The sequence below is a fragment of the Rhodoferax sp. RT4P68 genome (genome assembly GCF_056521305.1).
Map to the genome: position 1 here is coordinate 337,766 of NZ_JBWMBB010000003.1, position 54,939 is coordinate 392,704.

The 54,939-nt window shown below is 69.1% G+C and carries 52 protein-coding genes, 1 other RNA gene and 1 pseudogene (1 of these 54 running past the window's edge); 28 read left to right on the forward strand and 26 right to left on the reverse strand.

What is annotated here, in order from left to right; genetic code table 11:
* Positions 1-157 precede the first annotated feature (157 nt).
* Genes AC099J_RS08090 through AC099J_RS08100 form a run of 3 tightly spaced genes read left to right on the forward strand, consistent with a single transcriptional unit; the run spans position 158 to position 3,417 of the window.
* The gene (locus tag AC099J_RS08090; RefSeq protein ID WP_479614982.1) at positions 158-1,180 is read left to right on the forward strand and encodes an ABC transporter ATP-binding protein; all 1,023 of its coding nucleotides are present in this window, start codon (positions 158-160) and stop codon (positions 1,178-1,180) included.
* A complete protein-coding gene (locus tag AC099J_RS08095; protein WP_479614722.1) occupies positions 1,177-2,226 on the forward strand; it encodes an ABC transporter ATP-binding protein in 1,050 nt (349 codons plus the stop codon). Before AC099J_RS08090 ends, AC099J_RS08095 begins: the two co-directional genes overlap by 4 nt.
* An 18-nt stretch (positions 2,227-2,244) precedes the next feature.
* A complete protein-coding gene (locus AC099J_RS08100; protein ID WP_479614723.1) occupies positions 2,245-3,417 on the forward strand; it encodes an amidase in 1,173 nt (390 codons plus the stop codon).
* A 53-nt stretch (positions 3,418-3,470) separates the two neighbouring features.
* On the opposite strand, the gene AC099J_RS08105 is transcribed toward AC099J_RS08100, so the two are convergent.
* Positions 3,471-3,977, reverse strand: a complete 507-nt coding sequence (locus tag AC099J_RS08105) for an ureidoglycolate lyase (RefSeq protein ID WP_479614724.1) — start codon at positions 3,975-3,977, stop codon at positions 3,471-3,473.
* 128 nt (positions 3,978-4,105) lie between these two features.
* Here AC099J_RS08105 and AC099J_RS08110 point away from each other — a divergent pair, with 128 nt between their 5' ends.
* From AC099J_RS08110 to AC099J_RS08120, 3 genes are read left to right on the forward strand one after another with little or no spacing between them, the layout of a single operon-like run.
* Positions 4,106-4,633, forward strand: coding sequence for a TRAP transporter small permease (locus AC099J_RS08110; protein WP_479614725.1), 528 nt, complete (start codon positions 4,106-4,108; stop codon positions 4,631-4,633).
* On the forward strand, positions 4,630-5,928 hold the full coding sequence (locus AC099J_RS08115; protein WP_479614726.1) for a TRAP transporter large permease: 1,299 nt from the start codon (positions 4,630-4,632) through the stop codon (positions 5,926-5,928). Before AC099J_RS08110 ends, AC099J_RS08115 begins: the two co-directional genes overlap by 4 nt.
* Before the next feature lie 31 nt (positions 5,929-5,959).
* Positions 5,960-6,997, forward strand: coding sequence for a DctP family TRAP transporter solute-binding subunit (locus AC099J_RS08120; RefSeq protein WP_479614727.1), 1,038 nt, complete (start codon positions 5,960-5,962; stop codon positions 6,995-6,997).
* A gap of 69 nt (positions 6,998-7,066) precedes the next feature.
* Here the strand turns inward: AC099J_RS08120 and AC099J_RS08125 are convergent, their stop codons facing one another.
* From AC099J_RS08125 to AC099J_RS08155, 7 genes are all read right to left on the reverse strand, one after another.
* The gene (locus AC099J_RS08125; RefSeq protein WP_479614983.1) at positions 7,067-7,804 is read right to left on the reverse strand and encodes an amino acid ABC transporter ATP-binding protein; all 738 of its coding nucleotides are present in this window, start codon (positions 7,802-7,804) and stop codon (positions 7,067-7,069) included.
* 37 nt (positions 7,805-7,841) lie between these two features.
* On the reverse strand, positions 7,842-8,507 hold the full coding sequence (locus AC099J_RS08130; protein ID WP_479614728.1) for an amino acid ABC transporter permease: 666 nt from the start codon (positions 8,505-8,507) through the stop codon (positions 7,842-7,844).
* Between the two features lies 1 nt (position 8,508).
* The gene (locus AC099J_RS08135) at positions 8,509-9,234 is read right to left on the reverse strand and encodes an amino acid ABC transporter permease (protein ID WP_479614729.1); all 726 of its coding nucleotides are present in this window, start codon (positions 9,232-9,234) and stop codon (positions 8,509-8,511) included.
* A 91-nt stretch (positions 9,235-9,325) separates the two neighbouring features.
* Positions 9,326-10,222: an amino acid ABC transporter substrate-binding protein gene (locus AC099J_RS08140; protein WP_479614730.1), complete on the reverse strand. Its 897-nt coding sequence runs from the start codon at positions 10,220-10,222 to the stop codon at positions 9,326-9,328.
* Between the two features lie 315 nt (positions 10,223-10,537).
* Positions 10,538-11,494, reverse strand: coding sequence for a LysR substrate-binding domain-containing protein (locus tag AC099J_RS08145; protein WP_479614731.1), 957 nt, complete (start codon positions 11,492-11,494; stop codon positions 10,538-10,540).
* Between the two features lie 33 nt (positions 11,495-11,527).
* A complete protein-coding gene (locus AC099J_RS08150; RefSeq protein ID WP_479614732.1) occupies positions 11,528-11,953 on the reverse strand; it encodes a hypothetical protein in 426 nt (141 codons plus the stop codon).
* A gap of 55 nt (positions 11,954-12,008) precedes the next feature.
* Positions 12,009-12,788 carry an enoyl-CoA hydratase gene (locus AC099J_RS08155; RefSeq protein ID WP_479614733.1) on the reverse strand — a complete coding sequence of 260 codons (780 nt, stop codon included), beginning with the start codon at positions 12,786-12,788 and terminating at the stop codon, positions 12,009-12,011.
* A 112-nt stretch (positions 12,789-12,900) separates the two neighbouring features.
* Between AC099J_RS08155 and AC099J_RS08160 the strand changes: the two genes are divergently transcribed.
* Positions 12,901-13,131 carry a 4Fe-4S dicluster domain-containing protein gene (locus AC099J_RS08160; protein WP_479614734.1) on the forward strand — a complete coding sequence of 77 codons (231 nt, stop codon included), beginning with the start codon at positions 12,901-12,903 and terminating at the stop codon, positions 13,129-13,131.
* 41 nt (positions 13,132-13,172) lie between these two features.
* Entirely contained in the window at positions 13,173-13,793 is a 621-nt protein-coding gene (locus tag AC099J_RS08165) for a 3'-5' exonuclease (RefSeq protein ID WP_479614735.1), read from the forward strand.
* A gap of 71 nt (positions 13,794-13,864) precedes the next feature.
* On the opposite strand, the gene AC099J_RS08170 is transcribed toward AC099J_RS08165, so the two are convergent.
* From AC099J_RS08170 to AC099J_RS08180, 3 genes are read right to left on the reverse strand one after another with little or no spacing between them, the layout of a single operon-like run.
* On the reverse strand, positions 13,865-15,190 hold the full coding sequence (locus AC099J_RS08170) for an O-acetylhomoserine aminocarboxypropyltransferase/cysteine synthase family protein (RefSeq protein ID WP_479614736.1): 1,326 nt from the start codon (positions 15,188-15,190) through the stop codon (positions 13,865-13,867).
* A gap of 3 nt (positions 15,191-15,193) precedes the next feature.
* Positions 15,194-15,670 (reverse strand): CoA-binding protein, encoded by a 477-nt coding sequence (locus AC099J_RS08175; RefSeq protein WP_479614737.1) that lies wholly within the window; start codon positions 15,668-15,670, stop codon positions 15,194-15,196.
* A 2-nt stretch (positions 15,671-15,672) separates the two neighbouring features.
* Positions 15,673-16,095 carry an acyl-CoA thioesterase gene (locus AC099J_RS08180; RefSeq protein ID WP_479614738.1) on the reverse strand — a complete coding sequence of 141 codons (423 nt, stop codon included), beginning with the start codon at positions 16,093-16,095 and terminating at the stop codon, positions 15,673-15,675.
* Between the two features lie 56 nt (positions 16,096-16,151).
* Here AC099J_RS08180 and AC099J_RS08185 point away from each other — a divergent pair, with 56 nt between their 5' ends.
* Positions 16,152-18,053 carry an ABCB family ABC transporter ATP-binding protein/permease gene (locus tag AC099J_RS08185; protein ID WP_479614739.1) on the forward strand — a complete coding sequence of 634 codons (1,902 nt, stop codon included), beginning with the start codon at positions 16,152-16,154 and terminating at the stop codon, positions 18,051-18,053.
* On the opposite strand, the gene AC099J_RS08190 is transcribed toward AC099J_RS08185, so the two are convergent.
* The gene (locus AC099J_RS08190) at positions 18,026-18,862 is read right to left on the reverse strand and encodes a M90 family metallopeptidase (RefSeq protein ID WP_479614740.1); all 837 of its coding nucleotides are present in this window, start codon (positions 18,860-18,862) and stop codon (positions 18,026-18,028) included. The two genes, AC099J_RS08185 and AC099J_RS08190, sit on opposite strands and share 28 nt — an antisense overlap.
* A 144-nt stretch (positions 18,863-19,006) precedes the next feature.
* On the opposite strand from AC099J_RS08190, the gene AC099J_RS08195 reads away from it, so the two are divergent.
* Positions 19,007-19,936, forward strand: coding sequence for an EamA/RhaT family transporter (locus AC099J_RS08195; protein ID WP_479614741.1), 930 nt, complete (start codon positions 19,007-19,009; stop codon positions 19,934-19,936).
* A gap of 186 nt (positions 19,937-20,122) precedes the next feature.
* Here AC099J_RS08195 and AC099J_RS08200 read toward each other — a convergent pair whose 3' ends face one another.
* The 6 genes and pseudogenes from AC099J_RS08200 to AC099J_RS08225 form a co-directional block, all read right to left on the reverse strand.
* The gene (locus AC099J_RS08200) at positions 20,123-21,310 is read right to left on the reverse strand and encodes an FAD-dependent monooxygenase (protein WP_479614742.1); all 1,188 of its coding nucleotides are present in this window, start codon (positions 21,308-21,310) and stop codon (positions 20,123-20,125) included.
* A 13-nt stretch (positions 21,311-21,323) separates the two neighbouring features.
* Positions 21,324-22,310 (reverse strand): Bug family tripartite tricarboxylate transporter substrate binding protein, encoded by a 987-nt coding sequence (locus tag AC099J_RS08205; RefSeq protein WP_479614743.1) that lies wholly within the window; start codon positions 22,308-22,310, stop codon positions 21,324-21,326.
* A 28-nt stretch (positions 22,311-22,338) separates the two neighbouring features.
* Complete coding sequence (locus AC099J_RS08210; RefSeq protein WP_479614744.1) at positions 22,339-23,295, reverse strand: ketopantoate reductase family protein; 957 nt, start codon at positions 23,293-23,295, stop codon at positions 22,339-22,341.
* Complete coding sequence (locus tag AC099J_RS08215) at positions 23,292-25,034, reverse strand: thiamine pyrophosphate-requiring protein (protein ID WP_479614745.1); 1,743 nt, start codon at positions 25,032-25,034, stop codon at positions 23,292-23,294. The genes AC099J_RS08210 and AC099J_RS08215 overlap by 4 nt, the downstream gene beginning before the upstream one ends.
* A gap of 11 nt (positions 25,035-25,045) precedes the next feature.
* Positions 25,046-26,497 carry an aldehyde dehydrogenase family protein gene (locus tag AC099J_RS08220; RefSeq protein WP_479614746.1) on the reverse strand — a complete coding sequence of 484 codons (1,452 nt, stop codon included), beginning with the start codon at positions 26,495-26,497 and terminating at the stop codon, positions 25,046-25,048.
* Between the two features lie 412 nt (positions 26,498-26,909).
* Positions 26,910-27,793, reverse strand: a pseudogene (locus AC099J_RS08225) (LysR substrate-binding domain-containing protein).
* A gap of 126 nt (positions 27,794-27,919) precedes the next feature.
* On the opposite strand from AC099J_RS08225, the gene AC099J_RS08230 reads away from it, so the two are divergent.
* The 7 genes from AC099J_RS08230 (at position 27,920) to AC099J_RS08260 (ending at position 34,303) form a co-directional block, all read left to right on the forward strand.
* Positions 27,920-28,669: an SDR family NAD(P)-dependent oxidoreductase gene (locus AC099J_RS08230; protein ID WP_479614747.1), complete on the forward strand. Its 750-nt coding sequence runs from the start codon at positions 27,920-27,922 to the stop codon at positions 28,667-28,669.
* A 193-nt stretch (positions 28,670-28,862) separates the two neighbouring features.
* Positions 28,863-29,855, forward strand: coding sequence for a TRAP transporter substrate-binding protein (locus tag AC099J_RS08235; RefSeq protein ID WP_479614748.1), 993 nt, complete (start codon positions 28,863-28,865; stop codon positions 29,853-29,855).
* 26 nt (positions 29,856-29,881) lie between these two features.
* A complete protein-coding gene (locus tag AC099J_RS08240) occupies positions 29,882-30,397 on the forward strand; it encodes a TRAP transporter small permease (protein WP_479614749.1) in 516 nt (171 codons plus the stop codon).
* Positions 30,398-30,413: 16 nt separating this feature from the next.
* Positions 30,414-31,673 (forward strand): TRAP transporter large permease, encoded by a 1,260-nt coding sequence (locus AC099J_RS08245; protein WP_479614750.1) that lies wholly within the window; start codon positions 30,414-30,416, stop codon positions 31,671-31,673.
* Positions 31,674-31,701: 28 nt separating this feature from the next.
* The gene (locus AC099J_RS08250) at positions 31,702-32,550 is read left to right on the forward strand and encodes a transketolase (protein ID WP_479614751.1); all 849 of its coding nucleotides are present in this window, start codon (positions 31,702-31,704) and stop codon (positions 32,548-32,550) included.
* Positions 32,551-32,552: 2 nt separating this feature from the next.
* Entirely contained in the window at positions 32,553-33,557 is a 1,005-nt protein-coding gene (locus AC099J_RS08255) for a transketolase family protein (RefSeq protein ID WP_479614752.1), read from the forward strand.
* Between the two features lie 254 nt (positions 33,558-33,811).
* Positions 33,812-34,303 carry a hypothetical protein gene (locus tag AC099J_RS08260; RefSeq protein WP_479614753.1) on the forward strand — a complete coding sequence of 164 codons (492 nt, stop codon included), beginning with the start codon at positions 33,812-33,814 and terminating at the stop codon, positions 34,301-34,303.
* A gap of 69 nt (positions 34,304-34,372) precedes the next feature.
* Here the strand turns inward: AC099J_RS08260 and AC099J_RS08265 are convergent, their stop codons facing one another.
* A complete protein-coding gene (locus AC099J_RS08265) occupies positions 34,373-36,079 on the reverse strand; it encodes an NAD(P)/FAD-dependent oxidoreductase (RefSeq protein ID WP_479614754.1) in 1,707 nt (568 codons plus the stop codon).
* Positions 36,080-36,171: 92 nt separating this feature from the next.
* Here AC099J_RS08265 and AC099J_RS08270 point away from each other — a divergent pair, with 92 nt between their 5' ends.
* From AC099J_RS08270 to AC099J_RS08280, 3 genes are all read left to right on the forward strand, one after another.
* The gene (locus AC099J_RS08270; protein WP_479614984.1) at positions 36,172-37,065 is read left to right on the forward strand and encodes a LysR family transcriptional regulator; all 894 of its coding nucleotides are present in this window, start codon (positions 36,172-36,174) and stop codon (positions 37,063-37,065) included.
* Positions 37,066-37,151: 86 nt separating this feature from the next.
* Positions 37,152-38,132: a Bug family tripartite tricarboxylate transporter substrate binding protein gene (locus AC099J_RS08275; protein WP_479614755.1), complete on the forward strand. Its 981-nt coding sequence runs from the start codon at positions 37,152-37,154 to the stop codon at positions 38,130-38,132.
* Between the two features lie 58 nt (positions 38,133-38,190).
* A complete protein-coding gene (locus AC099J_RS08280) occupies positions 38,191-39,162 on the forward strand; it encodes a M14 family metallopeptidase (protein ID WP_479614756.1) in 972 nt (323 codons plus the stop codon).
* Positions 39,163-39,369: 207 nt separating this feature from the next.
* Here AC099J_RS08280 and AC099J_RS08285 read toward each other — a convergent pair whose 3' ends face one another.
* The 3 genes from AC099J_RS08285 to cysK are packed head-to-tail and all read right to left on the reverse strand — an operon-like array spanning position 39,370 to position 42,504.
* Positions 39,370-40,425 carry a J domain-containing protein gene (locus AC099J_RS08285; protein ID WP_479614757.1) on the reverse strand — a complete coding sequence of 352 codons (1,056 nt, stop codon included), beginning with the start codon at positions 40,423-40,425 and terminating at the stop codon, positions 39,370-39,372.
* A 25-nt stretch (positions 40,426-40,450) separates the two neighbouring features.
* A complete protein-coding gene (locus AC099J_RS08290; protein WP_479614758.1) occupies positions 40,451-41,590 on the reverse strand; it encodes a J domain-containing protein in 1,140 nt (379 codons plus the stop codon).
* Entirely contained in the window at positions 41,587-42,504 is a 918-nt protein-coding gene (gene cysK, locus AC099J_RS08295) for a cysteine synthase A (RefSeq protein ID WP_479614759.1), read from the reverse strand. The genes AC099J_RS08290 and cysK overlap by 4 nt, the downstream gene beginning before the upstream one ends.
* Before the next feature lie 63 nt (positions 42,505-42,567).
* Between cysK and rnpB the strand changes: the two genes are divergently transcribed.
* An RNA gene (gene rnpB, locus AC099J_RS08300) (RNase P RNA component class A) lies at positions 42,568-42,898 on the forward strand.
* Between the two features lie 170 nt (positions 42,899-43,068).
* Here the strand turns inward: rnpB and AC099J_RS08305 are convergent.
* The 3 genes from AC099J_RS08305 to AC099J_RS08315 form a co-directional block, all read right to left on the reverse strand.
* Positions 43,069-43,788 carry an RNA pseudouridine synthase gene (locus AC099J_RS08305; RefSeq protein WP_479614760.1) on the reverse strand — a complete coding sequence of 240 codons (720 nt, stop codon included), beginning with the start codon at positions 43,786-43,788 and terminating at the stop codon, positions 43,069-43,071.
* Between the two features lie 116 nt (positions 43,789-43,904).
* Positions 43,905-44,915 carry a catalase family peroxidase gene (locus tag AC099J_RS08310; protein WP_479614761.1) on the reverse strand — a complete coding sequence of 337 codons (1,011 nt, stop codon included), beginning with the start codon at positions 44,913-44,915 and terminating at the stop codon, positions 43,905-43,907.
* Positions 44,916-45,084: 169 nt separating this feature from the next.
* On the reverse strand, positions 45,085-46,743 hold the full coding sequence (locus AC099J_RS08315) for an MBL fold metallo-hydrolase (protein ID WP_479614762.1): 1,659 nt from the start codon (positions 46,741-46,743) through the stop codon (positions 45,085-45,087).
* Positions 46,744-46,842: 99 nt separating this feature from the next.
* Here AC099J_RS08315 and dapF point away from each other — a divergent pair, with 99 nt between their 5' ends.
* The 3 genes from dapF to AC099J_RS08330 are packed head-to-tail and all read left to right on the forward strand — an operon-like array spanning position 46,843 to position 49,367.
* Positions 46,843-47,712, forward strand: a complete 870-nt coding sequence (gene dapF / locus AC099J_RS08320; RefSeq protein WP_479614763.1) for a diaminopimelate epimerase — start codon at positions 46,843-46,845, stop codon at positions 47,710-47,712.
* Between the two features lie 28 nt (positions 47,713-47,740).
* Positions 47,741-48,424 carry a DUF484 family protein gene (locus AC099J_RS08325; protein WP_479614764.1) on the forward strand — a complete coding sequence of 228 codons (684 nt, stop codon included), beginning with the start codon at positions 47,741-47,743 and terminating at the stop codon, positions 48,422-48,424.
* A gap of 1 nt (position 48,425) precedes the next feature.
* Positions 48,426-49,367, forward strand: coding sequence for a tyrosine recombinase XerC (locus AC099J_RS08330; RefSeq protein ID WP_479614765.1), 942 nt, complete (start codon positions 48,426-48,428; stop codon positions 49,365-49,367).
* A gap of 68 nt (positions 49,368-49,435) precedes the next feature.
* Here the strand turns inward: AC099J_RS08330 and AC099J_RS08335 are convergent, their stop codons facing one another.
* On the reverse strand, positions 49,436-50,005 hold the full coding sequence (locus AC099J_RS08335) for a hypothetical protein (RefSeq protein WP_479614766.1): 570 nt from the start codon (positions 50,003-50,005) through the stop codon (positions 49,436-49,438).
* A gap of 66 nt (positions 50,006-50,071) precedes the next feature.
* Between AC099J_RS08335 and AC099J_RS08340 the strand changes: the two genes are divergently transcribed.
* The 4 genes from AC099J_RS08340 to AC099J_RS08355 form a co-directional block, all read left to right on the forward strand.
* The gene (locus AC099J_RS08340) at positions 50,072-51,271 is read left to right on the forward strand and encodes a class I SAM-dependent rRNA methyltransferase (RefSeq protein WP_479614767.1); all 1,200 of its coding nucleotides are present in this window, start codon (positions 50,072-50,074) and stop codon (positions 51,269-51,271) included.
* A gap of 87 nt (positions 51,272-51,358) precedes the next feature.
* Positions 51,359-52,426 (forward strand): CobW family GTP-binding protein, encoded by a 1,068-nt coding sequence (locus AC099J_RS08345; protein ID WP_479614768.1) that lies wholly within the window; start codon positions 51,359-51,361, stop codon positions 52,424-52,426.
* Positions 52,427-52,584: 158 nt separating this feature from the next.
* The gene (dksA, locus tag AC099J_RS08350; RefSeq protein WP_479614769.1) at positions 52,585-53,379 is read left to right on the forward strand and encodes an RNA polymerase-binding protein DksA; all 795 of its coding nucleotides are present in this window, start codon (positions 52,585-52,587) and stop codon (positions 53,377-53,379) included.
* A 237-nt stretch (positions 53,380-53,616) separates the two neighbouring features.
* Positions 53,617-54,939 carry the 5' portion of an STAS domain-containing protein gene (locus AC099J_RS08355; RefSeq protein ID WP_479614770.1) on the forward strand. The gene runs 369 nt beyond the window's last position, so 1,323 of the gene's 1,692 nt are visible here — the first part of the coding sequence; its start codon is at positions 53,617-53,619; its stop codon lies off the right edge, out of view.

The window sequence follows — 54,939 nt, forward strand, 5'->3', positions numbered from 1 at the left end:
GAGGGGGCCGAGCCCGGACACGAAAGGTCCAGTGGACCTTTTGTGCCTGGCGATGGGCTGGGGCGCAAGCCCCGGCGCGGCCTGCAAGGCCGTCAATGCCTTCGGGCGGCCGGGCGGCACTGACATGACCACAGAACTGTTGGCGCCAGCCGCCCACATGGAAGCGCACTCGGATATCGGCGGCCCGGCCCAGCCGCTGTTGACGGTGCGCGGCCTGGTCAAGCATTTCGCGCTGAAGGGCAAGGTGCTGCCTGGCGGTGGCAAGGTGGTGCGCGCGGTCGACGGCGTGGACTTCGAGGTCATGAAGGGCGAGACGCTGGGGGTGGTGGGCGAGTCGGGTTGCGGCAAGTCGACCACGGCCCGGTTGCTGATGCAGCTGATCGCGCCGAGCGCTGGCGAGGTGGTGTTCGACGGGCGCGCAGTCGGCGGGCGCGAGCTGCCCCTGCGCGAATTCCGCCGACAGGTGCAGATGGTGTTCCAGGACAGCTATGCCTCGCTGAACCCGCGGTTGACGATCGAAGATTCGGTCGCCTTCGGCCCGCAGGTGCATGGCGTGTCGACGCGCGAGTCCATCGCCCGTGCACGCGACCTGCTGGCCCGCGTGGGGCTGGAGCCGAACCGCTTTGCCGAGCGCTATCCGCACGAGCTGTCGGGCGGCCAACGCCAGCGCGTGAACATCGCCCGCGCACTGGCGCTGCAGCCGCGCGTGGTGATCCTGGACGAAGCCGTCTCGGCGCTGGACAAATCGGTCGAGGCCCAGGTGCTGAACCTGCTGCTGGACCTGAAGGCCGAGTTCGGTCTGACCTATGTCTTCATCAGCCACGACCTGAACGTGGTGCGCTTCATGAGCGACCGCGTGATGGTGATGTACCTGGGCAAGGTGGCCGAGGTCGGCCCGTCCGAGGCGCTGTTCGACGACCCGGCCCACCCCTACACGCGCGCTCTGCTGTCGTCCATGCCGTCGATGGACCCGGACCACCGCACCGAAGAGGCGCCACTGGCCGGCGACCCGCCGAACCCCATCGACCCGCCGAGCGGCTGCCGCTTCCATCCGCGCTGCGCCATGGCCGCGCCGGTGTGTGCGCAGAAGACGCCGCGCCGTGTCGCGCGTGACGAGCAGTCGGTTGCCTGCCTGATCCACGAGCCGGGCAGCGGCCATCCCCAGGCGGTGCCAGCATGAACATGCCCTCCAGTTCCGACGAACCGCTGGTCCGCCTGCGCGACCTGAACGTCACCTTCACCGGCGGCCGCAAGCCCGTGCACGCGGTCAACGGCGTGAGCCTGGACCTGCGCCAGGGCGAGGTCGTCGCGCTGATCGGCGAATCCGGCTCGGGCAAGAGCGTGACCCTGCGCACGCTGCTGCGGCTGCACCCGGAGCGTCGCACGCAGATCACCGGCGAAGTGCGCGTGGCTGGCCGCGACGTGCTGGCCTTGTCGGGCCGCGAGCTGTTCGACTACCGGGGCAAGCTGGTGTCCATGATTTTTCAGGAGCCGCTGCTGGCGCTGGACCCGGTCTACTCCGTCGGCGCGCAGATCGTCGAGTCGATCCGCCGGCACGAGAACGTCAGCGCGGCAGATGCACACAAGCGCGCGCTGGAGCTGTTCGAGCGCGTGCGCATCCCCAGCCCCGAGCGCCGCTTGCAGGCCTACCCGCACGAGATGTCGGGCGGCATGCGCCAGCGCGCCATGATCGCGCTGGCACTGGCCTGCCGGCCGCAGGTGTTGCTGGCCGACGAGCCCACGACGGCGCTGGACGCGACGGTGCAGATCCAGATCCTGCTGCTGCTGCGCGAATTGCAGCGCGACCTCAATCTGTCGGTGCTGTTCGTCACGCACGACATCGGCGCGGCCGTCGAGGTGGCTGACCGCATCGCCGTGATGTATGCCGGCCGCATCGTCGAGCAGGGCACGGCGCGCGAGCTGATCCGCACACCGCGCCACCCCTACACGGTTGCGCTGCTGAAAAGCCGCGCGCACGGCGCGCTGACGCCCGGTGCGCGGCTGGAGACGATCGGCGGCGCGCCGCCCGATCTATCGGCCCTGCCGCCAGGCTGCGCGTTTGCCGACCGCTGCACGCTGACTGAGGACGCCTGCCGCGCCACGCAGCCGCCACCCGTGTTGCTCGCCCCCGGCCATCTGGCGCGCTGCCTGCGCACCGACGCCGTGGCCGCCCGGCTCGCCGCGAGCGCGCCCATCGCCCCCATCGCCCCCATCGCCGTCGCTTGAACACACCGGAGACAAACCATGCCCCTGCACGACACCGCCCACGCCTTCGTTCCCTACCCGGACGTGCCGGTCGCCTCGGCGCCCACCGGCCCATTGGCCGACCTGCGCTTTGCAGCGAAGGACTTGTTCGACGTGGCCGGCTATCCGACGGGCGGCGGCAGCCCCATCGTGCTGGCCATGTCGGGCATCAAGACCACCACCGCGCCGGTCGTGCAGCAGCTGCTGGACGCCGGTGCGCGCTTCGTCGGAAAAACCGTGACCGACGAGCTGGCGTTCTCGATGAATGGCAACAACGCGCATTTCGGTGCGCCGATCAACGGCGCCGCGCCGGATCGCATCACGGGCGGCTCGTCGTCGGGCTCCGCCTCAGCCGTGTCGTCGGGGCTGTGCGACTTCGCGCTGGGCAGCGATACCGGTGGCTCGGTGCGCGCGCCGGCCAATCACTGCGCGCTCTACGGCATCCGCCCCACGCACGGCCGCATCTCGCTGCAGGGCGTGCTCGATCTGGCGCCCAGCCTGGACACCTGCGGCTGGTTCGCGCGCGACGTGCAAACCTTCGCGCGCGTGGCCGACGTGCTGCTGGGCGCCGACCCCGCGCCGCTGCCGGCCCGCGTGCGCCTGCTCAAGCCCACCGACATCTGGGCGATGGTCGAGTCGCCCGTGACCGATGCGCTGGCCGAGGCGCTGGCCCGCGTCGAGGCGCTGACCGGTGCCGCCAAGCCGACGCAGATCGCGCTCGAATCGTGGGATGCGATGTACTGGAACTTCCGCTACGTGCAGGGCCGCGAAGCCTGGCTGACCGATGGCCCGCTGATCGAGCGCTTTGCCCCGCCGCTGGGCCCGGGCGTGGCCGAGCGATTCGCCTGGTCGCGCGACGTGACCGATGCGCAGATTGCGCAAGGGCGTGCCTTCCGTGCGCGCTTTCGTGCCCACCTGGCCGAGTTGCTGGGCAGCGATGGCGTGCTGGTCATGCCCACCATGCCCGACATCGCACCGTTGCGCAGCGAGGGCGAGGCCGGCCTGGAGGTCTATCGCAACCGCGCGACAACGATGCTGTGCAGCGCAGGGCTGTCGGGCTTTCCGCAGATCTCGCTGCCGCTGGCCAGGCGCAACGGCGCGCCGTTGGGTTTGTCGCTGCTGGGCCCGGCGGGCTCGGACCGCTCGCTGATCGCGCTGGCCGAGCGGCTGTAGGCGCGCCGCTCGCCTGGCCGGCCCCGCCTGTCGGTGGTTGGCCGGGCGCCCGCTCAGTCGAGCACCACCGACACTGCGGCGGCCAGGTCGCAGACGTCGCAATCGACCTGGTCGGCCACGCGCTCGATCACCACGAAGTCGCCCGCGTCCACGGCCAGCAGCGCGTGGTGCCAGGTACCGGGCGCGAGCACGACGCCCTGCTCACCGTTGCTGATGAACGCGGCCAGCGCCGAGGGCTGCGGCTCCCCACCGGCTGGCGCCACCACGATCACGAAGCGGCGCCGGCCCAGCGGCACGAAGCTCTGGCTGCCCAGCGCATGGCGCTCCATCTCGGTAACGGTGTGAGGAAACGCCCGCGCCTGGGCGCGGAACAGCGCCAGCATCGGCCGGCCGCCAGCTTGCTGCAGCTGCAGGTCGCCCAGCAGGTCGAAACGCTGCGACGTGCCGCCGTTGATGGGCCGGCCGGCGGCATCCGGCACTTCGATCACCGTGCCGAACCGTGCGAAGCCCTCGGCCGTCAACAGTTGGGGGTGCAGGCGGTCGGAGGTGGGCAAAGGCATGGCCGCATGGTAGCGGCGCTGCCCTAAGGAAACCCCCCATCCGGCCGGCACCGGGCGCGCCCTATCATGCGCCGGCTGATGCTGCCTGGTCCCCTGGGGTCTGGCAGCGTTCTTTTTTTCACCATCGCATGTCCATGCCCCCATTGAACGAAGCAGGGACGCCGCAAGACACACCTGCCCACGACGAGCCCACCCGCGTCCCGCTGAAGATCGAGGACTGGCTGACCGTGTTGATCATGGCCGCGCTGGCGTTGATCACGTTCGCCAACGTGCTGGTGCGCTACTTCACCGACCACTCCTTCGCGTGGACGGAAGAGTTCTCCGTCTTCCTGATGATTCTGCTGGCCATGGTCGCCGGCTCGGCCGCCGTGGCGCGCGACCGGCACATCCGCATCGAGTACTTCAGCAGCGCCGGTTCCTTGGCGCGGCGCCGTCGCCTGGCGCAGTTCGGCGCGCTGCTGGTGGCGCTGCTGTTCTTCCTGATCGCAGGGCTGTCGCTGCGTGTGGTCTGGGACGACTGGCGCTATGAGGAGACTTCGCCCGGCATCGGCGTGCCGCAGTGGTGGTACTCCATCTGGCTGCCGATCGTCTGCACCGGCATCGGCCTGCGTGCCGTCGGGCTGTTCATCCGGCGCACGCGGGCCCCGGCGGCATGATCCCCACGCTGCTGTTCACGGGCTTTGTGCTGATGATGCTGGCGGGCGTGCCGATCGGCGCCGCGCTGGGCCTGGCCGGCGCAGCCTGCATCGCGCTGGCCAATGCCGATGCCCAGTGGTTCGGCCTGCTGGCCGTGCCGCAGAACTTCTACGCCGGGCTCGGCAAATATCCGCTGCTGGCAATCCCGATGTTCGTGCTGGTCGGCTCGATCTTCGACCGCTCTGGCGTGGCGCTGCGGCTCGTGAACCTGGCGGTCGCCATCGTCGGGCGCGGGCCCGGCATGCTGCCGTTGGTGGCGATCGTGGTGGCCATGTTCCTGGGCGGCATCTCGGGATCCGGGCCGGCCAATGCGGCCGCGGTGGGCGCGGTGATGATCGCGGCGATGTCGCGTGCCGGCTATCCGCCCGCGTTCTCGGCCAGCGTGGTCGGCGCCGCTGCGGCCACCGACATCCTGATCCCGCCGTCGATCGCCTTCATCGTCTATTCGGTGATGGTGCCGGGGGCCTCGGTGCCGGCGCTGTTCGCGGCCGGCATGGTGCCCGGCGTGCTGGCCGGCCTGGCGCTGATCGTGCCGGCGGTATGGATGGCGCGCAAGCATGGCATGGGCGCGCTGGAATCGAGCCTGCCGCGCCCGCCCTTGTGGCGCAGTCTGCGCGAAGCGCTGTGGGGCCTGGCGGCGCCGGTGCTGATCCTGGGCGGCATGCGCGCCGGCTGGTTCACACCGACGGAGGCGGCCGTGGTGGCGGTGTTCTACGGCCTGTTCGTGGGCATGGTGATCCACCGCACGATCGGGCTGCGCGATCTGTTCCCGATCCTGCGTGAGTCGGGCGAGCTGTCGGCCGTGATCTTGCTGGTGGTGTCGCTGGCCGGCATCTTTGCCTATTCGCTGTCCACGCTCGGCGTGATCGATCCGGTCACGCGGGCGATCGTCGAATCGGGCCTGGGCGAATACGGCGTGCTGGCGCTGCTGATCGCGCTGCTGGTCACGGTCGGCATGTTCCTCGATGGCGTGTCGATCTTCCTGATCTTCGTGCCGCTCCTGATGCCCATCGTGCAGCACTACCAGTGGGACCCGGTGTGGTTCGGCGTGATCCTGACGCTGAAGGTAGCGCTGGGCCAGTTCACGCCGCCGCTGGCGGTCAACCTGATGGTGTCGTGCCGTATCGCCGGCGTGCGCATGGAGGAGACCGTGCGCTGGGTCGGCTGGATGCTGGTGGCGATGTTTCTGGTCATGGTGGCCGTGATCGCCTGGCCACCGCTGGCGCTGTGGCTGCCGGCCCGGCTCGGTTATTGATGTTTTTCCCCGCAACACTAGGAGACTGCTCATGAATGTTCGCCGCACCCTGCTTGCCGTGGCCGCTGCCTGCGCCACCCTGGCCACTTTGCCTGGCGTCGCCCAGGCCCAGGGCAACTACAAGTCCGAGTACAAGATGTCGCTCGTCGTCGGCACCGCCTTCCCTTGGGGCAAGGGCGGCGAGATCTGGGCCAACATGGTCCGCGACCGCACCCAGGGCCGCATCAACATCAAGCTGTACCCCGGTGTCTCGCTGATCCAGGGCGACCAGACGCGCGAGTTCAGCGCGCTGCGTCAGGGCGTGATCGACATGGCGATCGGTTCGACCATCAACTGGTCGCCGCAGGTCAAGGAGCTGAATTTATTCTCGCTGCCGTTCCTGATGCCCGACTACGCCGCCATCGACGCGCTGACGCAGGGCGAGGTCGGCAAGGACATCTTCGCGCGGCTGGACAGGGCTGGCGTGGTGCCGCTGGCCTGGGGCGAGAACGGCTACCGCGAGATCACCAACTCCAAGCGGCCGATCAAGTCGCCGGCCGACCTGAAGGGCCTGAAGATCCGCGTCGTCGGCTCGCCGCTGTTCGTGGACACCTTCACCGCGCTGGGCGCCAACCCCACGCAGATGAGCTGGGCCGACGCGCAGCCGGCCTTTGCCAGCGGCGCTGTGGACGGGCAGGAGAACCCCATGTCCATCTTCACCGCCGCCAAGCTGCAGAACGTGGGCCAGAAGAACGTGACGATGTGGGGCTACGTGGCCGACCCGCTGGTGTTCGTGGTCAACAAGGAGATCTGGGCCTCGTGGACGCCGGCCGACCAGGAGATCGTGCGACAGGCGGCGCTGGACGCCGGCAAGGAGCAGATCGCCATCGCGCGCAAGGGGCTGACGGAGGCCGACAAGCCGCTGCTCAAAGACATCGCGGCGCTGGGCGTGACGGTGACGCAGCTGAGCGCTGCCGAGCGCGACGCCTTCGTGCAGGCCACGCGGCCGGTGTATGCCAAGTGGAAGCCGCAGATCGGCACCCCGCTGGTGGACAAGGCCGAGAAGGCCATCGCGGCGCGCAAGCCTTAAGCAGGCAGCCGCCGCCACCAGCGACAAGGGCCCCGCGTGGGGCCCTTGTCGTTGGCGAACTGCAGCCGCTCAGTGCTGCAGGATCTTGTTGAGGAAATCCTTGGTGCGCGGCTGGCGTGCATCGGGGTTGCCGAAGAAGTCTTCCTTGGAGCAGTCTTCCAGAATGCGGCCACCCACGTCGATGAAGATCACGCGGTTGGCCACCTTGCGCGCAAAGCCCATTTCGTGGGTCACGACCATCATGGTCATGCCTTCCTTGGCCAGACCCACCATCACGTCGAGCACCTCGCCCACCATCTCGGGGTCGAGCGCCGAGGTGGGCTCGTCGAACAGCATCACGATCGGGTCCATCGACAACGCGCGCGCAATCGCCACGCGCTGCTGCTGGCCACCCGACAACTGGCCGGGAAACTTGTCCTTGTGCGCCATCAGGCCCACGCGGTCGAGCATCTTCAGGCCGCGGGTCTTGGCTTCGTCGGCGCCACGGCCCAGCACCTTGATCTGCGCAATGGTCAGGTTCTCGGTGACGGACAGGTGCGGGAACAGCTCGAAGTGCTGGAACACCATGCCGACCTTGGAGCGCAACTTGGGCAGATCCGTCTTGGGATCGGTCACGCCGATGCCATTGACGACGATGGTGCCCTTCTGAATCGGCTCGAGCGCGTTGACAGTCTTGATGAGCGTGGACTTGCCCGAACCCGAGGGCCCGCACACCACCACCACATCGCCCTTGTGGATGGTCACGTTGCAGTCGTTGAGCACCTGCACCGGCCCGTACCACTTGGACACGTTGCTGATCTCGATCATTTTTTCAGCCATTTGATTTCTCCAGACGGGTGCTTGTTCAGCGGATGATGGCAATCTTCTTGTGCAGGCGCTTCACGAGGTAAGACAGCGCATAGCACAACACGAAATAGACGACGGCGGCGAGCAGGTAGGACTCGATCGGGCGGCCGAAATTCTTCCCGGCGGTCTCGAAGCCCTTGAGCATGTCGTAGGCGCCGATGGCATACACCAGCGAGGTGTCCTGGAACAGGATGATGGTCTGCGTCAGCAGCACCGGCAGCATGTTGCGAAACGCCTGCGGCAGGATCACGAGCTTCATGTTCTGCCCGTAGGTCATGCCCACGGCCTGGCCGGCAAACACCTGGCCACGCGGGATCGACTGGATGCCGGCGCGCATGATTTCGGAGAAGTAGGCCGCCTCGAATGCGATGAACGTGATGATGGCCGACATCTCCGCGCCGATCGGCCGCCCGATCATGAACGGCACCAGCAGGAAGAACCACAGAATCACCATGACCAGCGGAATGCTGCGCATGCCGTTGACGTAGATCGCCGCAGGCGTGTCCAGCCATTTTTTGCCCGACAGCCGCATGAGCGCCAGGATGGTGCCGAAGAAGATGCCGCCAAGCGTGGCGACCACCGTCAAAAACACGCTGAAGTAAAAGCCCTTCAGCACGAAGTCGGTGATGACGGCCCAGTTGTAGAAGCCAAAGTCGAGATCCATCTCAGTGGCCTCCGGTTCCGCCAGCGGCGACGAAGCCCGGCACGCTGGACCGCTTTTCGATGAACGCCATGATGCGGTTGATGGCCATGGCCGAGATGATGTAGAGCACGGTCACGCCCAGGTACATCTCGATGGGGCGGGCGGTCTCTTCACCGGCCTGCATGGCGAACTGGGTCAGCTCCGCGATGGACACGGCGAACGCGACCGAGGAGTTCTTGAAGATGTTCATGGACTCGCTGGTGAGCGGCGGCAGGATCATGCGATAGGCCATCGGCAAGATCACGTAGCGGTAGTACTGCCAGGTCGTGAAGCCGACCGCCATGCCCGCGTAGCGCTGGCCGCGGGGCAGCGCCTGAATGCCGGCGCGCAGTTGTTCGGCGATGCGCGCCGAGGTGAAGAAGCCCAGCGCCAGGACCACCAGCACGAAGGAGGGCACTTGGCGCAACGACAGGAAGAGCGAGGGCAGCACGTGGTACCACAGGAAGATCTGCACCAGCAGCGGGATGTTGCGGAACAGCTCCACCCAGGCATTGCCGAAGCGCACCCACCACGGGCTGTTCGGCAAGGTACGCAGCACGCCGACCAGCGAGCCCATCACCAGCGCGACGAACAGCGCCGACAACGCCACCGAGATCGTCCAGCCCCAGGCAGACATCATCCATTGCCAGTAGGTCGGGTCTTTGCCGCCCGGGTCCTGCAGGAACACCTGCCAATCCCAATTTCCCATCGGGAACTCCTTGGTTGTCTTTGAATCTGGTTCCGCTACAAAAAAACGCCCGCGCGAATCGGCGGGCGTTGTTCACGTCAGCCGAGCGGGATCACTTGCCGACGTAGTCTTCCATCGGCTTGTCGTTGGGGCTGGCCCAGGCTTGCTTGGTCGCCTCGGACATCGGCAGGCCGATCTTCGAATTGGTCGGCGGGATGGGCTGCAGGAACCACTTGTCGTACAGCTTGAGCAGCGAACCATCGGCGATCTGGCGCTTGATGCTGTCGTCCACGGCTTTCTTGAAGGCCGGGTCGTCCTTGCGCAGCATGCAGGCGATGGGCTCGACGGACAGCACGTCCCCCACCATCTTGTAGTCGGCCGCGTTGCGCGACTTGGAGGCGTTGGCGGCCAGGATCGAGCCGTCCATCACGAACGCATCGGCCCGGCCTGACTCCAGCAGCAGGAAGCTGTCGGCGTGGTCCTTGCCCATGACTTCCTTGAACTCGATGCCTTCGGCGCGCTTGTTCTTGCGCAGCGTCTGCACCGACGTCGTGCCGGTGGTGGTGGCGACCGTTTTGCCCTTCAGGTCGTCGATGCCGTTGATGCCCGAATTGGACTTGGTCAGGATGCGCACTTCCTCGACGTAGGTCGTCACGGCAAAGGACACATCCTTGGCACGCGTGGCGTTGTTGGTGGTGGAGCCGCATTCCAGGTCGACGGTGCCGTTCTGCACCAGCGGAATCCGATTCTGCGAGGTGACCGGCGTGTAGGTGATCTTGATCTCCTTGCCGGCCGCCTTGGACAGGTCGGCCACGATGCGCTCGCCCATTTCGGTATGGAAGCCCACGTATTTGCCATTGCCCAGCGTGTATGAGAGCGCCGACGAGTCGCGCACCCCCAGGCTGATGTTGCCGCTGGCCTTGATCTTGGCCAGGGTGTCGTTGCCCTGCGCCACAGCGCTGCTGGCCGCGAAGGCGATGCACGCCAAAACAAAGAGGGGTTTGTTCATTCGATCTCCTGATGAAAAACGGTGAGGGGAATATGACCCGAAACGGGCTTCACGACGCTTTCGGATTTACCCGAACGCTCCGTCCTGGTGCACGGGCGGAGCGGCTGCCATTGTGTGTTCTTGTTTCAACCAGATCCTGTGTACCAATGCACCAATTTTGGCGGTCGCGTCTACTGCATGAATTGACGGTGTAAGCAGCTTGTATGCCACCTTGTCACCGACCGGTCATGAATGCAGTGTTGCGGACTGTAATTGCCAGTGCCGCCCATCGGCCAATGCCGAATGACAGCGGCACCATGCAGAAACGGAATAGTTTCACGCGTCGGCCGCCACCCCGGCAGGACCGGGTGATTTCGGGTCCGACAGATAGTTCCACAGCGCTTGCGCTGAGCGCTTGGGCGTCGCGTTGGCCGAGGGTTTCTCGCGGTAGGCCCGCACGTCCAGCGTCATCTCCAGGCCCTGCATGCCGGCAGGGGCGGCGCTGACCAGCTTGCGGGCGCGCAGTTCCTTCTTGACCGCGCTGTAGGGCAGGAAGGCGATGCCGTGCCCCTCCAGCGCCATGGCCTTCAGGCCTTCGGACATGTCGGTCTCGTAGACCCGGTCCAGGTGAATCGGCGTGGACGATTGCTTGAGCAGCATGTCGACCATCTGCCCCATGTAGGCGCCGGGTGCATAGCCCAGATAGGGCAACAACTGGTTGGGCCGGCCGGGCAGCTGGTAGAGCGGCGCGCCATCGGCGTCGGCTTTGACATAGGGGGCCATCACCTCGCGCCCAAGGCTGACCATCTCGTAGCGGTTGGCCGCCAGCTGGAAGGGTTGCGAGCTGTGGTGGTAGGCGATCAGCAGGTCGCAACTGCCCTCGACCAGGCGCATGACGGCGTCGTGCACGTTCAGCGCGATCAGCCGGCTTTTCAGAGGCCCGAACCTCTCACGCAGGCTGGTGACCCAGGCCGGGAAGAAGGTGAACGCCAGCGTGTGCGGCACAGCGAACTCCACCACATCCTGCCCGGCCGAGTTGTGGCCGCGCAGCATGGCGCGCGTGCTCTGCAGTGCCTGCAGCATTTCCAGCGACTGGGTGTAGAGCGTTTCGCCGGCCGGCGTCAGCCGTGTGGGGTAGGAGCTGCGGTCCACCAGGTCGGTGCCGGCCCAGGCCTCCAGCGCCTGAATGCGCCGCGAGAACGCTGGCTGCGTCACATGGCGCAGCTGGGCCGATCGGCTGAAGCTGCGCGTCTCGGCAAGACTGACGAAATCTTCCAGCCACTTGGTTTCCATCGCGGCATTATGTCCAGCGGCCGCTGAGGGTATTCACTCGGTGACGGTGACCGCCCAGAGCAGTACGACCAGCGCTGCATAGGGGAATGCGACGGTCGGGCGCAGGGCATTCGAGGCGTATTGCGACAGCAGGCCCAGGGTGCCGGGGCGGCTCAGCTGCCATTCCGAATACAGCTGGCAAGGAAAGTCGGTCGCCGCGCCAGCGCCGCCCAGCTGCGCTTCCACCCGCAGCAAGCGTGTGACCAGGCGCGCCTGGCCGGTGCGCACGATGGCCTCCTGCAGCCACAGCATGGCCAGCAGCAGGATGGCGAGCACGCTGTCAAAGCCCAGCGCCAAGACCACCACGGTCAGCGCCATCGCGGCCAGCTTGATCCACAGCGCGCTGCGCTCGCTCTTCTCGCAATCGCGGTGCAGCGCTGTCCATTCGCGCCCCAGCAGGTCCGACTCCATCGATGGCATCACATCCTCCTTGTTGATCGGTGGAGGATAGCGTGCAGCACGGCGGCCCGGCGTCTCACCAGGCTGGCTTGCGCTTGTCGATGAAGGCCTGCACGCCTTCCAGCGCGGCCGCCTCCATCATGTTGCAGGCCATGGTCTGGCCGGCGTCCTGGTAGGCCGCGCCGATGCCGACCTCCAGCTGGCGGTAAAACAGCGCCTTGCCCATGGCCAACGCCACGGCCGGCTTGGCCACGATGCTGGCGGCCAGCTCGGCCACCGCAGTGGCCAACGCGTGCGGCTCGGCCACACGGTTGATGAGGCCCTTGGCACGCGCCTCGTCGGCGCCGATGAAGCCGCCCGTCACCAGCATCTCGAACGCCGCTTTGCGAGGCAGGTTGCGCGACAGGGCGACGCTGGGCGTCGCACAGAACAGGCCGAGGTTGACGCCGCTGACGGCGAAGCGCGCGTCACTTGCCGCCACGGCCAGATCGCACATCGCCACCAGCTGGCACCCTGCCGCCGTGGCGATGCCCTGCACCTGCGCGATGACGGGTACCGGCAGCTTCTGGATCGTGAGCATCAGCTTGGTGCACTGCGCGAAGAGCGCCTGGTAGTAGGCCAGCGACGGCTCGGCGCGCATCTCCTTGAGGTCGTGCCCGGCGCAGAAGGCCTTGCCGGCCGCGGCGATCACCAGCACGCGCAGGCTGCTGTCGGCGGCTGCGTCCAGCTCGGTCTGCAGCGCCTGCAGCATGGCCTCGCTCAGCGCGTTGAAGGCGTCCGGCCGGTTCAGCGTCAGCGTGCGGATGCCCTGCTCATCTTGCGTGCGCAGGACCAGCGGGGCAGGGGTCTCGGACATGGCGTCTCCTGGTGTCGTGGTCGATGGCGCGAGTCTGCCATTGGCCGCACCCGTGCCATCGCACAATGGCTGCGGCGCCGCACCATGGCGGCGCCGCACCTGCACCATCCGCATGCCTCTCGCGCCCAAGGCCCTGCCCACCATCGATCCGGCCCGTTGCACCGGCTGCGGGCGCTGCGTGGGCGCGTGCCCGCCGCATGTGCTGTCACTGCAGGTGCCCGGCCACGCCCGCTGGGGGGCCAAGCATGCCGTGCTGGACGACGCGGCCGGGTGCACCGGCTGCGCACTGTGCTTCGTGTGCTGCCCGTTCGATGCGATCCGCATGGAACGGACCATGGGCTAGCATCGCCCAAACCACCAGGCAGCCTTGCTGCGACTGAAAGCATGCAAGCACCGCGCCTCCTGCCCCCCAGCCGCGACGAGATCGCTCAGCTCCCGCTCTTCGAGGGCCTGCAGCCGCCGCAGATCGAGCTGGTGGCCACTGCCGCAGACGCCACGCGCGCCTTGGCCGCGCTCGATGGCCAGCGGTGGCTGGGATTCGACACCGAGTCCAAGCCCACTTTCCTGAAGAACGAAGTTGCAACCGGCCCGCATACCCTGCAGCTTGCCAGCCTGGAGCGTGGCTGGGTGTTCCAGTTGCACGACCCGCAGTGCCGCGCCGTGGCCGCGCAACTGCTGGCCTCGCGTCAACTGCTCAAGCTGGGTTTCGGCCTGGATGGCGACCGCACGCAGATCCGCGCCAAGCTGGGCATCGAGCCGCAGTCGCTGCTGGACCTGGGCACCGTGTTTCGCGAGCGTGGCTACCGCCAGAGTGTGGGCGTGAAGACGGCGGTGGCCATCGTGTTCGGCCAGCGCTTCACCAAGTCGCACAAGCAGAGCACCTCCAACTGGGCCAATCGCACCCTCAGCGACGGGCAGCTGCGCTACGCCGCCAACGATGCGTGGGCGGCCATCCGTGTGGCGCAGGCCCTGGGCCTGTGCAATGGCGGCCCGCCAGGGGCCTGAGCGCGGCCGCGCACGCTGAAGTTCAAGTGATGCGCCCCCGGGCAGGGCGCGCGTTGCGGCCCCCGCCTGCCTCAGGGTCCAGCCGCCAGCGCCTGGTCCAGATCCCACAGGATGTCGTCCACATGCTCCAGCCCCACCGACAGCCGCACCATGTCGGGCAGCACGCCAGCGGCGATCTGTTGGTCGGGCTCCAGTTGCCGGTGCGTGGTGCTGGCCGGGTGGATGATCAGCGTGCGCGTGTCGCCGATGTTGGCCAGGTGGCTCATGAACTGCGCCGATTCGATGAAGCGCACGCCGGCCTCCACGCCGCCCTCGACCCCAAATGCCAGCAGGCCCGAGGCGCCGGCCACGCCGCCGAAGCTGCGCATCTGGCGCTGCACCAGCGCGTGCTGCGGATGGTCTGGCAGGCCTGGGTAGTTGACCCAGCGCACGCGCGGGTGCTGCTGCAGGAACTGCGCGACCTTCAGCGCGTTGCTGCAATGCCGTTCCATGCGCAGCGGCAGCGTCTCCACGCCTTGCAGGATCTGCCAGGCCGACATCGGCGACAGCGCCGCGCCGTACACGCGCAGCGTCTCCATCCGCGCGCGCATCGTGAAGGCGAAATCGCCGAACGTCTCGTGAAACTTCACGCCGTGGTAGCCCGGCGAGGGCTCGGTCATGCCGGGGAACTTGCCGTTGTTCCAGGCGAAGTTGCCCGTGGGCCGGCCGCCATTGGGCTTGCCACTTTCCACGATCACGCCGCCCAGCGTGGTGCCGTGGCCGGCCAGGTATTTGGTGGCCGAATGCACGACGATGTCCGCGCCCAGCGCCAGCGGCTGGCACAGATAGGGGCTGGGCACGGTGTTGTCCACCACCAGCGGCACGCCGTGGGCATGGGCGACATCGGCCACGGCCGCGATGTCCAGCACGGTGAGGCTGGGGTTGCCCAGGCTCTCGGCGAACACGGCGCGCGTGTTGGGTTGCATCGCGGCGGCGAAGGCGGCCGGGTCGTTGGCATCGACGAACGTGGTCTCGATGCCGAACTTTCGGAGGTTCACGGCCAGCATGGTCACCGTGCCGCCATACAGGGCGCCGGCCGCCACCACATGGTCGCCGGCTTGCAGGATGGTCATCAGCGCCATGGCCTCGGCCGCCATGCCCGAGGCGCTGGCCACGGCTGCGCGGCCGCCTTCCAGCGCCGCCACGCGTTCTTCCAGGGCGGCCACCGTGGGGTTGGACAGGCGCGAGTAGACGTTGCCGAAGGTCTGCAGGTTGAACAGCGCGGCCGCATGGTCGGCGCTGTCGAACACGAAGCTCGTGGTCTGGTAGATCGGCAGGGCGCGCGCGCCGGTGGCCGCATCCGGAATCTGCCCGGCGTGGATGGCCAGCGTTTCGGGTTGGAAGACGTGGTCCGCCATGGGTCAGCGCGGCACCACCGGCCGCTTCGCCGAGATCACCCCGGTGTTGACGCCCGCCCAGTTCAGCCCGCCGAACAGGCGCGCGTGCTCGATCTTCACGCAGCGGTCCATCACAGAGTCCAGCCCGGCCGCACGCACCAGCGCGTCGGCCTCGTCGTTCACCACGCCGATCTGCTGCCACAGGCACCTGGCGCCGATGGCAATCGCCTGCTGCGCGAGCGGCAGCACATCTTCGGTGCGGCGGAACACATCCACCATGTCCACCGGCTCGGTCAGATCGTCCAGGCTGGCTACGACCGGCTGCCCCAGGATCTCGCCGCCCGCATAGCGCGGGTTCACCGGGAACACCTGGTAGCCGTGCTGCTGCAGGTACTTGGCGACGAAAAAGCTGGGCCGGTGCCACTCTGCCGACAGGCCGACGATGGCCACGCGCCGGCACTGGTGCAGGACGCGGCGCAGCGCGCTGATGTCGTCGGCCATGCTCAGGCGGCCTTGATCCTCTGGGCGATGGGCCGTGGGCGGCCGTCCTCGCCGATGGCCACGTAGGTCAGCCGCGCCTCGGTCACCTTCACGTAGCGGTCGACGCTATGGCGCCGTTCGGCGTAGACCTCGACCTGCACGGTGACGGAGGTGTTGCCCACGCGCGTGATGGCCGCGAAGAACGACAACAGGTCGCCGACGCGCACCGGCTGCTTGAAGATGAACTCGTTGACGGCCACGGTGGCGAACTTGCCGACGATGAGCCGGGCCGGCAACACGCCGCCGGCCAGGTCGACCTGGGCCATGACCCAGCCGCCGAAGATGTCGCCGTTGCCGTTGGTGTCCGCGGGCATGGGAATGACCTTGAGCACCAGCTCCATGTCGGTGGGGAGTTCGGCCAGGCCGGTACTTGCAATGGTGGACATCCGGGACAATCTCCGCAAAAGAAGAACAAACACAACGAACGCCACGATTGTCTGCCATGCGCCACCTCGCCCCCTCTGCCCCCATCCCTGCCGACACCGCTGCGCCGGCGCCGTCCGGCCGATCCGATTGGGCCACGCTGCGCCGCCTGGTGCCCTACCTGATGCAGTACAAGTGGCGCGTAGGGTTCGCGCTGGCGTTCATGCTCGGCGCCAAGTTCGCCAACGTCGGCGTGCCGGTGCTGCTGAAGAACCTGATCGACACCATGACGATCAAGCCGGGCGACCCGGCCGCCGTGCTGGTGGTGCCGGCCGGGCTGCTGCTGGCCTATGGCCTGCTGCGGCTGTCGACCTCGATGTTCGCCGAGCTGCGCGACCTGGTGTTCTCCAAGGCCACGCAGGGTGCGGCCCGCACCATTGCGCTGCAGACCTTCACGCACCTGCATGCGATGAGCCTGCGCTTTCACCTGGAGCGCCAGACCGGCGGCATGACGCGCGACATCGAGCGCGGCGTGCGCGGCATCGAGTCGCTGATCTCATACTCGCTCTACAGCATCGTGCCCACGCTGGTCGAGGTCGGCCTGGTGCTGGGCATCCTGGCCGTCAAGTTCGACGCCTGGTTCGCCTGGATCACGCTGGCCGCGCTGGCGCTGTACATCACGTTCACCGTCATCGTGACCGAGTGGCGCACGCAGTTTCGCAAGCAGGTCAACGAGTTCGATTCGACGGCCCACACGCGCGCCATCGATTCGCTGCTGAACTACGAAACCGTCAAGTATTTCAACAACGAGCGCTACGAGGCCGGCCGCTACGACGAAAGCCTGGACCGCCTGCGCCGCGCGCGGCTGAAGAGCCAGACCACGCTGTCGCTCCTGAACACCGGCCAGCAGCTGATCATCGCCTGCGCGCTGGTGCTGATGCTGTGGCGTGCCACGGCCGGCGTGGCGGCTGGCCGCATGACGCTGGGCGATCTGGTGATGGTCAACGCCTTCATGATCCAGCTGTACATCCCGCTGAATTTCCTGGGCGTGATCTACCGCGAGATCAAGCAGAACCTGACCGACCTGGACAAGATGTTCAGCCTGATGGAACGCGAGCGCGAAGTGGCCGACGCGCCCGGGGCGCAGCCGCGCGATGCGGCGCGGGGCAGCGCCATCCGCTTCGAGGGCGTGCACTTCGCCTACGAGAGCGCGCGCCCCATCCTGCACGGCGTGGACTTCGAGATTCCGGATGGCAAGACCGTGGCGGTGGTCGGCCCCTCGGGTTCGGGTAAATCGACGCTGGCGCGGCTGCTGTTTCGCTTCTACGACGTGCAGCAAGGCCATGTGCGCATCGGCGGCGAGGACATCCGCAGCGTGACGCAGGCCAGCGTGCGCCAGGCCATTGGCATCGTGCCGCAGGACACGGTGCTGTTCAACGACACCATTGCCTACAACATCGGCTACGGCCAGCCCGGTGCCACCCAGGCACAGATCGAGGCGGCAGCGCGTGCGGCGCACATCCACGCGTTCATCATCGCCATGCCGCGCGGCTACCAGACCATGGTGGGCGAGCGCGGCCTGAAGCTCTCGGGCGGCGAGAAGCAGCGCGTGGCGATCGCCCGCACGCTGCTGAAAGACCCGCCGATCCTGATCTTCGACGAGGCCACCTCGGCGCTGGATTCGGCCAACGAACGCGCGATCCAGGCCGAGCTGCAATCGGTCGCGCGCAACAAGACCACGCTGGTGATCGCGCACCGGTTGTCCACCGTGGTGGATGCGCACGAGATCCTGGTCATGGACGCCGGCCGCATCGTCGAGCGCGGCACCCACGCGGCGCTGCTGGCGGCCAATGGGCGCTACGCCAGCATGTGGGCGTTGCAGCAGAGCGGGGAGGGCGGCGCCGAATCAACCGCTTCCGACGCCGCACCTGACGCGGCTCCGGGCGCAGGCGCTCACCAGCTGGTCGGGTCCACGCCGTAGAAGGCGCTGAGCTGGGCGTACAGCGCGGGCTGCGTCGCGGCCAGCTGCGGGCCCTGCTCGAAGAACACTTCGCAGGCGACGGCGAAGAACTCGGCCGGGTTGGTGGCGGCGTAGTCGCCCAGCAGCGTGGCCTCGCCGGCGGCCACTTGGCGCTGCAGCGTGGCGTAGGCATCGGCCATCACCTCGGCCCAGCGTTGGCGGTCCATGCTGCGCGGCAGCGGCGGCGCACCGTTGGCGGCACCATCGGCCTGGTCGAGTTGGTGCGCGAATTCGTGCACCACCACGTTGCGGCCATCGTCAGGCACGGCCGCGCCCTGCAGCACGTCGTCCCACGACAACACCACCTGGCCCTGCTGCCACGATTCGCCTGCCAGCACCTGGCGCTCGTCACGCAGCACGCCGCCGGGCTCGTGCTGCACGCGGTCGACCAGGAAGGCATTCGGGTACAGCAGCACCTGGCGCAAGTTGGCGAAATGCGCACCGGGCCGGTTCAGCAGCAACAGGCAGGCCTGCGCCGCCACCACCACGCGCATGGTCTCGGTCACGACCAGACCGCGGCAGCCGATGAAGGGCTTCTCGGCGATGAACACCTGCATCAACTGCTTGAGCTGCAGCTGCAGATCGGCCGGCAGGCGCCGCACCTGCGGCACGTGGCGCTGCAGGATGGGGCGCCACGCGGCCGGAAACGGCTGGCGCTGCAGCCGCGCGCGGCGCCAGCGCTGCCAGCCAGGGGCGCCGGCAATGGCCAGCACCGCCACCAGCGCACTGGCCAGGATGGCGCCGAACAGGAGTTGTGAGAGGGTGAACATCGGCGTGCAGGGGCGGCGTCCGACAGAACTGGAGGCGCGGGCGCAGTTTTCAAGCGATGGCGGTCATCGTCAATCGAGAAGCGGGCTTCTTTCGCGCTGCGCTACGCTGCCCGGCTTCTCCCAACGTCGCGCACGTCGCCCTTCATGGAACTCCCCGCACTGGCCGCCTGGGCCTGGATCCCCATCACCGTGTGGGCCGCCTTCGCGCAGACCGTGCGCAATGCCGCCCAGCGCAGCCTGACCAGCCGGGCCGGCCTGCTCTCGGCCACGCTGGCGCGGTTTCTCTACGGCATTCCGTTTGCGCTGGTGTGGGTGGTGGTGGTGCAACACCTGGCCGGCGGCACTGCGGCCATGCCGTCATTCCATGCCGGCTATGCCGCCTGGGTGGCCACCGGCGCCGTGGCACAGCTGCTGGCCACGGCCTTGCTGCTCAAGGCCATGCAGGAGCGCAATTTCATCGTCGGCGTGGCGTTTTCCAAGACCGAGGTGCTGCAGGTGGCCTTGTTCTCCACCGTGTTCCTGCACGAGGTGCCGGGCTGGGTGGCGGCTGGCGCCATGGTGGTGGCCACGCTGGGCGTGGTGCTGCTGTCGCTGCCGGCCAAGCCTGCGGCGGCAGCTGTCGCGGGTGCGCCTGTGAACCGGGCGGTGCTGTACGGCCTGGCCTCGGGCGCCTGCTTCGCGCTGTCGGCCGTCGGCTTTCGCGGTGCGGCGCTGGCCATGCCGGGTGTCTCACCCTGGCTGCTGGGCGGTTGGGGCGTGCTGTGGGCGCAGCTGCTGCAAAGTCTGCTGCTGGGCGGTTGGCTGCTGGCGCGCGACCCGGCTGCGCTGGCCACCATCGCACGCGTGTGGCGCCTGTCGGTGGTGGCCGGAATGATGGGCGCGTTCGCCTCGATCGGCTGGTTCACGGCCATGTCGATGCACCCGGCCGCCGAGGTGCGCACGCTGGGTCTGATCGAAGTGTTCTTCAGCTACCTGGTGTCGCGCAGGATCTTCCGCGAGCAACTGCGATCGGCCGAGCGCTGGGGGCTGTTGCTGGTGCTGCTGGGGCTGGTGGGGGTGTGCCTGCAGCTTTAGGGGCACGCTGAACATGTGCTCGCGGCGCGCACATTCCTGGACTCGGGCGGCCTGCGTCATTGCAAATCCTCGCGATGGCACGGGCTATCGTTGCGGTTTGCGCCTCGCATCTCATCCCGATCCAGGGCGCGCGCACTCGCGGGACCTATTCAGCATCGCGTTGGGGCGATCTGTCAGGCCTTCGGCTCACACGGGCACGCTGTCCACGTCGTAGCGAAACAGCCAGTCGTAACGCTCGCGCACCCGGTCGGGCTGCCACTCGCGTGCCACGTAGTCCGCCGCACCGGCGGCGTCGGCCAGTGCCGGGTTGTGAAAGCGCCCGGCCATCGCCGCCGAGTCGCGCACGATGCGCGTGGTGCGCGCCAGCCGTGCGGCCTCGTAGCGCTGCAGCCCCTGCGCGGGGTCGTCGCGCGAGGCCGCCAGCGCACGCGCCAGCACGTAGCCGTCCTCGATCGCCATCGCCGCGCCTTGCGCCAGGAACGGCAGCGTGGGATGGCAGGCGTCGCCCAGCAGCGTCACGGCTCCGCGCGTCCATTGCGGCAGCGGGTCGCGCACCATCAGCGCCCATTTGTGCGGCTGGTCGATGGCCTCGATGAGGGTGTGGATGTCCGGGTGCCAGCCGGCGAAATCGTCCAGGCATTCCTGCGTGCTGCCCTGCGCCGTCCACGATTCGCGCTGCCAGTCGCCGCGCTCCACGATGCCGACGAAGTTCATCAGGCTGCCGCCGCGCAACGGGTACTGGATGACGTGCCCGCCGGGGCCGACCCAGTTGGTGCCCACCGGCTCGCGCAGCGCCGGCGGCAGGCGCTCGGCCGCCACCACGCCGCGCCAGGCCAGGCAGCCCGAGAACCGCGGCGCATCGGCGCCGAACAGCGAGGCCCGCAGCAGGGAATGCACGCCGTCCGCGCCGACCAGCACATCGGCCTCGACCAGCGTTCCGTCTTCCAGCCGCACCGCAGGGCGCGCGCCGCGCCACTCGACAGCCACGCAGCGGGCCGACAGGCGCAGCGCCTGTGGCGCTTCCTGCTGCAAGGCCGCCACCAGCACGGCATGCAGGTCGGGCCGGTACAGCATCAGGTAGGGGTAGCCATGCTGCTGCAGCGACTCGGCGCCCAGGTCGAACAGCGTCCAGCGCTGGCCCGTGTTCCACAGCCGGATGCATTTGCCAGCCGGCAGGCAGGCCACGCGTTCCAGCGGCTCCTGCAGGCCCAGCCGGTACAGCGCGCGGGTGGCGTTGGCGCTGAGCTGCAGCCCGGCGCCCACTTCGCGCAGCTGCGCCGTCTGCTCCAGCACGCAGACCTCAAAGCCCTGGCGCGTGAGCGCCAGCGCCGCGGTCAGCCCGCCCAGACCGGCGCCGACGATGGCGATCTTCATGCCGCCCGCGGCCTCATTCGGCCTTGATGTTGTTGTCGCGCGCGACCTGGCTCCACAGCCGGATCTCGGTGGCGATCTGCTCGCCGAAGGCCTGCGGCGTGGTCGTCACCGGGTCGATCGACAGTGCGGCGATGCGCGCCTTCACCTCGGGCCGCTCGCCCACCTTGACGATGGCACGCTGCAGCTTCTCGACGATGGCCGGCGGCGTCCCGGCCGGTGCCAGCAGACCGCTCCAGAACACGACGGTCAGGTCGATGCCCAGCTCCTTCATGGTGGGCACCTGCGGCAGCGCCTTCAGGCGTTCAGTCGACGTGACCGCCAGCGCCTTGACGCGCCCGCCCTGCAGCGCCGTCGAGGCCGGCCCGGCGTCGACCAGCGTCATCGTCACGTCGCCGGCCATCACGGCCTGGATCGAGTCGCCGCTGCCCTTGTAGGGCACATGGGTAGCGCGTGCGCCCGTCTTCTGCTTGAACAGCTCGGTCACGAGCTGGAACGACGAAGACGACGACGAGTAGTTGGACTTGTCGGGCTGCTGCTTCGACTGTGCGACCAGTTCGGCCACGGTGGTGGCCGGGTGCGTGGCCTGCGTCAGCAGCACCATGGGGAACGTGCCGACCAGCGAGATGGGCACCAGGTCGTCGGTCTTGTAGGGCAGCTTGGCGTAGACCGCGTGGTTGAACACCATCGGGCCGCTGGCGCCCATCAGCAGCGTGTAGCCGTCGGGCTTGGCCCGCGCCACGTAACTGGTGCCCACGATCGCGGCGACGCCGGGCCGGTTCTCCACCACGACCGACTGGCCCAGCTCGGCGCCGAGTTTTTCGGCGTAGATGCGGGCCAGCACGTCGTTGGCACCGCCGGGCGAATAGCCTACGACGATGGTGATCGGCCGCGTCGGGAAGTCGCTCGCAGCGTTGGCCTGCGCGTGGGCGGCGGGCGCCAGCGTTGCAAGGCTGGTCGTGGCGGCGAGCGCCAGCAGCAGGCGTCGGTGGGAAGAATGCATCGTGAAGTCTCCTGTTGTGTGAAAGGGATCAGCCGGCGAGCTGGCATGCACGCGCATGCTCCAGCCCTTTGACCAGCCGGTAAACGGTGCGGCATGCGGGCACGGCGATGCCGAGGCGAGCCGCCTCGCGCACGACGAAGCCGGTCAGCTCGTCGATCTCGGTCGGCGCGCCGCGCTGGATGTCCAGCGCCATCGACCCGCAGTGGCGGGCCATGGGCGCCTCGCCACTGCGCACGCGCTGCACGTAGGCCATGGGCTCGAACGCGAACTCGCCCCCGAGCGCCTGCACGACGCGGCGGCACTCCTCGGCCATGTCGTCGACGAGGTCTCGGACCTCGGCCACCTCGTAGCGCGCGGCGTTGACGCCCAGCAGCAGCGCGCCCACCGGGTTCATCACGCAGTTGAAGACGAACTTGGCCCACACCGCGCCCATCGGGTCGGCCAGCGCCTGCGTCGGCATGCCGCCCGCGGTCAGCAGCGCGGCCAGCGCCTCGCAGGCCGCCAGTTCGGCATTGACCGGGCCCAGCCAGCTGCCGCCGCCGTGCACCAGGTGTTCCACCGCGCCCGGCTCCAGGTAGCGGCCGGCGTCCATGCTGACGCCTCGCGCCGCGCGCAGCCCGGGCAAGGCGAGCAATTGCTCGGTGTTGCCCATGCCGTTCTGCAGCGTGACCCACAGCGGCCGCGTGCCGACATGCGGCAGCAGTGCGCGCGCTGCCGCGCCGGTCTGGGCCGACTTGACCAGCAGCAGCGCGTAGTCGAAGGGCTGGCCTGCCAGGCTCTCCGGCTGGCCGGTGGCGCGCAGCCGCACATGATGGTCGGACACGCCGGACACGCGCAAACCGCGTTCGTTGATCGCCGCCACGTGGGCGGCATGGGTGTCGTAGGCCACCACGTCGGCCACGGCGGAAAGCTTGGCCGCGAAGATCGCGCCCATGGCGCCGCAGCCCACCACCAGCACCTGCGGCCTGGCCGGCGCCACTGTCATTGCAGGCCCACGCGCACGTTGAGCACGGCGGCCTGGCCGGCGTCGACGGCCTGCAGACAGCGCGCGATGGCCGCCTCCAGGTCGGCCGGGTCGCTGACCGCCTCGCCATGGCCGCCGAACGCCTGGCAGACCTGTTCGAAATGGCGGTGCTCGCCTTGCAGCCGCGCCTGGAATTCGTCGGCCTGCGCTGCCTCGCCGTCGGGGTAGACACGCAGCACCGCCTCCTTCACGGCCTGCCAGCCACCGTTGTCCAGCAGCACCGTGAAGATCGGCGCGCTGTAGCGCTGGGCCACGGCATAGACCGATGTCGGCGTGCCGAAGTGAAAGCCGCCATCGCCCACCACCTGCACCACGCGCACGTCGGGCCGCGCCAGCTTCACGCCCAGCGCCATGCCCCCGCTGTAGCCCAGGCCGCCACCGGCCCCGCCCAGCAAGGTCAGCGGCAGGCTGCGCGGGATCTGCTGCAGCACCGCTGGCGAATTGCGGATCGCCTCGTTGACGACGATGTCCTCGGCCCGCAGCGCGCGGCCCAGCGCCGCGCAGACGGCCGCAGGGGAGATGGCGCCGGGCTTGCCGGCGTCCAGCGCAACGCGCGCCACCGCCTGCCGGCGCGCCGTGTTGGCCGGCTCCCAGCCGGCGATGCGCTGCGCCACGCGGGCGTGGAAGTCGGCGTCGGCGCGCGCGCGCACCAGGCCGGCGAGCTGGCGCAGCACGGTGGCCGCGTCGGCCTTGAGCCGCAGGTCGCTGGCGAAGCCCCACATCGGAAAGTCTTGCTTCAGCGGGTCGACGTCGACGTGCGCCCACCAGGTCGCCGGGTTCTCGCGCGTGAAGCGTGGGAGCCACGGCACGTCCACGTCCAGCAGCAGGCCAAGGTCGCAGTCGGCCAGGCCGGCACCGGGGTCGAAGCCGCCGAAGCAGGGCGAAGTGCGCGCGATGTTCAGGTGGGTGGGCTGGAACTCGTAGACGCGCAGGCCGCACAGCGTGGCCAGCTCGTCCAGCGCGTCGACGGCCTCGGCCTTGCGGCCCAGGTAGGAGCTGACGACCATGGGCGCGCGCGCCGTGAGCAGGCGCTCGACCAACGGCGCCAGCTGCGCCGGGTCGACCCCGCTGGCCGCCACCGGGCCGTACCGATCGGCCGGGAACGCGCGCACGTCGGCGGCGGGCCACTGCTCGGCCAGCACCTCGCGTGGCAGCGTCAGGTAGACCGGGCCGGGCGGGTCGCTCTGCATCATGGCCTGGCCGCGCCGCAGCACCTCCTTGGCGATGACGCCGGTGGGCAGCGAATACTCCCATTTGACGTAGGGCCGCACCAGGCTGCCGATGTCGAACGGGTCCTGCACGAAGTGCACGTAGTTGTCGCGCGAGCCCGGCAGCTCGCCGCGCAGCGTGAACGGTGCCTTGCCGGCGATGAGCATCACCGGCAGCCGGCCGCGGAACATGTTGTGCATGCCCATGGCGGCGTTGGCGGTGCCGGCGTCCACATGCACCATCACGGCCTGGCCGCGCCCGGTCATCGCCGCGTAACCGGCCGCCATGTGGATGGCCACGTTCTCGTGCGGGCACAACACCACCTCGGGGTGGCGGCGGCCCTCGCGACGCCAACGCGCCATTTCCTCGATCAGCGCCACGTGGTCGGTGCCGAGGTTGGAGAAGATGTAGTCGATGCCCAGCTCGACCAGGCCTTCGAGCAGGTAGTGGGCGGTGGTGTGCGAGACGTTTGCGGCGTTGTCGGTGTGCATGCTGGTGCCCCTCACAGGGCGTCCTCGTAGTAGAAGTGCTTGGTCTGCAGGAAATCGTCGAGCCCCTGCACCCCGTGCAGCCGGCCATAGCCGCTGTCGCGGCTGCCGCCGGTCTCGGCTTCGGCAAACAGCCGGTTGTGGCTGTTGGCCCAGACGGTGCCACTGCGCAGCCGGCGCGCCATGCGCCGCACCCGGGCGGCGTCGCGGCCCCAGATGCTGGCGCCCAGGCCGTAGCGCGTGGCGTTGGCGCGGGCCACGGCCTCGGCGTCGTCGCCGAAGCGCTCGACCACCAGCACCGGGCCGAAGAGTTCTTCCTGCACGAAGCGGCTGCCCAGGTCCTGCACCTCCAGCAGGCTGGGCGTGATGAACGCGCCACGTGCCAGCGCGCCGCTGCCCGGCTCGCCACGCAAATGCACGCGCACGGCGGGGTCATTGGCGGCTTCATCGAGCAAGGCGGCGATCCGGTCGCGCGCGCGGCAGTCGATCAGGCAGCCCATCTGCGAGGCCGGGTCGTGCCCGGGGCCCACGCGCACCTGCGCCAGCGCCGCGCCCAGCTGCTGCGTGAAGCGCTCGAACAGCGGTGCCTCGACCAGCACGCGGGCGATCGCCGTGCACTGCTGGCCGGCCATGACCATGCCGCCGGCCACGATGCCCTGCACCGTGCGCTCGACATCGCAATCGGCCAGCACGACGGCGGGCGCCTTGCCGCCCAACTCCAACGACAGCCGGGTCAACAGTGGCGCCGTGTCGCGTGCGATCTGCTTGCCCACGCTGGACGAGCCGGTGAAGCTGATCACGTCCACATCGGGATGCATGCACAGCGCGCGCGAGACCTGCGGCCCCGACGCGATCACCGAATGCACCACGCCCGCGGGCAGTCGCTCGTCGTCCACCAGGCACTGCAGCACCAGGTTGTGCACCCGCGCCGTCTGGTGCGCCGGCTTCAGTACGACCGTGCAACCGGCCGCGAGTGCCGGCGCCAGCGAGCGCACCAGCAGCGTGACCGGCGCGTTCCAGGGCACGATCACCACGGCCACGCCGGCCGCTTCGCGCTCGAGCACCGAATGGCACCCAGGCTCGACCTCCAGCACGCGGCCCGCCAGGTTGCGGGCCAGCCCGGCGTAGTAACGCAGCTCGGACACCCCAGCCAGGGTCTCGCCCATCGCTTCGCGCCGCAGCTTGCCGTTCAGCGTCACCAGCCAGTCGGCCACCTCCTCGCGCCGGGCATACAGCCGGTCGGCAAACGCCAGCAGCAGATCGGCCCGCAGGCGCGGGCTGTGGGCCCAGGCGCCGGTGTCGAACGCCTGGCGGGCGGCGGCCACGGCGGCCTGCGCGTCGGCGACCGCGCCCTCGGCGAACAGGTCGGCCACCTCGGAGGTCGCAGGATTGAAGGCTTCGCCCAGGGGGCCGGCGCCGTCGCCAGGGGTCCATTGGCCGTCGATGTAGTGGAGCGATGTGTGCATGGGCTGGGGGGCGATGGCGGGTGTTGGTTGAGGCCGACATGCAGCGACCTGCGAGATCGAAGACGCGCAGGACAGGGCGCCACCCGCGCCGTGCGCTACCTGTTCCATCGCCATGTCATGCCGTCTCCTGATGCGGTGCCGTCTATGGGCGCGCTGTGATGTGCCGTTTCGACACGGGGTGCCGGGGGCCAGCGCGATTAAGCCATCGGCCTGCAGCGGTGGGAAATTCAGGAATCACATGGATTGATAAGGCGCCGAAATGAGTGCCCCGCACGGGCCGTGGGCGCAGGCCCTGCAGGGTCTGTGGGCGCCGATCCCGGTCTACCCGGTGCTGCTCGTGGCCGTGGCCCTGGCCGCGCGAGGCGAGCGCGTCACGGCGGCAGGCGGTCGGCGGTGCGTTGCCCGCGCGATCTCAGCTCTTTGCCGCCTCGCCATGCAGCCACGCCAGAAACGCCTCCACCGGCGCGCGCCGGGCATGGCGCGCCGGGTACACGGCGAAGTGGGCCTTGACCTTGATCGCCTGCTCCGGGCCGAACACCGGCACCAGCTTGCGCTCGGCCAAATGGCCGCCCGCGTTCATCTGCTTTCCAGCGCCACGCCCAGCCCTTGCGTCGCTGCGTCCAGTGACAGCTGCGCGCGGTCGAAGCGCAAGCCGAAACGCTCGGGTGCGCGCACGCGGGCGAAGGTGCGAAACCAATCGGACCACTGCACGATGCTCACGTTGCTCTGGATCAGCGGTAGCGCCAGCAATTGTTCGATGCGCTTGAGCTTGTGCTCCTTGATGAAGGCCGGGCTGGCCAGCGGCAGCACCCGCTCTTCGAACAAGGGCTCGACCACCAGATCGGGCCACTGCGCAATGCCGTAGCGGATGTCCAGATCGGCCTGGCCCAGCGCGAAGTCGCTGTGCGTGTGGGCTGCCGAGAGGTTCAGCGCGACGTCGGGGCAGGCCTGCGCAAACCCGCGCAGGCGCGGCATCAGCCACAGGCTGGCGATGCTGGGCGCGCAGTGCACGTACAGCGTGTTCTGTGCGCCCTGGCGCAGGTCGTCTGATGCGGCCGTGATGGCGGCCAGCGCGCCGCCGATGCGCGACAGGTATTGCTCACCCGCGGTGCTGAGCCGCACCCCATGCGCGCTGCGCTCGAACAGGCGCACGCCCAGGTGCGCCTCCAGCCGTGCCACCTGGTGGCTGATGGCCGAAGCCGTCAAGTGCAGCTCGGCAGCCGCCAACGCAAAGCTGCGTCGGCGTGCCACGGCCTCGAAGGCCAACAGGTTGGGCAGGGGGGGTGGGGCAGCCATAGCGCAGAGGAGGGAGAACCCGGTCTTCAGATGACGATCCGTCATCTTAGGCTGAAGAACCATCGCTTGTCGTCATGTGCAGTGCTGCCGAAGATCGCCCCACCCCCACACACAGGAGATGAAGACATGCTGCTCAAAGACCAAGTTGCCGTGATCACCGGCGGCGCCGGCCTCAACGGCCTGGGCTATGCCACCGCCAGGCTGATGGCCGCCCAGGGCGCTCGCGTCGTCCTGCTGGATCTGGCCCGTGCCGAACCTGCCGCTGCCGCCGCCCGCCTGGGCGATGGCCATCTGGGCCTCGTCGCCGACGTGACCGACAAGGCCTCGTGTGAAGCCGCTGTGGCGCAGGTCCTGAAGGCCTTTGGCCGCATCGATACCCTGGTCAACAACGCCGGCATCACCCAGCCGGCGAAGACGCTGGACATCACCGGCGCCGACTACGACCGCATCCTGGACGTGAGCCTGCGCGGCACGCTGTACATGTCACAGGCCGTGCTGCCTGCCATGCGGTCGCAGCAAAGCGGCTCCATCGTCTGCATCTCGTCCGTCTCGGCGCAGCGCGGCGGCGGCATTTTGGGCGGCCCGCACTACTCCGCCGCCAAGGCGGGCGTGCTCGGCCTGGCCCGTGCCATGGCCCGCGAGTTCGGCCCGGAAAACATCCGCGTCAACTGCATCACGCCCGGCCTGATCGGCACCGACATCATCAAGGGCAAGCTGACCGAAGAGAAAAAGGCCGAGATCGCCGAGACGATTCCGCTCCCCCGCCTGGGCCGGGCCGATGACATCGCCGGCGCCTGCGTGTTCCTGGCCAGTGACCTGTCCGCCTACTGCACCGGCATCACGCTCGACGTGAACGGCGGCATGTTGATTCATTGAGATCAACACCCCCCAGTCTGCGCGCTGCGCGCTCCGCCAACCCCCTCTGCTGCGCGAGGGGGGCGCACCCAGCGGCCTGGCAGAGCCAGTTCCGCGGGTGCCCTGGCATGGCCTGTTCCGCGCGCCCTGGATCTACCCCCACGCGGCGCTGTGCCGCACTGATTTTGAACACCCCTGTTTTGGAGACAACACCATGCAACGCAACACCTTCACCCACACCCTGCTGGCCCTGGCCGCCTGCGCCCTGATCACCCCGCTGGCCGCGCAGGCTCAGGTCGTCAAGCTGACGCTGGGCCACGGCGCCGCCGCCGGCAACCCGCGCCATGAGGCCGCCGTCAAGTTCGCCGAAGTCGCCAAGGCGCAGAGCGGCGGCCGTATCGAGGTGTCGATCGCCCCGTCGGCCCAGCTCGGCGACGACGCCGCCATGGTCACAGCACTGCGCACCGGCGCGCTGGACATCTCGGCCAATTCGCAGGGCGCCGTGTCCGCCGCCGTACCCGAGTACGCCGCCTTCGGCATGCCCTTTTTGTTCACCACCCCGGCCGACGCCTTCAAGCTGCTGGACGGCCCGCTGGGCAAGGAGCTGGCCGAGAAATCGCTGGCCAAGGGCATGGTGGTGCTGGGCTACTGGGACAACGGCATCCGCCACATGACCAACGGCAAGCGCCCGATCACCAAGGTGGAAGACCTCAAGGGCCTGAAGATGCGCACGCCGCCCGATGCGGTGCTGGTGGACATCATGCAGTCGCTGGGCGCGGATGCGCAGCAGATCAAATTCGCCGAGCTGTACGTGGCGCTGCAGCAGGGTGTGGTGGACGGGCAGGAGAACCCGCTCGTCAACTTCCACGCCAGCAAGCTGTACGAAGTGCAGAAGCACCTGGCGCTGACCAGCCACATGTTCCAGATGACACCGCTGCTCATGAGCAAGCGCAGCTGGGACCGCCTGCTTGAGGCCGACCGCAAGGCGCTGCAAGAGGCCGCCACGCAGGCTACGGCGCTGCAGCGCAAGCTCTCGCAAGAGGCCGACGCCAAGCTGCTGGACGAGCTGAAAGCCAAGGGCGTGCAGGTGACCACTGTGGACAAGGCCGCCTTCGCCAAGGCCACGGCACCGGTCGACGCCAAGTGGCGCGCCGGCCCCATCGGCGAGTACGTCGGCAAGGTCACGGCTGCGGCGCGCGGGCTCTGAGCGGCCGCCTGTTCAAGGAGCTTGCCATGAACCCCGTCGAACGCAGCATTGCTGCGCTGTGCCAGGTCGTGCTGTGGGTCAGCACCTCCGTGATCTTCGTGATCCTGGTGGCCAACACCATCCTGCGCTATGCCACCGGCGCCAGCCTGCAGTGGGCCAACGAGGTGCCCGAGTTTCTGTTCCCCTGGCTGGTGATGTCCGGCGTGGTGCTGGCCGCTCTGCAAGGTGCGCACATCGCCACCACCTTCCTGATGGACGCGGTATCGCCGGCCGCGCGGCGCATCGTCGCCACGCTGTCGTGGCTGGTGGTCGCGGGGCTCTACGGCACGCTCTCGGTTGCCACCTTCAACATGCTGGAGATCGTGCACGACGAGAAGTCGCCGATCCTGCAACTGCCCGGTTCGCTGACCTACGGCTGCGTGATGGCGGGCATGGTGCTGCTGGCGCTGCTGGCCCTGCAATCGGCCTGGACCAGCTGGAACACCGTCCCCTCGGTGGCCAACCCCGATGCCGAACCGGTCGTGCCGGTCGCGCACTGGTAGGCCGAAGGAGAACCTCATGAGTGCCTTGATCCTTCTCGTCTTCATGGGCGCGGCCACGGTCGCCATGCCCATCGCCCATGCGCTGCTGATGGCCGCCATGGCGGCAGCCGCCACCTCGGACCGCGTGCCGCTGGACCTCCTGGTGCAGCAGATGGTGGCGCAGGTGCAGAGCTTTCCGCTGATCGCAATCCCGTTCTTCATGCTGACGGGCTCGCTGATGATGGGCGGCAAGCTGGGCGCCGCGCTGGTGGGTGTGCTGTCCACGTTGATCGGCCGCTTCCACGGCGGGCCGGCGCAGGTGGGCGTGCTGTCGTCCACGCTGTTCGGCGGCGTCTCGGGCTCGGCTGTGGCCGATGCCTCGGCCATCGGCTCGCTGATGATCCCGTGGCACAAGCGCCTGGGCTACCCGGCGGCGTTCTCGGCGGCCACGCTGGCCTCGGCCGCGACCATCGACATCCTGATCCCGCCCTCGATCCCGCTGATCCTGTACGCGCTGTCGTCCAACGCCTCCATCGCCGCGCTGTTCGTGGCCGGCATCCTGCCCGGCATGCTGCTGTGCTTCGGCTTCATGTTCATGTGCTGGTGGGTCGGCAAGCGCCGCAACTTCCCACGCGACACGTCGCCGATCGACCTGGCCGCCTTCCGCGTGCACCTGCTGTACGCGGCCCCGGCCGTGCTGCTGCCGGTGCTGATCGTGCTGTTCCTGCGCTTCGGCATCGCCACGCCGACCGAGGTGGCCGTGCTGTCCACGCTCTATGCAGGCCTGGTCTCGGCCGTGGTCTACCGCGACCTGGGAATCAAACGCCTGCACCAGGCCGTGGTGCATGCCGGGTTGGCCACGGGCGTGGTGCTGCTGGTGATCATGGCCTCCGCCGCCATCGGCTGGCTGCTGACCTTCGACCAGATGCCGCAGGGCATCGTGCAATGGGTCAGCGCCAACGTGCACCAGGCCTGGATGGTCATCCTGCTGATGAACCTGATGATGCTGTTCGTCGGCATGTTCATCGACCTGCCGGCCGCCGTGCTGCTGTTGACGCCCGTGTTCGTGCCGCTGGCCAACGCCATCGGGCTGGACCTGGTGCAGCTCGGGATCATGATGGTCGTGAACCTGGCGATCGGCCTGTACACGCCGCCGGTGGGCACCACGCTGTTCATCACCAGTGCGCTGGCCAAGGTCAAGGTGGGCCAGACGGTGCGCGAACTGGGGCCGTTCTACCTCGTCGCCTTCGGCGTGCTGGCCCTCGTCTCCTATGTGCCTGCAGCCATCCTGCGCTGACCCACCCCCTCTTTCAAGAAAGCTTGCCATGAACACATCCACCGACACGCATGCGCGCCTGGCGCAATGCGCCTACCGCATCCGCCGCTACGCCCTGCGCATGGGCGAAGTACAAGGCCAGGGCTACATCGGCCAGGCCCTGGGTTGGGCCGACGTGCTGGCCGCAGCCTACGGCCATGCCATGAACTTCCGGCCCGAAGACCCGCATTGGGAAGGGCGCGACCGCTTCCTGCTCTCGCACGGCCACTACGCCATTGCGCACTACGCGGCGCTGATCGAGGCCGGCGTCATTGCCGAGGACGAGCTGGAGACCTACGGCAGCGACGACAGCCGCCTGCCGATGTCCGGCATGGCCAGCTACACGCCGGGCATGGAGATCTCGGGCGGCTCACTCGGCCAGGGCCTGGTGATTGGCGTTGGCATGGCGCTGGGCCTGAAACAGAAGAAGAACCCGGCCTTCGTCTACAACTCCATGAGCGACGGCGAGCTGGACGAAGGCTCGACCTGGGAGGCCGCGATGTCGGCCGCGCACCACCAGCTGGACAACCTGATCTGCCTCATCGACATCAACAACCAACAGGCTGACGGCCCCTCCAGCAAGGTGCTGGGCTTCGAGCCGCTGGCCGACAAGTGGGCTGCCTTCGGCTGGCATGTGCAGCGCGTCAAGGGCAATGACATGGCGGCTGTGCTGGCCGCGTTCGACACCGCCCGTGCGCTGAAGGAAGCCAAGCCGCGCGTGATCCTGTTCGACACGCTGATGGGCAAGGGCGTGCCCTTTCTGGAGGCGCGCGAGAAGAACCACTTCATCCGCGTCGACCCGCCGGAGTGGCAGCAGGCGCTGGCCATCCTCGACCAATCGCAAACCGAAGGAGCATGAACATGAACACCGTTGCAGCCAAGAAGCCGCGCTTGACCACCTCGGCCATGATCGCCTCCATCGCAAGCGAAGGGCAGCGCGTCAAGGCGGCCCCGTTCGGCAAGGCGCTGGTGGAATACGCGGCGTCACACCCCGAAGTCGTCGGCATGACGGCCGACCTCGCCAAGTACACCGACCTGCACCTGTTCGCCCAGGCCTACCCGGAGCGCTTCTTCCAGATGGGCATGGCCGAGCAGTTGCTGATGGGTGCGGCCGGTGGCATGGCCAAGGAAGGGCTGGTGCCGTTCGCCACCACGTATGCCGTGTTCGGCACGCGCCGCGCCTACGACTTCATCCACCAGGTGATCGCCGAAGAGAACCTGAACGTGAAGATCTGCTGCGCGCTGCCGGGCCTGACCACCGGCTACGGCCCCAGCCACCAGGCCACCGAAGACCTGGCCATGATGCGCGGCGTGCCGGGCCTCACCATCGTCGACCCCTGCGACGCGCTGGACATCGAGCAGGCCGTGCCCCAGATCGCGGCGCACCAGGGGCCGGTTTATCTGCGCCTGTTGCGCGGCAACGTGCCGCTGGTGCTGGACGAGTACGACTACAAGTTCGAGCTGGGCAAAGCCAAGCTGCTGCGCGACGGCAACGACGTGCTGGTGATCTCCGCCGGCTTCATGACCATGCGCGCGCTGGAGGTGGCCGAGGACCTGGCAGCGCAAAACATCGGCGTGGCCGTGGTGCACAGCCCCACGATCAAGCCGCTGGACGAGGCCACCATCCTGGCCGAGGTGCGCCGCAAGCCGCGCCTGGTGGTGGTGGCCGAGAACCACTCCGTCATCGGTGGCCTGGGCGAGGCCGTGGCCAGCACGCTGCTGCGGCACCGCGTGCACCCGGCCGGGTTCGAACTGGCAGGGCTGCCGGATGCGTTCCTGGATGCCGGCGCGCTGCCGACGCTGCACGAGCGCTATGGCATCAGCCGCGAGGCGCTGGCGGCGCGGATCAAGGGGTGGCTGGGGTGAGGTGAGCCGGAATCGCGACAGATCGGTTGTCGCGATTCGGTCTTGCGCGACACATGAGGTGTCGCGATTCCCCTGCTTGGCATTGTTCGTGGGCGATGCAATGTGCAGACATTCAAGGACACGTGCGTGCGGGATCAAGGACCACCTGCCCAGATGTCTGTTCTGGCGAAATCCGGTGAGCCCCCCGCGCCGATGAACCCTGACAGATCCCGTGCCCATGCGCACACGACGCCTGCGGCGTAAGCTGCGCAGCCATGGTCCAAACACTTTTCCGAACGACGCTGGCCACAGTGGCCGCGCTGCTGACGGCCTGCACCACGGTGGCCAGCTTCACCCCGGGCATGCCGCGCGACGAGGTGCTCGCGCGTTGGGGTCAGCCCACGCGCGTGGTGCCGCTGCCGGCCGGCGGGCAGCGGCTCCAGTACAGCTTCCAGCCGATGGGCCAGGAGGCCGTGATGGTCGACCTGAACGCTGCCGGTCAGGTGGTGCAGGCCCGCCAGGTGCTGAACGAGCGCGACTTTGCACGCATTGCGCTGGACGGCAGCTGGACCCGCGCCGACGTCGAACGCGAGTTCGGACCACCCGGCTTCGTGGACGCGGTCGCCCGCTGGGACGGCCCGGTCTGGACGTACCGCTGGCGCGGCGGCATGGTGGACCAGATGTTCTGGGTCTTCTTCGACCCCGCAGGCACGGTGCGGCGCACGCAGATGGGCATGGACCCACGGCAGTTTCGCGACCGGGATTGAGGGGCGGGCAGCCGCGCGCCGTGGCTGACGGAACGGCCGGCCGCGAGGTGCAGCCCCGTGCCGCTCAGATCAGCCCCGGTCCGGCCGGGCGGCGGTCGACCCCGCCAACGCCAGCGCCACTGCCTCGGCCACCTTGATGCCGTCCACACCAGCTGACAGGATGCCGCCCGCGTAGCCCGCGCCTTCGCCGGCCGGGTACAGGCCGGCCAGGCCGGGGCACTGCAGCGTGTCCCCATCCCGCGCAATGCGGATCGGCGAGGAAGTGCGCGTCTCCACGCCCGTCAGCACCGCGTCGGCGCGGTCGTAGCCGGCCAGCTTGCGGCCGAACGCGGGGAAGGCCTCGCGCATCGCTTCAATGGCGTAGGCGGGCAGGGCGCTCGCCAGGTCGGTCAGGTGCACGCCGGGCTGGTAGCTGGGCTGTACTTCGCCAAGGGCAGTGGACGGCCGGCCGGCCACGAAGTCGCCCAGCAGCTGGCCGGGCGCGCTGTAGTCGCTGCCGCCCAGCACGTAGGCGGCTGATTCGAGCCGGCGCTGCAGCTCGATGCCGGCCAGCGGGTGCGGGCGGCCCTGGGCCGACTCGGGCACGTCGATGTGCTGGTAATCGGTGGGGTAGTCGCGCGGCTCGATGCCCACCACGATGCCCGAGTTCGCATTGCGCTCATTGCGCGAGTACTGGCTCATGCCATTGGTCACCACGCGGCCGGGCTCGCTGGTGGCGGCGACCACGGTGCCGCCGGGACACATGCAGAAGCTGTAGACGGTGCGCCCGTTGCTGGCGTGGTGCACCAGCCGGTACTCGGCCGCGCCCAGCGCCGGGTGGCCGGCGTGGCGGCCCCAGCGCGCGCGGTCGACCATGCCCTGCGGGTGCTCGGCACGAAAGCCGATGGAGAACGGCTTGGCCTCGATCGGTGCGCCGCGTGCGTGCAGCATCGTGAAGGTGTCGCGCGCGCTGTGGCCCAGCGCCATCACGACGTGATCGGCACGCAGTTCGTACGATTGGCCGGTGGCCTGGTCCAGCACGGTCAGGCCGCGCAGGCTGCGCCCCTGCGGACCGTCTTCGACCTGGATGTCCGTCACCCGCTGCTGAAAGCGGATCTCTCCACCCAGCGCGGTGATCTGCGCACGCAGGTTCTCCACCACCTTGACCAGCTTGAAGGTGCCGATGTGCGGGTGCGCGTCGACCAAAATCTCGGGCGGCGCGCCGGCGTCGACGAATTCCTGCATGACCTTGCGGCCCAGGAAGCGCGGGTCCTTGATCTGGCTGTACAGCTTGCCGTCGGAAAACGTGCCGGCGCCGCCTTCGCCGAACTGCACGTTCGACTCCGGGTTCAGCTGCCGCTTGCGCCACAGGCCCCAGGTGTCCTGCGTGCGCTCGCGCACCGCCTTGCCGCGCTCCAGCACGATGGGGGCCAGGCCCATCTGCGCCAGTGCCAGTGCCGCAAAGATGCCGCAGGGGCCGAAGCCCACCACCACCGGCCGCAGCGCGCGCGGCGTGGCGGCGACGTGCGGCGGGTGCCACGCCATGTCGGGGCTGGGCATCACATGCGGTTTGCCGGCCAGCCGGGCCAGCACGGCGGCCTCGTCCTGGCCGGGGGCCAGCACGACGTCGACGATGAAGACCAGCTGCAGCTCGGCCTTGCGCGCGTCGATGCTGCGTTTGAAGACCGTGTGCGAGGCGATCGCCGCCAGCGGCAGCGCCAGCTTGCCGGCGATGGCCTCCAGCAGGGCCGCGTCCGGGTGGTCCAGCGGCAGTTTGAGTTCGGAGATGCGGATCATTGACTCGGTATGGCCCGTAGTGATCGGGCAATCGTTTCATGAGGACGCGGATGATACGGGGCGGGCCCGGATCTCGCATGCGAAGGACCATGATGCAAGTGAAATGGCTGGAAGACCTGATCGCGCTGGCCGAGACGCGCAGCTTCACGCGCGCGGCCGAGATGCGGCATGTGACGCACCCTGCCTTCGGTCGGCGCATCCGCGACCTGGAGCAATGGGCCGGCGTGCCGCTGGTCGTGCGCGGTGGTGCGCCGGTGGCACTGACGGCGGCCGGCGAGACCGTGCTGCAGCAGGCGCGGCACACGGTGGACGGCCTGGCCGCCGCGCAGCGCGAGATCCAGGGGGCCGCCGCGCCCGGCCAGCCGGTGTTCACGCTGGGCACCGGCCGCACGCTGGCCCGCACCCTCGCGGCCGACTGGCTGTGGCGCGTGCGGGCCCAGACGGCGCAGGCTCTGGTGCACGTGCGCACCGGGGCCATGGCCGACATCCTGCAGCGGCTGGAGCGCGGCGAGGTCGACTTCATGCTCGCCTACCACCACCCGCTGATCGCGCTGCGCCTGCGGCCCGCGCAGTACCTGCAGCACACCGTCGCGCACGACCGGCTGGTGCCCGTCTCGCGTGCGCAGGCCGATGGCCGGCCGCTGTTCCGCTTCGACGGCGCCAAGCCTGCGCCGTTACTGGCCTATGCCGGCACGCTGGCGCTGGGGCAGCTGGTGGCCGACCACCTGGCCAACCACGCGCAGGCGCCCCGGCTGCAGCGCGCCATCGAGAGCGACTCGGCCGACGCGCTGCTCGAATACGTGCAGAAGGGCCTGGGTGTGGCCTGGCTGCCCTGGTCGCTGGCGGTGGGCGCCTGCCAGCAAAAGAAGATCGTGCCGCTGCCGGGCAAGGCGCTGGAGATCGCCTTCGAGGTGCGCATGGTGCGGGCCAAGAGGCGCCTGTCACCGCTGGCCGAGGGGCTCTGGGAAGCCGTCACCCCGGCCTGACGTCGAAAGCACCAGCCCGTGCCGTTTCGGCACCGGGCATGGACGCGATGCCCGAAGAATGCAAGACATCTCAACAGGGGCCCACCATGCGATCCACTCCACCATTGCGCGCGCTGCTGCTGCCGGCGCTGCTCGTCAGCGGCCTGCTGCCCGCGGCCCACGCCCAGGGCGGCGGCTACCCCGACCGGCCGGTCACGCTGGTCGTCGGCTACCCGCCCGGTGGCAGCACCGACCTGACCGGCCGCGCCGTGGCCGACCAGCTGGCCAAGAAGCTCGGCGTGCCGGTGGTGGTCGAAAACCTGGGCGGCGCCGGTGGTGCCATCGGCGCACAGAAGGTGTCGCGCGCCGCGCCGGATGGCTACACGCTGCTGCTGGGCGCCAACAACGAGATTGCCATCAACCGGCTGGTCTCCAGCAGCATCAAATACAGCTACAAGGACTTCACCCCCATCGGCCTGGTGGCCTCGCAGCCGATGGTGCTGGTGGCCTCCACCGGCAGCGGCATGCAGACCGTGGACCAGATGATCAAGGCCGTGAAGGCCCGGCCGGGCCATTACAGCTATGGCAGCTCGGGCGTGGGCACGGCGCTGCACCTGTCGGCCGAGATGGCCAAGCAGCAGGCCGGGTTGTTCATGACGCACATTCCCTACCGCGGCGTCGCCCCGCTGACGACCGACCTGTACGGCGGCAACATCGACCTGGGTGTTTACGTGCTGTCCAGCGGCCTGCCGCACATCCGCAGCGGCAAGGTGGTGGCGCTGGGCATCACCGAGAAAAAGCGCTCGGCCGCCGCGCCCGAGATCGCGCCGCTGGCCGACCATCCGGCGCTGAAGAACATGGACATCAGCGTCTGGTTCGCGTTGATGGCACCGCCGCAGCTGCCCGAGCCCATCGCCGCCCGGCTGCGCGCAGCGCTGGCCGAATCGCTGCAGGCGCCCGAACTGCGCAAGAAGCTGGAAGACAGCGGCTCCACCCTGGCGCCGGCCGCGGTGGACATGGCGCGCTTCCTTGACGCCGAGACGGCCAAGTATCAGAAGATCGTCGAGTTTGCGAAGATCAAGGAATGAGTTTCGCCCGGCTGCCGAAGGCGTTCGCCACCGCAGCGCACCACCCGAAAGTTCAACGATGAGCGCACCCACTTTTGAACTGACCGCGCCCGATCTGCGGGACTGGCGCGCCGGCAACACCGGCACCGAGGGCGTCTGGCGTTTCGACTCCGGCCTGCCGGGCCGGCGCGTCATGCTCAGCGCGCTGGTGCACGGCAACGAGCTGTGCGGCGCCTGGGCGCTGCTGGGCCTGCTGCAGGCCGGCGTGCGGCCCGCGTGCGGCACGCTGACGCTGGCCTGGTGCAACCTGGAAGCGTTCGACCGCTTCGATGCGGCCCACCACGATGCCTCGCGCTTCGTCGACGAAGACCTGAACCGCCAGTGGATACCCGCCCGCATCGCCGAGGGCGGCACGCGCGAGCGCCGGCGCGCCGCCGCGCTCCAGCCCTTCCTCGACAGCGCCGACTGGCTGCTGGACCTGCACTCCATGCACGAGCCCAGCGCGCCGCTGTCACTGACCGGCATGCACCCGCGCAACCTGGCGCTGGCGCGGCAGATGCGCGCGCCCGAATACGTGGTCGTCGACGCCGGCCACCAGGACGGTGTGCGCATGCGCGACTTCGGCCGGTTCGGCGAGCCCGATGCACAGCAGCCGGGCACGCGGTCGCTGTTGGTCGAGTGCGGCTTCCACGGCGACCCGGCCAGCCGGGACGTGGCGCGCGACCAGTGCCTGCGCTTCCTGGTCGTAGCGGGACTGCTGGCCGAGGACGCAGCGGCCCGCGAACTGCCCGGCTGGAAGCTGCCCGACGCGGCGCGCCAGTGGGCCCTGTATGTCACCGGCCCGGTCGTCGCCAGGAGTGAGCGCTTTCGCTTCACCGAACCCTTCACCGGCCTGGAGCTGATCGCCGCCGCCGGCACGGTGATCGGCGACAACGACGGCGAGCCGGTGGTGACGCCCTATGACGACTGCGTATTGGTCATGCCCTCGACGCGCCAGGCACGCGCCGGCGTGACCGTGGTGCGCTTCGCGCGGCGCGAGGCGTTGGCGTAGCGCCTCCAAGGAGAGGGGAGCGGTTCAGGCCAGGGCACCCGCGGAACTGGCTCTGCCAGGCCGCTGGGGAGGCCTTGCAGGCCGCGCCGGGCCAGTGGCCCGGCCCCTCGCCAGTCAAAAGGTCCACCGGACCTTTTGTGTACGGGCTCGGCCCCCCTTCGCGCAGCTGAAGGGGGAGCGGCGAAGCCGCCGGGGGGATGGTCCGCATCACTCGCGCAGCCACTGCTTGAAGAACCTCGGGTCCTGCATCTCGCGCAGTTCCCACTGGTAGTAGGCAATGTTCTGCTGCAGCGCGCGCGCCTGCTCGCGGATGGCGCGTGTGATGCGGGTGGGCGTCGGCTCGGCGCCGTGGCCCAGCCCCAACTGCGTGCGAAAGCCGCGCTCGGTATCCAGCGTCTCCTGGCGCAGCTCGTCGAGCTGGTCCGTCAAGACTGCGTTGTAACGGCGCAGCGCGACCTCGCCCATGGCGGCGATGCTGCGCGGGTCGATCTGCTCGATCTCCAACTGCAGCTGCAGCAGGTCCAGCAGGTTGCGCGCCTCGTAGGCCACGTTCACGCGCTGCATCAATGTCGTCTTGCGCCCGCGCTGGACCGGGTCGGGCTCGCGGTCTGGATGCAGCGCGCTGGCCAGCTTGCGGTAGACGGCGCGGATGGTCTGGCTCGCGTCCTCGGGCTGCGGTACGGCCGTCATGCGCCGGCGCCGGCTGGCGGCCTTGTGGTGAGCGCGCTGGCGTTCGCGCTGTTGGGCCGTGTCGGAGTGCGTGGCCTCCATGCGTTCCCATTGCGCCATCCAGTCGTTGTCGGCGTCGGGCGTGGCGGGCGTTGCAGCGCCGGGGGCGGGCAAGGCGTCGGCCGCGTCGCTGCGGGTTTCCGTGTCGTCCGCGTCGGTGGCGTCGGTGGCGTCGGCCGTGTCGTCCGTGTCCTGGTGCCGGGCGTGGATCGCGCGCAGCTCCGCCTCGTCGCCCTGGCGCAGCAGGCTGGCCGCCAGATCGCGCACCAGGGCGTGCAGGGTCCGCAGATCGGTGCGCCCCAGGTCGCCGGCGTGGGCGGCCTGGTCCAGAAAGCGCAACAGCTCCAGGTCGATCGTGCGTTGGCTGGCCAACAGCGGCGCCAGCGCCACCGCCTGCTGCTGGTGAAAGTCGGCACTGGCCTGTTGCCAGCGCTGCAACACCGCCCGCTGCGCGGCGATGGCGTCGGTCAGGCGGTGAAACTCGATCAGCTGGGGCGGCTGGCCTGGGTCGGCGGTGGTGACAAGGTCAGCCATGGTCGTGTCGCACAGGCTTGATGTCTCAACGCCCGAACAGGCTCATCAGATCGTCCTCGCGCTGTTGCGCCTGCAGCATGTCGCGCTGCATCTTCAGCCAGCGCTTGAAGGTGGGCAAGTCGTCCAGCAGCGGCAACTGCTGGCGCAGCTCGTAGGTGTCCATGGTGAGCTGCGCGATCTGGTGGCGCAGCGTGTCCATCAGCACCGCGGGCTTCAGCCGTTGCAGCGGGTGCAGGTTGAACTCCATCACGATGGCGCCCTCGGCTGCCGCCACCTCGTGCTGCAGCTCGGCCAGTTGCTCGGCCAGCACGTGGTTGTAGTGCTTCAGGCGCTCGGCGCTCAGGCCGGCCAGGTGCGCCGGGTCGATCTGCTCGGCCTCCAGCTGCAGCTGCAACAGGTCCAGCAGGCGGTTGTTGGCATAGGCCTGGTTCACGCGCTGCATCAGCGCGGTCTTGCGCGCGCGTTCGGCCGGGTCGGGTTCGCGATCCGGGTGCAGCGCGCTGGCCAGCTTGCGGTAGACCTCGCGCAATGACTGGCTGGCCTCCTGCGCCTGTGTGGCGGCCTGCTGTTCGCGCTTGCCGGGCTTTTTGGCCGCGCGCTGGGGGCGGTCGGCCTCGGCCTGCGCCTTCGCGTCGGCGCGTTGCGCGTCGGCCTGCATCTGCTGCTCGAGGTGGCGCATCAGCGCTTCGGGCGAGTTCAGGTCCACATCTTCGGGAATGTCCATGCCGAACAGCTCGCGCGCCATCTCGCGGGCCATGGCGTCGCCTTCCGCGTCGTCGTCATCGAAGTCGCTATCGGCATGGTCGTTGTAGCGCTGCTTCATCTCGGCACGCAGGGCTTCGTCGGGCGCGCTGTCGGCCAGCGAGCCCGCCAGGTCGACGATCAGTGCACTGACCATCTCACGCTCCGCCTTGGAGAGCCCTTTGCGCCCGGCCGCCGCGTGCAGCACACGCACCATCTGCGCGCTCACCACCCGGTAGTCGTCCAGCAGCGGCGCGAACTCGCGCGCGCGCCGCTCGCGGACCAGCGGCACCGCCAGTTCCCACTGGGCCAGCAGGTCGCGCTGCTCGGCGATGCGCTTGACCAGGCTGTTGAACTTCTTCTGCGCGGGCGACAGCGTGGCCGCCGCCGGTTGTGCGATGGCCAGGGTGCGCGCTGAACTCATGCGGGCAGGAAGCCTTCGATCGAGAGGTAACGCTCGCCCGTGTCGTAGTTGAAGCCCAGCACCTTGGCGCCTGCCGCCAGCTCGGGCAGCTTCTGCGCGATGGCGGCCAGCGTGGCGCCCGACGAGATGCCGACCAGGATGCCTTCTTCGCGTGCGCAGCGACGCGCCATCTCGCGCGCCGGCTCGGCGTCGACCTGGACCACGCCGTCCAGCACGGTGGTGTCCAGGTTCATCGGGATGAAGCCCGCACCGATGCCCTGGATCGGGTGCGGCGACGGTGCGCCGCCAGAGATGACGGGGGAGGCCACGGGCTCCACCGCAAACACCTTCAGTTGCGGCCACTTGGCCTTCAGCACGCGGGCGCAGCCGGTCAGGTGGCCGCCGGTGCCCACGCCGGTGATCAGCGCGTCCAGCCCGTCGGGAAAGTCCGCCAGGATCTCCTGCGCCGTCGTGCGCACGTGCACGTCGATGTTGGCCGGGTTCTCGAACTGCTGCGGCATCCAGGCGCCGGGCGTGCTGGCCACGATCTCCTGGGCGCGGGCGATCGAGCCCTTCATGCCCTTCTCGCGCGGGGTCAACTCGAAGCTGGCGCCGTAGGCCAGCATCAGGCGGCGGCGCTCGACCGACATCGAATCGGGCATCACCAGCACCAGCTTGTAGCCCTTGACGGCGGCCACCATGGCCAGGCCCACGCCGGTGTTGCCCGAGGTCGGCTCGACGATGGTGCCGCCGGGCTGCAACTGGCCGGATTGCTCGGCCGCCTCGACCATGGACAGCGCGATGCGGTCCTTGATCGAGCCGCCCGGGTTGGCACGCTCGGACTTGACCCAGACCTGGGTATCGGCCCCGAACAGGCGGTTGATGCGGATGTGCGGCGTGTTGCCGATGGTGGCGAGGACGTTGTCGGCCTTCATGGCGGTCTCCCAGGTGGCGGTGGAAAAGGGGGCATTCTGGCGCAGCGCGATAATCGCCGCCGTGAAGCCCGCCAGGCCGCCGCTGGTGCAATCGTCGAAAGACCGCACTGGAGGAACGTCCGGACTGCACAGGGCAGCGTAGGAGCTAACGGCTCTCCACCGCGAGGTGAGGATCAGAGCAACAGAGACGAGTCACTTGCCGGGCAACTGGCAAGTGGGTGAAACGGGCAATCTCTACGCGCAGCAATACCAAATAGGCCAGCGTTGATGTGGCTCCGCGGAGCTGGCGGGTAGGTAGCACCGAGCCGTCTGGTGACAGACGGCCCAGATGAATGGCGGTCACACCGGGGGCGACCCCGGTGCACAGAATCCGGCGTATCGGCGGGCTTCACACTTTTGAATCAAGGCATCCTGGCGGACCGTCCGCATGGAACCGAGGGCCGCGCAGCAGGCCAAGCCAGGGCACCCGCGGAACTGGCTCTGCGAAGCCGCTGGGTGCGTCCCCCTCGCGCAGCAGAGGGGGGTTGGCGAAGCGCGCAGCGCGCAGACTGGGGGGTGCCTGATCTAGAACCGTTCTTCAGGCAGCAGATAGCGCCACTCGCCCGGTGCCATGCCGGCCAGCGGCACGCGCCCCAGGCGGAGGCGGCGCACGCTCAAGATCTTCAGCCCGGCACGCTCGCACAGTGCACTGACCTGGCCCGGCTGCGGCCCCTTGATGGCAAAGCGCAGCACCGTATGCCCCTCGCGTTGAGAGCCGATGCTGACGCGCGCCGGCCGCATGGCCTGCAGTGCCTCGGGCGTGGGCACGCCGTCGACCTCGACCTGCAGCTCGTGCTCCATGATGCCGGCGTCCTCGATCAGCTTGCGCTCGATGCCGGGCACCTGCGTGAAGACCACGAGGCCGCTGTCGTGCGGCGCCAAGGTGGCCACGCAACGCAGGTCCACCAGGTGGCGCGGCAGGTGCCGCATGCCGGAGCGGTCCAGTTCGCTGCGGCGCGCGCCGGCCAGCGGCGCTGCGGGGTTGATCCGCACGCCGGCCGCCTTGTGCAGCACCAGCGTGACCGGCGGTACGGGTTGTGGCGTCGCGTTCTTCTCGACCTCGACACGCTGGTCGGGCCGCACCCGCATCGCCGTCGTCGGTGCGACCGTGCCATCCACGCGCACCACGCCGTTGTCGATCAGCAACTCGGCCTCGCGGCGCGAATAGCCGGTGAGTTCGACCACGCGCTTGGCCAGGCGTATGCCGTAGGCGTCGCTGTCGGAGAGGTGGTCGTCAGGTTTCATGGAACGGGGGGCGCCGCAGCCGCGCGCCCGGTGCGCGCGAAGGCCATGGCCCCATGGATGCAGGGTGGGGATGGCCTCCATTGTGCGGGCGATCCTCCCACGTCCCGGGCGAGGCCTTATTGCTTGGCGCCTTCCACGAGCCGCCGCCCCAGCGACACCGCATACGGCGCCGCACGGGCGGCCAGCATCGGATCGCTGGACGCCTCGACGCCCTTGGGCAGCACGATGGGGTTGTAGGTGATGGTCAGGCAGGGCCCGGTGGCATCCGCCGATACCGATTTGACGGTCAATCGGCCCAGGTTGAGCTTGGCGCGCTCGGCTGGCAGCGGCACCACGGCGCTGTCGATCTTGTCGCCTGGCTGGGCCAGCTGCACCATGAAGTCGAACGCCACGCCACCGGCCGCCACGCGCTGGCGCAGGTCGTCGATCAGAAAGTCCGCGCCCTTGGCCTTGGCTTCGTCATCGGTCAGCGTCTGCGTGCCGCCCACGGGCTCGAACACCCACTTGCCGAACTGCTTCTTGCCGGCCGCGTCGACGAAGGCGAAGGCGTGCACGCCCCAATAGTTGGTGGCGCCGAAGCTGGCCGGCACCGGCTGGCTGGCGTAGTACTTGCCCTGCAGCAGCACCTCGGGGTTGGCGTCGGCGAAGGCCTTGATCTTCTCGGGGTTGGGCTTCTTGGTCTCGGGGTCGGGGGCGAGCGATTCGAGCCGGCCGAGGAACTGCTCGGGGTTGGCTGCACCGAAGACCGGCGCCGAGATGTTGCCCATCTGCCAGGACTCCCCGCCCGGCAGGTCGAACTGCAGCGCCATGTTGCGCTGGCTGCGGGCGTTGTCGGCCGCCTTGGGGTTGCCGCCGCCGACGGAGAAGCGCGCGATGACGGGAACCGGCGTGCCGCTGAAGACCGAGGCGGACGACAGCGTGCGGCCCTGGGCGCTGCCGATGAATTCGGCCGTGGCGCAGACGCCCTTGGCGCCGGAGCGGCGAAAGCCCTCGAACTTGCCGCCAGCCTTCTCGAACGCGTCGACCAGTCTGGTGGGATCGACCTGGGCATGGGCGGGAGTGGCCAGGGTGCTGGCGGCCAGGATGGCCGAAACGAGCAGGGTGGGGCGGGTCGGGGCAGTGGGCATGAGCGTCCTCGGGTGGTGGTGATGGGAGCGGGGGCCGGCTCCGGCGGGGCCGGTGCACTGCTATTCGGTAGCCAAGGCGAAGAGGTTACAGGGCCGCGCGCGAATGCGCATCGCCGGCGCAGCTCAGTGCTGGCGTGGGCCAGTTGCGCCGGGCCGCGCAAGCGCCGCCTCACACCATCCCGACCTGCTGAATCCTCTGCACATGCGCCAGCAGCGAGCGCTGGGCCACCGGCCACATGCGCGGCGGCACGTCGTCGTAGGCCAGTTCCACCCAGTCCTGCATCGTGCCTTCGGGCCGTGCGCGCATGGCGGCCAGCACCTTGGCCTCGCGCGCCAGGCGGTGCTGCTTGAGCCGCGCGATCGCGCCCGGCGCGTCGCCCAGCACGTAGCCGTGCGCGGGCAGGATGTGGTCGATGCCGTAGGTGGCGCAGGCGGCGCTGAGCTTGTCCAGCGAATCCAGGTATTCGCCCATGTTGCCGTCCGGCGGGTCGACCACCGTGGTGCTGCCGTTCAGCACGTGGTCGCCGCTGAACAGCAGGCCGTCTTCCTCCAGCACCAGGCACAGGTGGTTGGCCGCGTGGCCCGGCGTATGGATGACGTGCAGCGTGTGGGTGGCGGGTGCGCCGTCCGGGCCGCAGCCATGCAGCACCAGGCGTTCGCCATCAGCCAGCGCGCGGTCCGGTGTGAAGGCGCTGGCCGGGCGCGCCGTGGGCAGCGAAGCCAGGCCCAGCACCGGCGGGCGCGGCTGGCCGGCGCGCTCCACCATGTCGGCCAGCGGCGCGGCGCCCGGCGAGTGGTCGGCATGCGAATGGGTGCAGACGATGCTGCCGATGCGGCCACCGGCGGCGCGCCACAGTCGCTCCAGGTGCTCGGGCGCGTCCGGCCCGGGGTCGATCGCGATCCATCCGCTGCTGGGGTCGCCCACCAGATAGCTGTTGGTGCCGGGCCCCGTCATCACGCCAGGGTTGGCGCAGGTCAGCCGCTGCACGTTGCGCAGCAGCGCCACGGGGTGCTCGTTCTGCCAGTCCAGCGCATGCACGATCTGGCCGTCCGGGCTGACCAGCGCCAGCTCACCGAACGGCGGCTCGTGCTCCATGTAGCGCATCTCCTTGCCACCCAGCAGGCCGCCGCGCGGGCTGGAGGTCCACAGCGCCCGCTCGCCGGCGCAGGCGGCCAGCACCGCGTCGACGTTGGCGTAGGCGGCCAGCCGCTCCAGCGTGCGGATGGTCGGGTAGATGATGAAGAAGCGGCCGGCCGCGTGCTCCTGCAGCGCCGCCTGCGGCCGCACCCAGACCGGCTCGAACTGCTCGGCCTCGTCGGCCACGGGCTGCTGGCCCTCGGGCATGCGCGCGACGAGGAAGGGCACGTCGAAGCGGCGCGGCAGGTCGCGGTCGGTGATCCAGTGCGCGAACAGGAACACCTGGTCGGCGGCCAGGGTCAGCCCGCGCGCTGCGCATTGCGGCAGCAAGGGCGCTTGCCGGTCCAGCGTGGCGGCGTCCTCGGCGCCGGCGGGTTGGCCGTCGGCGCGCCAGGCCAGCAGCACGCCGAGCTCTTCGAAACTTTCGCGGATGGCGGCGATGGCCTGCGTCAGCTGCAGGTCGCCCTGGGTCGCGCGCCGTCGCGCCTGGGCGTGGGCCGCCGCGTCGGCCGCGTCGATGCCGCCGCCGGGGAACACGAAGGCGCCGGGCGCGAAGCTGGCGGTGGCCGAGCGGCGCGTCATCAGCACCTCGACCCCCGCTGGCGTGTCGCGCAGCACGAGGACGGTGGCGGCGGGCCGTGTGGGCGCGATGTCGCGCTGGGCGTGGAGGAGCTGGCTTGGGCGTGGCATGGCGCCGATTCTGCCGGCTGGTGCCCGGTGCGGCGTGGGGGCTTGTCCCATAGCCGACAGCGCCCGATCCCAGCGCTGTGGCCCGTGATAATCGCCGCCATGCGAATCCGATTCACCAAGATGCACGGGGCCGGCAACGACTTCGTGGTGCTCGACGAGACGCGCGGGCGGCTGAACCTGTCGGCCGCGCAATACCGCTTTCTGGCCGACCGGCACTTCGGCGTGGGGGCCGACCAGATCCTCACGGTGCGGCCCTCCACCGGCCCGGGCGTGGACTTCGAATACGTGATCCACAACGCCGACGGCGGTGAGGTCGAGCAGTGCGGCAATGGCGCGCGCTGCTTCTTCCAGTACGTGCGCGAACACGGCCTCTCTGAGAAGACCACGCTGCGTGTGCACACCGCCGCCGGCCTGATCACGCCCACGCTGGCCGCTGATGGACGTGTGACCGTGGAGATGGGCCCGCCGGTGTTCGACCTGGCGCGCGTGCCCTTCGACGCTGCGGGCCTGGAGCCGCACGCCGTCGACGCCTGGGGGCCGTGGAAGCTGGCGCTAGGCGTCGACCCCGACAGCCCGGTGGTGCAGGTGGCCGTGCTCTCCATGGGCAACCCGCACGCGGTGCAGCGCGTGGCCGATGTGGACCTGGCCCCGGTGGCCGAACAAGGTCCGCTGATCGAAAACCACCCGCGCTTTCCGAACCGCGTGAACGCTGGCTTCCTGCAGGTGCTGGACCGTCGCAATGTGCGCCTGCGCGTGTATGAGCGTGGTGCCGGCGAGACGCTGGCCTGCGGCACCGGCGCCTGCGCGGCAGTGGTCGCCGGCATCCGCATGGGCTGGCTGGACGATGGCGTCGAGGTACAGACGCGCGGCGGCCCGCTGCGCATCGACTGGGCCGGCGGCGACGCACCGGTGCGCATGACCGGCCCCGCCGAGACCGTTTTCGAAGGCGAGATCGAGATTCCGGGCTGAGCCCGTTCCCCCACCAACCTGCCGCAGCATGAACGCCAACAACCCCATCACCGAAGACGACATCGCCAACTTCCTGATCCACACGCCCTCGTTTTTCGAGCGCCATGCGGAAGTGCTGACCGCCGTGCAGATGACGAGCCCGCACGGCAACCGCGCGGTCAGCCTGCAGGAGCGCCAGGCCGAGATGCTGCGCGAGAAGATCAAGGGGCTGGAGCACCGGATCATGGACATGATCCGCCACGGCAACGAGAACGTGCTGATCGCCGACAAGCTGCAGCGCTGGGCGCGCAGCCTGCTGCGGGCACGCGTGCCGGCGGAGCTGCCGCAGCGCATCGTGGCCGAGGTGCAGGCCCAGTTCGGCGTGCCGCAAGCCGCGCTCAAGGTCTGGGGCGTGGCGCCGCAGTACGCCGGCCACGGCTTTGCCCAGGGGGTCAGCGAGGATGCGATGAGCTTTGCCTCGTCGTTGACGGCGCCGTTCTGCGGCGTCAACCCGGGCTTCGAGGCCGTGCAGTGGCTGCCCGATCCGGCCCAGGCCATGTCCGTCGTGCTGATGCCGCTGCGCGTGGGCGAACTCAACAGCACCGAGCCGGCCTTCGGCATGCTGGTGCTGGCGTCGCCGGACGCGGCGCGCTTCGAATCCGGCATGGGCACCGACTTCGTCGAACGCATTGCCGAACTGGCCAGCGCCGCACTGGCTCGGCTACAGGACTGAAATGCAATCTGCGCCGCCGGCCGATCCGCTGGTCGCGCGCTATCTCGAATACGTGCGCGTCGAGAAGCGCCTGGCGGCGCGCACGGTCACGCTGTACACGCTGGACCTGGAAAAGCTGGCCGCCAACGCCGCCCAGGCCGGTGTCGCGCTGGCGGATGTGCACCCGGCCCACGTGCGGCGCTGGGTGGCGCAGATGCACGGCAAGGGGCGCAGCGGGCGCGGCATCGCATTGATCCTCTCGGGGTGGCGTGGCTTTTACGCCTGGCTGGGCCGTGAGGGCCTGGTGCCGGCCAATCCGGTACAGGACGTGCGCGCGCCGCGTTCCCCCAAGCCGCTGCCCAAGGCGCTGGGCGTGGACGAGGCGGTGCAGCTGGCCGAGTTTTCGAGCGAGGCCGACGACCCCTGGCTGGACACGCGCGACGCCGCCATGGTTGAGCTGCTCTACGGCGGTGGCTTGCGCGTGGCCGAGCTGACGGGCCTGGACGTGCATCCCGGCCCGCAGGCGCGCGGCTGGGTCGACCTGCAGGCCGGCGAGGCCCATGTGCTGGGCAAGGGCAGCAAGCGGCGCAGCGTGCCGGTCGGCGCATCGGCCGTGCGCGCGCTGCAGGCGTGGCTGGCGGTGCGCGGTGGGGCGGCCGGCACCGGCAACGCGGCGCTGTTCATCGGCCGCTACGGCACGCGGCTCACCTCGCAATCGATCTGGCAGCGGCTGCGGCGGCGCAGCCTGCAGGCCGGGCTGGCCGCGCCGGTGCACCCGCACATGCTGCGTCACTCGTTCGCCAGCCACGTGCTGCAGTCCAGCGGCGACCTGCGCGCCGTGCAGGAGCTGCTGGGCCACGCCAGCATCAGCACCACCCAGGTCTACACGCGGCTCGATTTCCAGCACCTGGCCAAGGCCTATGACGCGGCCCACCCGCGAGCGCGGCGCAAGCCGGGCGGCTGAGGGTTCCAGAGTCTTGCGCTGCTTGTCGGGCGCCGGCCCCGTGGGCCCCGGCGCGTCGGCGTGCAGGCTCAGGCAGGCGCCGCGTTGGCCGGGGCCGCCTCGGCAGGCGCCAGCACCTGCAGCATGCGGCCGTCGCCGATGAAAGCTTCACCGACCAGCATGCGAAAGGACGCGTTGTGGGGCAGCTGCGGCAGTGCGTTCTGCGGGGTCAGGAACTCGACCGGCATCTGGCGTGTCTCGCCCCGGCGAAAGGCGCTACCGGGGGCCACACGCCATCGCATCAGAAAACCCTGGTTGCCAACGACGAGCAGGCACTGGTGCTCGCCTGTCGCCACCGGCACATCTTCGATCGGCACCAGCGCCGGGCGCAACGTGAACTCGACGAGCGCGTGCGGCTGGAAGGCGCGGTCCGGCGCGAAGGTGGGGGGCGCGGGGGCCGTGGGCGCCCGGCGCGGCAGCCTGGCATAGCACCAGCCGACGATGCTGCCGATCACCGGCAGCCACAGCAGCATCATGACGGTGCTGACATCGTGCACCGTGGAGTCAGGGACGGCGAAATGCCGGATGACGGCGGACACGGCGGCCACGCACAGCAGCAGGATCACGATCAGTCGGCGCCGGGCTTGGATGGTGCTCATGCCGGAAGTATCGGGCCGGGCAGGCACACGGCGGCCGCACTGGGCCATGGCCGACAATCCGCGCCCATGAAAACCATCCGTCTGCGCGAGGGCAAAGAGAAGTCGCTGCTGCGCCGCCACCCCTGGGTCTTCGAGTCGGCCATCGCCCGTGGCGGCGCCGATGCGGGCGAGACCGTGCGCGTGGAGGCGGCCAACGGCGACTTCCTGGCCTGGGCGGCGTTCAGCCCGGCCTCGCGCATCCGCGCGCGGGCGTGGAGCTTCGATGCCGAGCAGCGCATCGACGCGGCCTTCCTGCGCACGCAGCTGCAACGCGCGGTGGCTGCGCGCAGCCGCTTCGACATCCAGAGCGACGGGCTGCGCCTGGTGCATGGCGAATCCGACGGCCTGCCGGGCCTGGTCGTCGACCGTTACGGCGACACGCTGGTCGCCCAGTTCGGCTCGGCCGGGGCGGAACGCTGGAAGGCGCCGTTGGCCGATGCCCTGTGCGACATCACGGGCCTCACGCGCCTGTACGAGCGCTCTGACGCCAGTGTGCGCGCGCTCGAAGGCCTGCCCGAGGCCACAGGCTGGCTGCGCGGCGACGGCCCGACCGAGCTGACCATCACCGAGCACGAGTGGCGGCTCACACTGGACGTGGCGACCGGCCACAAGACCGGCTTCTATCTGGACCAGCGCGACAGCCGCAAGCGGTTCGCCGACACCGTGCGCCGCCTCGGCTGCGCCCGCGTGCTGAACTGCTTTTGCTACACCGGCGGCTTCACGGTGGCGGCGCTGGCCGGCATGCGCGCGGCGGGTGTCACAGATGGGCACGTGACCTCCATCGACTCGTCGGCGCCGGCACTGGCACGGGCTGCGGATCACGTGGCGCTGAACGGTTTCGCTGCCGACCAGGCCGATTTTCTGGACGCCGACGTCAACGCCTCGCTGCGCCGCTTCACCGCCGAAGGCCGGCGCTTCGACGCCATCGTGCTGGACCCGCCCAAGTTCGCGCCCACTGCTGCCCATGCCGAGCGCGCCGCGCGTGCCTACAAGGACATCAACCGCCTGGCGCTGGCCCTGCTGGAGCCGGGCGGCGTGCTGTTCACCTATTCGTGCTCGGGTGGCATCCCGGCCGAGCTGTTCCACAAGATCGTGGCGGGCGCCGGCATCGACGCCCGGGTGGACGGCTACATCACCGATCGCATGGGCGGTGCGCCGGACCACCCGATGACCATCAACTTCCCGGAAGGCGAGTACCTCAAGGGCTTGGTGGTCATGCGGCGCTGAGGGCAGCCCGTCGGCGACACGGGCTTGCCAAGCTCACTAAACTCACTGGCTTACTCCCCCCGGCTTTCTGATTTGCGAGACGTCCCCATGGCTTTGATTCCCGCCACCATCCTGACCGGCTTTCTCGGCTCGGGCAAAACCACCCTGCTCAAGCGCGTGCTGACCGAGGCCCACGGCCAGAAGATCGCCGTCATCGAGAACGAGTTCGGCGAAGAGAACATCGACAACGAGATCCTGGTTTCCGAGGCCGGCGAGCAGATCATCCAGCTGAACAACGGCTGCATCTGCTGCTCCATCCGCGAAGACCTGCGCTCCACGCTGAGCCTGTTGGCCGAGAAGAAGCGCAAGGGCGAGCTGGACTTCGAGCGCGTGGTCATCGAGACCACCGGCCTGGCCGACCCCGGCCCCGTCGCGCAAACTTTCTTCATGGACGACGAGATCGCCGAGAGCTACCTGCTCGACTCCATCCTGACGCTGGTCGATGCCAAGCACGCGGCCACGCAGCTCAACGAGCGTCAGGAGGCGCGCCGCCAGGTGGGCTTTGCCGACCAGATCTTCATCAGCAAGACCGACCTGGTGGCCAAGGAAGAGGTCGATGCGCTGGTCCACCGCTTGAAGCACATGAACCCGCGCGCGCCGCACAAGGCCGTGCACTTCGGTGAAGTGGCGCTGAGCGAAGTGTTCGACCTGCGCGGCTTCAATCTGAACGCCAAGCTCGACATCGACCCCGACTTCCTGAAAGAAGACGACCACGCGCATGCACACCACGACCATGACCACGAACACGAACACGGGGAGCACTGCGACCACCCTTCGCACGTAGACGACCATGGTCATGGGCACCACCACCACGCGGACGACGACGTCAAGAGCTTCGTGTTCCGCGCCGACCGGCCGTTCGATCCGGCCAAGCTGGAAGATTTCCTAGGCGCCGTGGTCAACATCTACGGCGCGCGCATGCTGCGCTACAAGGGTGTTCTCCATATGCACGGCACTGAGCGCAAGGTGATCTTCCAGGGCGTGCACCAGCTGATGGGCAGCGATCTGGGGCCCGCCTGGGCCGAAGGCGAAGCCCGTACCAGCAAGATGGTATTCATCGGCATCGACCTGCCCAAGGACATCTTTTTGCAAGGTCTGGAGCAGTGCCTGCTCTGACGCGTGGATGCAGGAGCGTACAAAGTTGCCCGTGGGCCGAGAAATGCGGCGTATTAAGGGTATAAACCGTGCCGAAGTTGCGGGTGGCGGTCGGGCTCCTTGCGCAATCCGGAGTCTCCGGCATGCATTTCCCGCCGGCTCGTGAGGAGGCCCCCCAAGTGAAAACCCCATCTGTTGATCCGAACGCTGCTGCAAAGCCTGAACCCGTGGCCAAGGCCACCGCGGCTGCAAAGACGCCTGCGTCCAAGACCGTGTCTGCCGCACCCAAGCCTGCTGGCGCCCCGGCTGCGCGGGTGCCTGCACCGCCGCCGAACGCTGGTTTGACATCCGTTCCGTCCTCGCTCGCCGTCATGCCGGTGAAGGGCGGCAGGGCTTCGCGGCTCGCGCAGATCACGGTGCCATCCATGGCCCAATCTGTGGCGTCCACTGCTGCGAAGGCCAGTTATCTGCAGGAAGCGCCTGCGCCCATGATTGCCCCGTCGTCGCACGTTGCGGCCAAGAAGGACCCGAAGCTGGCCAACAACTGGAAGACCAAGTCGGCCGAAGAGTTGACGGACCAGGAAGTCCTGGCGATGCCCGACTCGGAGTACATGAACGACAAGCAGATGTCGTTCTTCCGGCTGAAGCTGGTGACGCTGAAGCAGGACATGCTGAACAACGCCGGCGAGACCACCGAGCACCTGCGCGAAGACACCGTCGTCGTGCCCGACCCGGCGGACCGCGCCACCATCGAGGAAGAGCACGCCCTGGAACTGCGCACGCGCGACCGTGAGCGCAAGCTGCTCAAGAAGATCGAGCAGTCCATCGTCCGCATCGATGCCGGCGACTACGGCTATTGCGACGAGACCGGCGAGCCCATCGGCGTCGGCCGCCTGCTGGCGCGCCCGACGGCCACGCTGTCGCTGGAGGCGCAGCAGCGCCGAGAGCTCAAGCAGAAGATGTTCGGCGACTGAGAAGCTGTGAACGAATCTCTCACGCCCACGCGAGGCCCCCGATGATCTCAGGTTCGCGCTGCCATCGTGGCTCCAGGGGCCTCGCCCTTCGGGCCGGGGCACGCCAGGCCGCATGCGGGCGTTGCAGTCCTTGCCCAGGCACCGGCCTGGACGGCGGACTGCGCCTACGCCTGTGGCCCGCCGCACCCCGTCGTGGGCGCGATCGATTCATTCACAGCTTCTAGTCACTGCCACGCCATGGCTCAGGACGAACAGCCCCCTGGCGGTCTGCTGTCCAAGGTTGTCAAGTTCGTCCGCAATCCGACGGCCAACTGGGCTGACCTCGGCCAGCCCGAGGACAAGGACAGCCGCTACAGCAAGCAGATGCTCAAGGAGATGATCGAGCGCAAGCGGGCCAACGACTTCGTTCGCCGCCGTGAGTTCGATCAACTGCGCAAGCTGCGCCTGCTCGGCCCCCTGGCCGGGCCACCGGACGCCGATGCGGCCGACCGCCCTTCTTTCTTCAGCACCAGCCAGCCCTCCAAGGAAGACGACCGGGCCGGCACGCTGAAGAAGATCGACGAGATCGAAGCCCAGATGTCCCAGCAGTGGTGGAAGGGCCGCGGCGCGAAGCCGCCTGCGCCCGGTAAGCAGGGTGCCCACGCTGCACCGGATGCGCCTGGGGCACCCGCTCCCCGCGTGGCGGCAGACGACAAGGCCGCGCCGGACCACTACTTCGCCACCACCATTGATGCGTCGCTGCCGCTGGCATCGGACGACGCGTTCCCGCATTCGTCGCGCGCGGACGCCGTGCTGCTGGAAGATCTGCCGGCGTTCAATCGCACCGAGCCACCCCCGATCGAGGTGTCGCTGGAGGCCGACTGGCCGTCCACCCCTGCGTTCGTCGAAACCGCGCCGGCCTACACGCACGACGCCCGGCTGGAAGAGGCGGCGATCCGCTTCGCCAACGGCGACGACGCCGGGGCCGAGGCGGCGCTGCTGGCGCTGCTCGGCCCCATGGCGCAGCCGCCTGCGGCCGAGGAAACCTGGATGACGCTGTTCGATCTGTACCGTGCGGTCGGGCCGCGCGACCGGTTCGACGCGCTGGCGGCGCAGTTCGCCACGCGCTTTGCGCAGCCGGCGCCAGCCTGGTTCGCGATCGCCCGGGCCGCCCGGCCCGCCGCGCAGCCGCCGGTGGACGAGGACCGCATGGTGCAGTGGTTCAGCCCTGCGACGCTTGGCGCCGCCCAGGTGCAGGCGTTGCAGTCCACGCTGGTGCAGCGCAGGCCGCAGGCGCTGTCGCTGGACTGGTCGGCGCTCAAGGGCATCGACCCGGACGCGCGCGAACCCCTGTCGGCCCTGATGGTGGCCCTGGCGCAGCAACCGATCGCGATCCTCAGCACTGCGGGTGGGCAGTTCGAGGTCCAACTGCGCCGCTGGACCGTCTCCGGCGACCGGGGTGTGCACCAGGGCTGGTGGCGTCTGCGTCTGGACTGGCTGCGCGTGTCGGGCCAGGAAATGGCGTTCGATCTGGCGGCGATGGACTACTGCGTCACCTTCGAGATCTCGCCGCCCTCGTGG

What these genes read in the sequence shown, in the direction of transcription:
- AC099J_RS08090 (WP_479614982.1), top strand. Translation starts at nt 158, where the DNA reads ATGGAAGCGCACTCGGATATCGGCGGCCCGGCCCAGCCGCTGTTGACG.
- AC099J_RS08095 (WP_479614722.1), top strand. Translation starts at nt 1,177, where the DNA reads ATGAACATGCCCTCCAGTTCCGACGAACCGCTGGTCCGCCTGCGCGAC.
- AC099J_RS08100 (WP_479614723.1), top strand. Translation starts at nt 2,245, where the DNA reads ATGCCCCTGCACGACACCGCCCACGCCTTCGTTCCCTACCCGGACGTG.
- AC099J_RS08105 (WP_479614724.1), bottom strand. Translation starts at nt 3,977, where the DNA reads ATGCCTTTGCCCACCTCCGACCGCCTGCACCCCCAACTGTTGACGGCC.
- AC099J_RS08110 (WP_479614725.1), top strand. Translation starts at nt 4,106, where the DNA reads ATGTCCATGCCCCCATTGAACGAAGCAGGGACGCCGCAAGACACACCT.
- AC099J_RS08115 (WP_479614726.1), top strand. Translation starts at nt 4,630, where the DNA reads ATGATCCCCACGCTGCTGTTCACGGGCTTTGTGCTGATGATGCTGGCG.
- AC099J_RS08120 (WP_479614727.1), top strand. Translation starts at nt 5,960, where the DNA reads ATGAATGTTCGCCGCACCCTGCTTGCCGTGGCCGCTGCCTGCGCCACC.
- AC099J_RS08125 (WP_479614983.1), bottom strand. Translation starts at nt 7,804, where the DNA reads ATGATCGAGATCAGCAACGTGTCCAAGTGGTACGGGCCGGTGCAGGTG.
- AC099J_RS08130 (WP_479614728.1), bottom strand. Translation starts at nt 8,507, where the DNA reads ATGGATCTCGACTTTGGCTTCTACAACTGGGCCGTCATCACCGACTTC.
- AC099J_RS08135 (WP_479614729.1), bottom strand. Translation starts at nt 9,234, where the DNA reads ATGGGAAATTGGGATTGGCAGGTGTTCCTGCAGGACCCGGGCGGCAAA.
- AC099J_RS08140 (WP_479614730.1), bottom strand. Translation starts at nt 10,222, where the DNA reads ATGAACAAACCCCTCTTTGTTTTGGCGTGCATCGCCTTCGCGGCCAGC.
- AC099J_RS08145 (WP_479614731.1), bottom strand. Translation starts at nt 11,494, where the DNA reads ATGGAAACCAAGTGGCTGGAAGATTTCGTCAGTCTTGCCGAGACGCGC.
- AC099J_RS08150 (WP_479614732.1), bottom strand. Translation starts at nt 11,953, where the DNA reads ATGCCATCGATGGAGTCGGACCTGCTGGGGCGCGAATGGACAGCGCTG.
- AC099J_RS08155 (WP_479614733.1), bottom strand. Translation starts at nt 12,788, where the DNA reads ATGTCCGAGACCCCTGCCCCGCTGGTCCTGCGCACGCAAGATGAGCAG.
- AC099J_RS08160 (WP_479614734.1), top strand. Translation starts at nt 12,901, where the DNA reads ATGCCTCTCGCGCCCAAGGCCCTGCCCACCATCGATCCGGCCCGTTGC.
- AC099J_RS08165 (WP_479614735.1), top strand. Translation starts at nt 13,173, where the DNA reads ATGCAAGCACCGCGCCTCCTGCCCCCCAGCCGCGACGAGATCGCTCAG.
- AC099J_RS08170 (WP_479614736.1), bottom strand. Translation starts at nt 15,190, where the DNA reads ATGGCGGACCACGTCTTCCAACCCGAAACGCTGGCCATCCACGCCGGG.
- AC099J_RS08175 (WP_479614737.1), bottom strand. Translation starts at nt 15,670, where the DNA reads ATGGCCGACGACATCAGCGCGCTGCGCCGCGTCCTGCACCAGTGCCGG.
- AC099J_RS08180 (WP_479614738.1), bottom strand. Translation starts at nt 16,095, where the DNA reads ATGTCCACCATTGCAAGTACCGGCCTGGCCGAACTCCCCACCGACATG.
- AC099J_RS08185 (WP_479614739.1), top strand. Translation starts at nt 16,152, where the DNA reads ATGCGCCACCTCGCCCCCTCTGCCCCCATCCCTGCCGACACCGCTGCG.
- AC099J_RS08190 (WP_479614740.1), bottom strand. Translation starts at nt 18,862, where the DNA reads ATGTTCACCCTCTCACAACTCCTGTTCGGCGCCATCCTGGCCAGTGCG.
- AC099J_RS08195 (WP_479614741.1), top strand. Translation starts at nt 19,007, where the DNA reads ATGGAACTCCCCGCACTGGCCGCCTGGGCCTGGATCCCCATCACCGTG.
- AC099J_RS08200 (WP_479614742.1), bottom strand. Translation starts at nt 21,310, where the DNA reads ATGAAGATCGCCATCGTCGGCGCCGGTCTGGGCGGGCTGACCGCGGCG.
- AC099J_RS08205 (WP_479614743.1), bottom strand. Translation starts at nt 22,310, where the DNA reads ATGCATTCTTCCCACCGACGCCTGCTGCTGGCGCTCGCCGCCACGACC.
- AC099J_RS08210 (WP_479614744.1), bottom strand. Translation starts at nt 23,295, where the DNA reads ATGACAGTGGCGCCGGCCAGGCCGCAGGTGCTGGTGGTGGGCTGCGGC.
- AC099J_RS08215 (WP_479614745.1), bottom strand. Translation starts at nt 25,034, where the DNA reads ATGCACACCGACAACGCCGCAAACGTCTCGCACACCACCGCCCACTAC.
- AC099J_RS08220 (WP_479614746.1), bottom strand. Translation starts at nt 26,497, where the DNA reads ATGCACACATCGCTCCACTACATCGACGGCCAATGGACCCCTGGCGAC.
- AC099J_RS08230 (WP_479614747.1), top strand. Translation starts at nt 27,920, where the DNA reads ATGCTGCTCAAAGACCAAGTTGCCGTGATCACCGGCGGCGCCGGCCTC.
- AC099J_RS08235 (WP_479614748.1), top strand. Translation starts at nt 28,863, where the DNA reads ATGCAACGCAACACCTTCACCCACACCCTGCTGGCCCTGGCCGCCTGC.
- AC099J_RS08240 (WP_479614749.1), top strand. Translation starts at nt 29,882, where the DNA reads ATGAACCCCGTCGAACGCAGCATTGCTGCGCTGTGCCAGGTCGTGCTG.
- AC099J_RS08245 (WP_479614750.1), top strand. Translation starts at nt 30,414, where the DNA reads ATGAGTGCCTTGATCCTTCTCGTCTTCATGGGCGCGGCCACGGTCGCC.
- AC099J_RS08250 (WP_479614751.1), top strand. Translation starts at nt 31,702, where the DNA reads ATGAACACATCCACCGACACGCATGCGCGCCTGGCGCAATGCGCCTAC.
- AC099J_RS08255 (WP_479614752.1), top strand. Translation starts at nt 32,553, where the DNA reads ATGAACACCGTTGCAGCCAAGAAGCCGCGCTTGACCACCTCGGCCATG.
- AC099J_RS08260 (WP_479614753.1), top strand. Translation starts at nt 33,812, where the DNA reads ATGGTCCAAACACTTTTCCGAACGACGCTGGCCACAGTGGCCGCGCTG.
- AC099J_RS08265 (WP_479614754.1), bottom strand. Translation starts at nt 36,079, where the DNA reads ATGATCCGCATCTCCGAACTCAAACTGCCGCTGGACCACCCGGACGCG.
- AC099J_RS08270 (WP_479614984.1), top strand. Translation starts at nt 36,172, where the DNA reads ATGCAAGTGAAATGGCTGGAAGACCTGATCGCGCTGGCCGAGACGCGC.
- AC099J_RS08275 (WP_479614755.1), top strand. Translation starts at nt 37,152, where the DNA reads ATGCGATCCACTCCACCATTGCGCGCGCTGCTGCTGCCGGCGCTGCTC.
- AC099J_RS08280 (WP_479614756.1), top strand. Translation starts at nt 38,191, where the DNA reads ATGAGCGCACCCACTTTTGAACTGACCGCGCCCGATCTGCGGGACTGG.
- AC099J_RS08285 (WP_479614757.1), bottom strand. Translation starts at nt 40,425, where the DNA reads ATGGCTGACCTTGTCACCACCGCCGACCCAGGCCAGCCGCCCCAGCTG.
- AC099J_RS08290 (WP_479614758.1), bottom strand. Translation starts at nt 41,590, where the DNA reads ATGAGTTCAGCGCGCACCCTGGCCATCGCACAACCGGCGGCGGCCACG.
- cysK (WP_479614759.1), bottom strand. Translation starts at nt 42,504, where the DNA reads ATGAAGGCCGACAACGTCCTCGCCACCATCGGCAACACGCCGCACATC.
- AC099J_RS08305 (WP_479614760.1), bottom strand. Translation starts at nt 43,788, where the DNA reads ATGAAACCTGACGACCACCTCTCCGACAGCGACGCCTACGGCATACGC.
- AC099J_RS08310 (WP_479614761.1), bottom strand. Translation starts at nt 44,915, where the DNA reads ATGCCCACTGCCCCGACCCGCCCCACCCTGCTCGTTTCGGCCATCCTG.
- AC099J_RS08315 (WP_479614762.1), bottom strand. Translation starts at nt 46,743, where the DNA reads ATGCCACGCCCAAGCCAGCTCCTCCACGCCCAGCGCGACATCGCGCCC.
- dapF (WP_479614763.1), top strand. Translation starts at nt 46,843, where the DNA reads ATGCGAATCCGATTCACCAAGATGCACGGGGCCGGCAACGACTTCGTG.
- AC099J_RS08325 (WP_479614764.1), top strand. Translation starts at nt 47,741, where the DNA reads ATGAACGCCAACAACCCCATCACCGAAGACGACATCGCCAACTTCCTG.
- AC099J_RS08330 (WP_479614765.1), top strand. Translation starts at nt 48,426, where the DNA reads ATGCAATCTGCGCCGCCGGCCGATCCGCTGGTCGCGCGCTATCTCGAA.
- AC099J_RS08335 (WP_479614766.1), bottom strand. Translation starts at nt 50,005, where the DNA reads ATGAGCACCATCCAAGCCCGGCGCCGACTGATCGTGATCCTGCTGCTG.
- AC099J_RS08340 (WP_479614767.1), top strand. Translation starts at nt 50,072, where the DNA reads ATGAAAACCATCCGTCTGCGCGAGGGCAAAGAGAAGTCGCTGCTGCGC.
- AC099J_RS08345 (WP_479614768.1), top strand. Translation starts at nt 51,359, where the DNA reads ATGGCTTTGATTCCCGCCACCATCCTGACCGGCTTTCTCGGCTCGGGC.